Source organism: uncultured Senegalimassilia sp. (assembly GCF_934636665.1).
In the GTDB taxonomy this organism is placed as follows: Bacteria; Actinomycetota; Coriobacteriia; order Coriobacteriales; family Eggerthellaceae; genus Senegalimassilia.
Genome location: NZ_CAKUAT010000015.1, coordinates 1 through 57,671, shown reverse-complemented (window position 1 = coordinate 57,671; position 57,671 = coordinate 1). Strand labels below are relative to the sequence as shown.

45 protein-coding genes, 4 tRNA genes and 1 pseudogene (1 of these 50 running past the window's edge) are annotated in these 57,671 nt (G+C 61.3%); 38 read left to right on the top strand and 12 right to left on the bottom strand.

Features of this window, described 5'->3' with window-relative positions:
* The 4 genes and pseudogenes from Q0G75_RS07155 to Q0G75_RS07145 all read left to right on the top strand — a co-directional run.
* Nucleotides 1-667 carry the final stretch of an oligosaccharide flippase family protein gene (locus tag Q0G75_RS07155; protein ID WP_294416020.1) on the top strand. It extends 887 nt beyond the left edge of the window, so 667 of the gene's 1,554 nt are visible here — the last part of the coding sequence; its start codon lies off the left edge, out of view; its stop codon occupies nt 665-667.
* Nucleotides 567-821: pseudogene (locus tag Q0G75_RS09390) on the top strand (4Fe-4S binding protein); the annotation flags it as partial. The gene Q0G75_RS07155 and the pseudogene Q0G75_RS09390, both read left to right, overlap by 101 nt.
* 33 nt (nt 822-854) lie before the next feature.
* Nucleotides 855-1,790, top strand: a complete 936-nt coding sequence (locus Q0G75_RS07150) for a Coenzyme F420 hydrogenase/dehydrogenase, beta subunit C-terminal domain (protein WP_294416018.1) — start codon at nt 855-857, stop codon at nt 1,788-1,790.
* 58 nt (nt 1,791-1,848) lie between these two features.
* Nucleotides 1,849-2,481, top strand: coding sequence for a DUF1919 domain-containing protein (locus Q0G75_RS07145; protein ID WP_294416017.1), 633 nt, complete (start codon nt 1,849-1,851; stop codon nt 2,479-2,481).
* Nucleotides 2,482-3,132: 651 nt separating this feature from the next.
* Here the strand turns inward: Q0G75_RS07145 and Q0G75_RS07140 are convergent.
* A tRNA-Met gene (locus Q0G75_RS07140) sits at nt 3,133-3,209 on the bottom strand.
* Between the two features lie 636 nt (nt 3,210-3,845).
* On the opposite strand from Q0G75_RS07140, the gene yedE reads away from it, so the two are divergent.
* From yedE to Q0G75_RS07105, 7 genes are all read left to right on the top strand, one after another.
* Nucleotides 3,846-4,946 carry a YedE family putative selenium transporter gene (gene yedE / locus Q0G75_RS07135; protein WP_294416015.1) on the top strand — a complete coding sequence of 367 codons (1,101 nt, stop codon included), beginning with the start codon at nt 3,846-3,848 and terminating at the stop codon, nt 4,944-4,946.
* A gap of 51 nt (nt 4,947-4,997) precedes the next feature.
* On the top strand, nt 4,998-5,204 hold the full coding sequence (locus tag Q0G75_RS07130; protein WP_042432096.1) for a sulfurtransferase TusA family protein: 207 nt from the start codon (nt 4,998-5,000) through the stop codon (nt 5,202-5,204).
* A 3-nt stretch (nt 5,205-5,207) separates the two neighbouring features.
* Nucleotides 5,208-5,447, top strand: coding sequence for a DUF3343 domain-containing protein (locus Q0G75_RS07125; protein WP_294416013.1), 240 nt, complete (start codon nt 5,208-5,210; stop codon nt 5,445-5,447).
* 148 nt (nt 5,448-5,595) lie between these two features.
* On the top strand, nt 5,596-6,507 hold the full coding sequence (locus tag Q0G75_RS07120) for an acetamidase/formamidase family protein (protein WP_118349336.1): 912 nt from the start codon (nt 5,596-5,598) through the stop codon (nt 6,505-6,507).
* A 484-nt stretch (nt 6,508-6,991) separates the two neighbouring features.
* Nucleotides 6,992-8,392: an APC family permease gene (locus tag Q0G75_RS07115; protein WP_294416011.1), complete on the top strand. Its 1,401-nt coding sequence runs from the start codon at nt 6,992-6,994 to the stop codon at nt 8,390-8,392.
* 332 nt (nt 8,393-8,724) lie between these two features.
* Nucleotides 8,725-9,213, top strand: coding sequence for a universal stress protein (locus Q0G75_RS07110; protein WP_294416009.1), 489 nt, complete (start codon nt 8,725-8,727; stop codon nt 9,211-9,213).
* A 257-nt stretch (nt 9,214-9,470) separates the two neighbouring features.
* Nucleotides 9,471-9,546: transfer RNA gene (locus Q0G75_RS07105), tRNA-Thr, on the top strand.
* A 242-nt stretch (nt 9,547-9,788) separates the two neighbouring features.
* Here the strand turns inward: Q0G75_RS07105 and Q0G75_RS07100 are convergent.
* A complete protein-coding gene (locus tag Q0G75_RS07100) occupies nt 9,789-12,008 on the bottom strand; it encodes a MurT ligase domain-containing protein (protein ID WP_294416007.1) in 2,220 nt (739 codons plus the stop codon).
* Nucleotides 12,009-12,235: 227 nt separating this feature from the next.
* Here Q0G75_RS07100 and Q0G75_RS07095 point away from each other — a divergent pair, with 227 nt between their 5' ends.
* The gene (locus Q0G75_RS07095) at nt 12,236-13,510 is read left to right on the top strand and encodes an ArsB/NhaD family transporter (protein WP_294416004.1); all 1,275 of its coding nucleotides are present in this window, start codon (nt 12,236-12,238) and stop codon (nt 13,508-13,510) included.
* Between the two features lie 323 nt (nt 13,511-13,833).
* Nucleotides 13,834-15,360 (top strand): LCP family protein, encoded by a 1,527-nt coding sequence (locus Q0G75_RS07090; protein WP_294416003.1) that lies wholly within the window; start codon nt 13,834-13,836, stop codon nt 15,358-15,360.
* Between the two features lie 109 nt (nt 15,361-15,469).
* Here Q0G75_RS07090 and Q0G75_RS07085 read toward each other — a convergent pair whose 3' ends face one another.
* On the bottom strand, nt 15,470-16,234 hold the full coding sequence (locus Q0G75_RS07085) for a TraX family protein (protein WP_294416001.1): 765 nt from the start codon (nt 16,232-16,234) through the stop codon (nt 15,470-15,472).
* Nucleotides 16,235-16,358: 124 nt separating this feature from the next.
* On the opposite strand from Q0G75_RS07085, the gene Q0G75_RS07080 reads away from it, so the two are divergent.
* The 11 genes from Q0G75_RS07080 to Q0G75_RS07030 all read left to right on the top strand — a co-directional run bounded on the left by Q0G75_RS07080 (nt 16,359) and on the right by Q0G75_RS07030 (nt 31,160).
* Nucleotides 16,359-17,303, top strand: coding sequence for an L-lactate dehydrogenase (locus Q0G75_RS07080; RefSeq protein WP_365910935.1), 945 nt, complete (start codon nt 16,359-16,361; stop codon nt 17,301-17,303).
* A gap of 171 nt (nt 17,304-17,474) precedes the next feature.
* On the top strand, nt 17,475-19,187 hold the full coding sequence (locus Q0G75_RS07075) for a glucose-6-phosphate isomerase (RefSeq protein WP_042432073.1): 1,713 nt from the start codon (nt 17,475-17,477) through the stop codon (nt 19,185-19,187).
* Nucleotides 19,188-19,297: 110 nt separating this feature from the next.
* Complete coding sequence (gene hypF, locus Q0G75_RS07070; RefSeq protein ID WP_294415995.1) at nt 19,298-21,751, top strand: carbamoyltransferase HypF; 2,454 nt, start codon at nt 19,298-19,300, stop codon at nt 21,749-21,751.
* 73 nt (nt 21,752-21,824) lie between these two features.
* Nucleotides 21,825-22,073 carry a HypC/HybG/HupF family hydrogenase formation chaperone gene (locus Q0G75_RS07065; protein WP_042432068.1) on the top strand — a complete coding sequence of 83 codons (249 nt, stop codon included), beginning with the start codon at nt 21,825-21,827 and terminating at the stop codon, nt 22,071-22,073.
* Nucleotides 22,074-22,163: 90 nt separating this feature from the next.
* The gene (hypD, locus tag Q0G75_RS07060; RefSeq protein ID WP_294415993.1) at nt 22,164-23,297 is read left to right on the top strand and encodes a hydrogenase formation protein HypD; all 1,134 of its coding nucleotides are present in this window, start codon (nt 22,164-22,166) and stop codon (nt 23,295-23,297) included.
* 723 nt (nt 23,298-24,020) lie between these two features.
* On the top strand, nt 24,021-25,169 hold the full coding sequence (locus Q0G75_RS07055) for a serine/threonine protein kinase (protein ID WP_042432063.1): 1,149 nt from the start codon (nt 24,021-24,023) through the stop codon (nt 25,167-25,169).
* A gap of 253 nt (nt 25,170-25,422) precedes the next feature.
* Nucleotides 25,423-26,556, top strand: a complete 1,134-nt coding sequence (locus Q0G75_RS07050; protein ID WP_294415991.1) for a DMT family transporter — start codon at nt 25,423-25,425, stop codon at nt 26,554-26,556.
* Between the two features lie 46 nt (nt 26,557-26,602).
* The gene (locus Q0G75_RS07045) at nt 26,603-27,190 is read left to right on the top strand and encodes a hypothetical protein (RefSeq protein WP_294415990.1); all 588 of its coding nucleotides are present in this window, start codon (nt 26,603-26,605) and stop codon (nt 27,188-27,190) included.
* A gap of 229 nt (nt 27,191-27,419) precedes the next feature.
* Nucleotides 27,420-28,748 carry an MFS transporter gene (locus tag Q0G75_RS07040; protein ID WP_294415988.1) on the top strand — a complete coding sequence of 443 codons (1,329 nt, stop codon included), beginning with the start codon at nt 27,420-27,422 and terminating at the stop codon, nt 28,746-28,748.
* 355 nt (nt 28,749-29,103) lie between these two features.
* Nucleotides 29,104-30,453, top strand: a complete 1,350-nt coding sequence (locus tag Q0G75_RS07035) for an MFS transporter (protein ID WP_294415986.1) — start codon at nt 29,104-29,106, stop codon at nt 30,451-30,453.
* A gap of 119 nt (nt 30,454-30,572) precedes the next feature.
* Nucleotides 30,573-31,160, top strand: a complete 588-nt coding sequence (locus tag Q0G75_RS07030; RefSeq protein WP_294415984.1) for a TetR family transcriptional regulator — start codon at nt 30,573-30,575, stop codon at nt 31,158-31,160.
* A gap of 129 nt (nt 31,161-31,289) precedes the next feature.
* On the opposite strand, the gene Q0G75_RS07025 is transcribed toward Q0G75_RS07030, so the two are convergent.
* Nucleotides 31,290-32,729, bottom strand: a complete 1,440-nt coding sequence (locus tag Q0G75_RS07025) for a basic amino acid/polyamine antiporter (protein WP_294415982.1) — start codon at nt 32,727-32,729, stop codon at nt 31,290-31,292.
* A 218-nt stretch (nt 32,730-32,947) separates the two neighbouring features.
* A complete protein-coding gene (gene arcA / locus Q0G75_RS07020; protein ID WP_294415981.1) occupies nt 32,948-34,165 on the bottom strand; it encodes an arginine deiminase in 1,218 nt (405 codons plus the stop codon).
* Nucleotides 34,166-34,616: 451 nt separating this feature from the next.
* On the opposite strand from arcA, the gene Q0G75_RS07015 reads away from it, so the two are divergent.
* The 4 genes from Q0G75_RS07015 to Q0G75_RS07000 all read left to right on the top strand — a co-directional run bounded on the left by Q0G75_RS07015 (nt 34,617) and on the right by Q0G75_RS07000 (nt 39,299).
* Nucleotides 34,617-35,585: a LuxR C-terminal-related transcriptional regulator gene (locus tag Q0G75_RS07015; protein WP_294415979.1), complete on the top strand. Its 969-nt coding sequence runs from the start codon at nt 34,617-34,619 to the stop codon at nt 35,583-35,585.
* 174 nt (nt 35,586-35,759) lie between these two features.
* Nucleotides 35,760-37,013, top strand: coding sequence for an Nramp family divalent metal transporter (locus Q0G75_RS07010; RefSeq protein ID WP_294362888.1), 1,254 nt, complete (start codon nt 35,760-35,762; stop codon nt 37,011-37,013).
* A 591-nt stretch (nt 37,014-37,604) separates the two neighbouring features.
* Nucleotides 37,605-37,856, top strand: a complete 252-nt coding sequence (locus Q0G75_RS07005) for an NAD(P)H-dependent oxidoreductase (protein ID WP_294415977.1) — start codon at nt 37,605-37,607, stop codon at nt 37,854-37,856.
* A gap of 9 nt (nt 37,857-37,865) precedes the next feature.
* On the top strand, nt 37,866-39,299 hold the full coding sequence (locus Q0G75_RS07000; RefSeq protein WP_365910932.1) for an NAD(P)H-dependent oxidoreductase: 1,434 nt from the start codon (nt 37,866-37,868) through the stop codon (nt 39,297-39,299).
* 222 nt (nt 39,300-39,521) lie between these two features.
* Here Q0G75_RS07000 and Q0G75_RS06995 read toward each other — a convergent pair.
* The 4 genes from Q0G75_RS06995 to Q0G75_RS06980 all read right to left on the bottom strand — a co-directional run bounded on the left by Q0G75_RS06995 (nt 39,522) and on the right by Q0G75_RS06980 (nt 40,921).
* Nucleotides 39,522-39,597: transfer RNA gene (locus tag Q0G75_RS06995), tRNA-Arg, on the bottom strand.
* A 77-nt stretch (nt 39,598-39,674) separates the two neighbouring features.
* The gene (locus Q0G75_RS06990; protein WP_294415975.1) at nt 39,675-40,340 is read right to left on the bottom strand and encodes an HAD family hydrolase; all 666 of its coding nucleotides are present in this window, start codon (nt 40,338-40,340) and stop codon (nt 39,675-39,677) included.
* Between the two features lie 52 nt (nt 40,341-40,392).
* Nucleotides 40,393-40,467: transfer RNA gene (locus Q0G75_RS06985), tRNA-Gly, on the bottom strand.
* Between the two features lie 127 nt (nt 40,468-40,594).
* Entirely contained in the window at nt 40,595-40,921 is a 327-nt protein-coding gene (locus tag Q0G75_RS06980) for a helix-turn-helix transcriptional regulator (protein ID WP_294415973.1), read from the bottom strand.
* Nucleotides 40,922-41,272: 351 nt separating this feature from the next.
* Here Q0G75_RS06980 and Q0G75_RS06975 point away from each other — a divergent pair, with 351 nt between their 5' ends.
* On the top strand, nt 41,273-42,778 hold the full coding sequence (locus Q0G75_RS06975; RefSeq protein WP_294415967.1) for an LCP family protein: 1,506 nt from the start codon (nt 41,273-41,275) through the stop codon (nt 42,776-42,778).
* A 122-nt stretch (nt 42,779-42,900) separates the two neighbouring features.
* On the opposite strand, the gene galE is transcribed toward Q0G75_RS06975, so the two are convergent.
* Both galE and Q0G75_RS06965 read right to left on the bottom strand, forming a co-directional pair.
* Entirely contained in the window at nt 42,901-44,004 is a 1,104-nt protein-coding gene (gene galE, locus Q0G75_RS06970; protein WP_365910930.1) for a UDP-glucose 4-epimerase GalE, read from the bottom strand.
* A gap of 451 nt (nt 44,005-44,455) precedes the next feature.
* Nucleotides 44,456-44,908 (bottom strand): hypothetical protein, encoded by a 453-nt coding sequence (locus Q0G75_RS06965; RefSeq protein ID WP_294417912.1) that lies wholly within the window; start codon nt 44,906-44,908, stop codon nt 44,456-44,458.
* A gap of 120 nt (nt 44,909-45,028) precedes the next feature.
* Between Q0G75_RS06965 and Q0G75_RS06960 the strand changes: the two genes are divergently transcribed.
* The 9 genes from Q0G75_RS06960 (at nt 45,029) to clpB (ending at nt 54,542) form a co-directional block, all read left to right on the top strand.
* Nucleotides 45,029-45,283 carry a hypothetical protein gene (locus Q0G75_RS06960; protein ID WP_276668447.1) on the top strand — a complete coding sequence of 85 codons (255 nt, stop codon included), beginning with the start codon at nt 45,029-45,031 and terminating at the stop codon, nt 45,281-45,283.
* A gap of 6 nt (nt 45,284-45,289) precedes the next feature.
* Nucleotides 45,290-45,721, top strand: a complete 432-nt coding sequence (gene nikR, locus Q0G75_RS06955) for a nickel-responsive transcriptional regulator NikR (protein WP_294415961.1) — start codon at nt 45,290-45,292, stop codon at nt 45,719-45,721.
* Between the two features lie 62 nt (nt 45,722-45,783).
* The gene (hypE, locus tag Q0G75_RS06950; protein ID WP_294415958.1) at nt 45,784-46,806 is read left to right on the top strand and encodes a hydrogenase expression/formation protein HypE; all 1,023 of its coding nucleotides are present in this window, start codon (nt 45,784-45,786) and stop codon (nt 46,804-46,806) included.
* 266 nt (nt 46,807-47,072) lie between these two features.
* Nucleotides 47,073-47,261, top strand: coding sequence for a 4Fe-4S binding protein (locus Q0G75_RS06945; protein ID WP_042432023.1), 189 nt, complete (start codon nt 47,073-47,075; stop codon nt 47,259-47,261).
* 525 nt (nt 47,262-47,786) lie between these two features.
* Nucleotides 47,787-49,688 (top strand): molecular chaperone DnaK, encoded by a 1,902-nt coding sequence (gene dnaK, locus Q0G75_RS06940; RefSeq protein WP_294415956.1) that lies wholly within the window; start codon nt 47,787-47,789, stop codon nt 49,686-49,688.
* Between the two features lie 5 nt (nt 49,689-49,693).
* The gene (locus tag Q0G75_RS06935) at nt 49,694-50,386 is read left to right on the top strand and encodes a nucleotide exchange factor GrpE (RefSeq protein WP_294415954.1); all 693 of its coding nucleotides are present in this window, start codon (nt 49,694-49,696) and stop codon (nt 50,384-50,386) included.
* A gap of 67 nt (nt 50,387-50,453) precedes the next feature.
* On the top strand, nt 50,454-51,407 hold the full coding sequence (locus tag Q0G75_RS06930; RefSeq protein WP_294415952.1) for a DnaJ C-terminal domain-containing protein: 954 nt from the start codon (nt 50,454-50,456) through the stop codon (nt 51,405-51,407).
* A 2-nt stretch (nt 51,408-51,409) separates the two neighbouring features.
* Nucleotides 51,410-51,808, top strand: a complete 399-nt coding sequence (locus Q0G75_RS06925) for a MerR family transcriptional regulator (RefSeq protein WP_042432011.1) — start codon at nt 51,410-51,412, stop codon at nt 51,806-51,808.
* Nucleotides 51,809-51,842: 34 nt separating this feature from the next.
* The gene (clpB, locus tag Q0G75_RS06920; RefSeq protein ID WP_294415951.1) at nt 51,843-54,542 is read left to right on the top strand and encodes an ATP-dependent chaperone ClpB; all 2,700 of its coding nucleotides are present in this window, start codon (nt 51,843-51,845) and stop codon (nt 54,540-54,542) included.
* A 164-nt stretch (nt 54,543-54,706) separates the two neighbouring features.
* Here clpB and Q0G75_RS06915 read toward each other — a convergent pair whose 3' ends face one another.
* Nucleotides 54,707-56,143, bottom strand: a complete 1,437-nt coding sequence (locus Q0G75_RS06915; RefSeq protein WP_294415950.1) for a LuxR C-terminal-related transcriptional regulator — start codon at nt 56,141-56,143, stop codon at nt 54,707-54,709.
* Between the last annotated feature and the right edge of the window lie 1,528 nt (nt 56,144-57,671).

Sequence of the window (57,671 nt, the reverse complement as noted above, 5' to 3'; positions counted from 1 at the left end):
CGACAAGGCGGAGCTGGTGAGCAGGTTCGATTTTGCTATGCGTTTCACCTCGGCGTTCATGATTGTGCCGCTTGCCGGGTTCATCGGTTTCGGGCCGTCGTTTTACTCTCTATGGCTGCCTGGTAGGTCTGTGGCCGAGTTGGGCGAAATCCAGCTTCTCTCTGTTCTGACCGTCGTCTCGCTCATTGCGAGTGCCCTTGTCGAGCCCCTTTATTACGCGAACACGCTGACCACAAAAATTAAGGGCTCGGTCCTTATCGCCTTCGGGTTCAGCTTGGCGACGCTTGCCATAGAGTTCCCCTTAATCCTCTTCACCTCGTTCGATAAGCTCATCGTCATCGCCGGGGTGAGCTCAATCCTGATGTTCGTGCGCCACGCGCTTGTCCAACCGCTTTATTGCGCTGTCGTCATCGGCGTGCGCAGGCGGACGTTTTACAAGCCGCTCGCGCGAGAGGTTCTCGTCCTTGCTGTCCTTTGGCTCGGCTACGCGCTTGTCGACCAGGCGGGCCTGTGCACCAGCTGGGCTATGCTCGTAGCCGTTGCTTTTTCCGCTGCCGTCATCGGCTATGCCTTCGAGCTGCTCACCTTGTTCGACAAGGGCGAGCGTTCGGCAATCCTCGGCCTCTTGCGAGGAAAACTCGGCTTTAGGAGGGGCGATGCCCGTTAATTTCGTTTGCGGTGACTTGACGTGCACTGGGTGCGGAGCATGCGTCGACGCATGCCCTTTCCATGCGCTCGACATGAAGGAGGGCGGCCTTTGCGGCGAGCCCTCTCCGACCGTCGACCCCTCAAAATGCAGGGATTGCAGGCGATGCCACGCCGTTTGCCCCGCATGCGCTCCCGTAGAACTCAGGATGCCCCTAAAGACCTACGCGGCTTGGAGCAGCGAACCGAGCGACGTGGCCCTCTCTTCTTCGGGCGGTATTGCCACGGCGCTTGCGAGAAAGGTCGTCTACGAGGGTGGCGTCGTTTACGGGACGGCATCTATAGGCGGGGCGGCGCGCTGCGTCTCGGTCGAACGCGAAGTCGACCTGGAGAGTCTGCGCGGCTCCAAGTACGTCTACAGCGACCCCGGCGGCGCATACGGGGACGTCAGAAAGCTGCTCGCTGACGGTAGGAAAGTGCTCTTCATCTCGACGCCATGCCAGATCGCGGCCTTGCGCTCTATCGTCGGCGATACGCACGAGGGGTTGATCTGCGTCGACCTCATATGCCACGGCACCCCGCCGATTGCGTTTCTTCGCGAGCATTTGGACTTTCAGGTCGGGGGGCGCTGGGATTCGTTCTCGTTCCGTGGGGCGAACGATTTCCACATGTGCGCGTATCGCGACGGTGAGCTCGTCTTCGACGAGCCCTGCTTCGAAGACGGATATTTTTCCGTCTTCGTAGCAGGCGTCATCCATCGTGACGCCTGCTACGAATGTCCTTACGCGCGCAACCAGCGGGCGGGAGACATCACGCTCGGAGACTTCTGGGGCCTGGACAAGGCGACGCTGGGGTCCGTGCCGCCCGGCAAGGTCTCAGTCGTGCTGTGCAATACGCAGGCGGGCATCGATGCCCTCGCCGGTTTGCCCGAGACCGTCTACCGCGAGGAGCGCCTCTTCAGCGAGGCCGACAATGCGGAGCAGACCAACCTCCACGAGCCATCTGCAAGGACCAAGGACAGGTCACGGTTTATTAAGGCCTATGGGAAGGTCGGGTTCGACTCTGCCGTTCGCAAGACTTGGGCCTGGAAACGATTCTGGATTCGCACCACGAAGCACAAGCTGCTGAGGCTGATAGGGAAATAACCAGATGGCGGGGCTTAGCAACAGACGCCCTGCGCAACGATGAAAGGGAGGCGGGGCGTTGAGCCACGGATTCAAACAGTTCATGAGAAAGGGCTTGGACAAGAGGAACAGGGCAAGGCTTACCAACCCCAATCCGACGGTCTTTGCGAGCAACTGCAACGGCGGGGTGATGACGCACGACCTCGGGCTGCAGTTTAGGAGCCCAACCGTCAACCTTTACATCAGGCCCAAGGAGTACGTGAGGTTCTTAGGCAACCTGCAACACTACCTGTATGAGGCTCGTTTTGTCGCGGGAGAGGGTGCTGACTACCCTGTCGGCATCCTCGATGACATTAGGGTCGATTTCGTTCATTACCAGAGTTTCGACGAGGCCGTGGCAAAATGGAATTCCGGGTTGGACAGGATCGATTTCGATAACGCGTTCTATGTCATGACCGAGCGTGACGGGTGCACGCATGACGACCTGGTTGCTTTTGACGAGCTTCCTTATCGGAACAAGGTCGTGTTCGTGTCGAAGCCGATGCCGGACATAGCTTCAGCATTCTACGATCCTTCTTTTCCGGTGACAGGAGGCGAAGTAGACGTGCTCTCGAACTACGTCTCCAGGCTGAGCGGGCGCAGATATCTTGATGCTTTCGACTACGTGAGCTTTTTTAACGGTGACGGGATAAAGGCGAGCTCGCAAAGGTAATTGTCATGAACGCTTATGAAGTCGCTCTTGTGGGCAATTTGCTTCGAAAGAAGGTGGAGGATTCTAATTGGGCTCTAAGGTGATGCGCGCTAACTACCCCGACTTGGACGTAGCGAAACTCCTGATGGCTTTCTTAGTTGTGAAGATTCACACGAGGCCCCTGGTGGGGTTTCCTTGCCGAGAGAATCATCGAGGGGATTGACGTGGTCGCGGTGCAGTTCTTTTTCATGGACTCTGCTCTCCTGTGCTTTCGCGGGTTAGATAAGGCATCGTTCGTTGAGAAAGCGCTTCCTGGCGCGGCGCGCGTCCGCAAGACGACCGGCGAGCAGCTGAAGCTATACCTGATTTGGACCGTGCTGTTTCTCCCTGTTTCCGTTTTCGGTAGCGTGATTCACGGCGACAGTTTGGCTTACGTTTTTTGCTGTAATTGCGCGGGGTACGCTGTCCCTTGGTGAAAACTACTATTCGTGGCCGTTGTGGCATTTGCTGGTGAGCATCGTGGGCTTCGTGCTCGTTATTTTTTTGGCGGCCGTTCGAGGGAAAGGGCAAAAGCGCGGGAGCACCTGGGTTCTTCCGCGCAGTAAGCAGTAAGCAGTACAGGAAACGAAAACCAAGACATAAAAAAGCCACCCGGTGGGCGGCTTGAACATTTGGTCGCGGGGGCAGGATTTGAACCTACGGCCTCCGGGTTATGAGCCCGGCGAGCTACCAGACTGCTCCACCCCGCAATATGTGACCCGCTTTTCGCGGAACTGAATGTTTCGGAAAAGCTGCGAGAAAGAACTATACGCGCCATTCGGTAGTAATGCAAGCAAATGATTTCCTGTCACAGAACCTTCACAAATAGACGGCACTTCGGAGTAATGTCGCGCAATGCTAAAAGGGTCCCTATAGGCAAGGCTGCGGCGAAGATATGGGAACCTTAACAGGCGAATCTGCGGCATCTCTGCAGGCGATTCGGCGGAACCCCATAGGCGACGCAATGACAATGCTACGAGGATCCTATGGGCAAACCCACGGCAAGCCTTATGGGCGACGCTTGCGCAAGTGCCCCGTCTACCGTTCGGGGAAGATTAGCGCCCTCCGCCTTTGACACGAAACCGTTGTCTCCTTACAATGCACCACTGGTTCGCGCAAATTCTGCTAGCGCGATCATTCTGCTATGGGCTATCTGCCCGCATCCGACGCATTCTGCTGGGCGTCGATTTCGCCGCGCCTTGACGCGGCTTGCATTGTTTTCCGTTTCGAATGGCGTTTTGGCGTTCTGCCTTGTCGTCCCCCGTGGGCCCGCGGCCCGCGCGTGCGCATGCGCGACGGAGAATCGAATGCGAACGATTCATCTTTATATATAGAAAGGGACTTCCTTGGATTTCCTCAATAGCAAAAAGGGCTTGGCCCTGGTCGGCGTGCTGGTTGGCCTTGGAATGGCGCTTCTGGCCTTCTCCGGCAACCCCGCCAACATGGCCATGTGCGCCGCGTGCTTCATCCGCGACATGGCAGGCTCCATGAAGCTGCAGACCACCGAGACGGTGCAGTACTTCCGTCCCGAGGTCGTCGGTCTGGTCGTCGGCTCGTTCCTGATCGCCCTGGCCACGCGCGAGTACCGCTCCACGGCGGGCTCTTCCCCCATGACCCGATTCGTCCTGGGCTTCATCATGATGATCGGCGCCCTCATCTTCCTGGGCTGCCCGCTGCGCATGGTGCTGCGCATGGCCGCCGGCGACCTGAACGCCTGGGTCGGTCTCATCGGCTTCGTTCTGGGCGTTGCCACGGGCACGTTCTTCCTGAAGAAGGGCTACTCGCTGGGCCGCGAGCATGACACGAACAAGACGGCCGGCGCCGTCCTGCCCGTGCTACTGATCATCGGCCTGTGCATCAGCGTCTTCGCTGGCGTGTTCGCCGTCAGCCAGGCTGGCCCGGGCTCCAAGCATGCCCCCGTGCTCATCGCCTTGGTGACCGCCCTGGTGATCGGCGCCCTGGCGCAGAAGGTCCGCATCTGCTTCGCCGGCTCCGTCCGCAACATCTTCCTCATGCGCGACTTCGACCTGATGCTCCCCATCGCCGGCCTGTTCGTGGTCATGGCGGTGTTCAACCTGGCCACGGGCGGCTTCAAGCTCAGCTTCGACGGCCAGCCCATCGCCCACTCCCAGCACCTGTGGAACATCCTGGGCCTGTACGCCGTGGGCTTCGGCGCCACGCTGGCCGGCGGTTGCCCGCTGCGTCAGATGACGCTGGCCGGCCAGGGCTCCTGCGACGCCGCCGTCACCTTCGTCGGCATGCTCATCGGCGCCGCCTTCGCCCACAACTTCGGCCTGGCGGGCGCTGCCGCCTCCGCCGCAACCGCCGAGAAGGCCGCCGTCCTGGGCGGTCCGAGCGTTGCGGGCCAGATCGTGCTCGTGTGCTGCATCGTGGTGCTGTTCGTCATCGCCATCGTGAACGTGCACAAGCAGAAGAACGCCGCGTAGCGTATAAGCTGCAAGCGTGTTTCCCCAGTTCATTTACCGAAAGGACTTCCAATGATCGAAGTTGACGCCCGAGGGCTTTCCTGTCCCGAACCGGTCATCCTGACCATGAACGCCATGAAGAAGGGCGGCTCCGAGCCCATCAAGGTGACGGTGAGCAACACCGTGGCGCGCGACAACATCTGCTCGCTGGCGAAGAAGCGCAAGCGCACGGCCACGGCGCAGCGCGTCGGCGACGATTTCGTGATCGAGATCGCCTAACCCATGGCGCGGCGGAAGGTGAAGACGGCGGTGGCGTCGTTCCATACCACCACTGACGCGCTCGCCTTCAAGCAGGCGGCCGCAGGCGAGGGCCTTCGCGGCCGCCTTGCGCCCATCCCGCGGCAGCTTTCCGCGGGGTGCGGCATGGCGTGGCTCGAACCCGAGGTTGAGGCGGAGCTGCTGGACTCGCTGGCGCAGCGCAGCGGCATCGAGCTCGAGCAGGCCGTCGTGCTCGAGCTGTGAGCCTTGCGTGTCTATATAACGCGTCGAAGGGGCGTGCTTCCGTGTTCGGGAGTACGCCTTTTGCGTTTGTGGCGTACCTGCGGCCGTTGGCGTACAATCGCTCGAAACGGCGGCAAGCCGCGTTCGCTACCATGAAGAAGGGGGCATCATGCAGATCATCACCGATCAGGTTTACGAATTCTCGAAGGACAACAAGCCTTGTGCCACGGCCAAGCCCGGCGAGGTGCTGCAGTTCAACACGCAGGACTGCTTCAGCAACCGCATTCCCGACGAGAACACCACCATGGCCGACCTGGATTACACCTACGGTTTCGCCAATCCGGCGGCAGGCCCCGTTTACATCGAGGGCGCCGAGCCCGGCGACGTGCTGGTGGTCGACATCTACGAGGTGAAGGTTGCCGACGAGGGCACCATCGCCACCGACGACCACTGCGGCCCGCTGTTCGAGACCACCGGCTACCGTACCAAGAAGATCCCCATCAAGGACGGTATGGCCACGTTCAACCAGGTCAGTTTCCCGATCAATCCCATGATCGGCGTCATCGGCACCGCGCCGTCCGGCCCCGACGTCATCGACGGCTTCGTGGGCAGCCACGGCGGCAACATGGACAACAAGAAGATCACCAAGGGCACGCGCCTGTACTTCCCCGTGCGCGTCCCCGGCGCGCTTCTGCAGATGGGCGATGTGCACGCCACCATGGGCGACGCCGAGCTGTGCGGCACCGGCATCGAGATCCCCGCTGAAATCACCGTTCGCGTGCAGCTGGTGAAGGACTTCGAGCTGAACTGGCCCGTGCTTGAGACCTTCGGCCCCGACGGCAAGTGGTACGTGAACTGCAGCGGTACCCACTACGAGCAGGCGCTCATGAACGGCTCGAAGGAGCTGCAGCGTCTGCTGATGCGCGTCACCGGTTGGGACGCTGTGGAAACCTACATGTATATGTCCGTGCAAAGCGACGTCGAGGTGAGCCAGGGCTGCGAGCCGTGCGAGGTCGACGTGTCGCTGCGCATCGGGACGCCGAAGCTGTCCGAGTTCCCCGTTCTGATTCCGCAGCCGTAAGATCGTTCGGCCATAGGTTCCGCAGCCGTAGGCGCTGGCTGGTCAGTTCGCGGGCCGCGGGCTTGCGAGCCGTGGCGGCCGTTCGCGGCGCTGGGGCGCAATTCGGTCAAACGGCGGGGCCTGGCCGGTTTGCGCCGCGCAACGCACGGAACCCCATGCGTTCGCGCAACCGTTTAACTCCGAAAAGCTACCGTTCGCCTTAGTTAGCAGGCGTTAAAATACACGGTTATCTCGCTGTTGTTGATTTTGCCGTCTCATGCAAAATGCCCGGTTTTCCCAGGAAACCGGGCATTTTTCGCGCCCTATGCACGCGCAAAGGCGCCCCTCAGCCCCAAAATGACGTACGGCGGCGCTAGGAATCGCCATATCCGCCCTACTCGAGCGCTTTAACGTGCTAAAGTACGGACTATTGCGTAGAGCCGGGAATCGCGCTCCTGGCTCTGCGCAATGCTTGTTTTCCCCGCAAGAAAGAGAGGAAAGGGAAATGGCAGAGCAAAAAGCCCCGGCGAAGGGTAACGCCGGGGACAACATCGAGCAGTTCGGCTACAAGCAAGAGCTGCGCCGCGGGATGGGCCTTTGGGACGTGGTGATGTACGGCGTCCTGTTCATGGTCATCATCGCCCCGCAATCCATCTTCGGCTCCATCCAGCAGAACAGCCACGGCATGACGCCGCTGGTCTACATCATCGGCTTCGTGGCCATCATGTTCACCGCCATGAGCTACATGCGCATGTCCGGTCGCTTCCCGATCGCCGGTTCCGTGTACTCCTACGTGCAGCGCGGCATCAACCCGCACGTCGGCTTCATCGCCGGCTGGCTGATCCTGCTGGACTACATCCTGGTTCCGTCCCTGCTCATCGTCATGGTCATGAACTGGGGCACCGCGTTGATCCCCAACAGCCCGGCATGGCTGTGGGCCGTGGTCTTCATCGCCTTCAACACGTTCGTGAATATCCGCGGCATCCAGATGAGCCGCGGCGTTGACTGGGTCATCTTCGTCATCGAGGTCCTGGCCGTCATCGCGTTCATCGCGCTCGGCTGCAACTTCATCATGGGCGGCGGCGGCGCCGGTGCCTTCGTCCTCGACCCGATCTACCAGGAAGGCCAGGTCGACGCCCACTTCATCGCTGCCGGCATCTCGCTGGCCGCGCTTTCCTTCCTGGGCTTCGATGGCATGTCCACGCTGGCTGAGGAAACCCACGAGCCCGAGAAGAACATCGGCCGCGGCATCCTGATCGCCCTGTGCGCCATCATCGTCGTGTTCGTCGCCCAGACCTACATCGCCGCCATCGTGCAGCCAGACTGGGCCAACACCGACCCCGACATGGGCTTTTTCGATTCCGTCATGCTGGTGGGCGGCCCGGTCTTCTACAAGATCATGCTGGTCATCAACATCATCGCCATCGGCATCGCCAACATCATGAACGCCCAGATGGCCTCCTCGCGCCTGCTGTACTCCATGGGCCGCGACGGCGTTATCCCGAAGGCGTTCGGCAAGGTCCACCCGAAGTACCAGACCCCCTGGTTCTCCGCCGTGTTCCTGGGCGTGGTCACCCTGTGCCTGTCCATCCCCATGGGCGACAAGATGACCCAGCTTGCCGGCCTGGTGAACTTTGGCGCCCTGGCCTCGTTCATCCTGCTGAACTTCGCCGTGTTCCTGTTTTTCTTCATCCGCGAGAAGAAGCGCAACTCCTTCGGCGACATCATGAAGTACCTGATTTGCCCCTGGATCGGCATCGCCATCCTGGTGTACGTCTTCACCGGCTTCGAGACGATGACCTACATCGTCGGTATCGTGTGGCTGATCATCGGCCTGATCGTCGGCGCCGTGAAGTCGAAGGGCTTCAAGGAAGTGCCCGAGGCGTTCAAGCACCTCGAGGTGTAGCCGGCATTTCGCTTGCGCATGGGCGGCTCGCCCGTCGTGTTGGCGAAACGTTACAACATGGCAACGCCGTTTGCGCGAGCGGCGTTTGCGGAAGCCCTGCGGCAATTGTCGCAGGGCTTCTTGCTATACTGGGGATAAAGCCTGATGGGGAAGGGGACGCGGCCCTTGCGCGTTGAGCAGCTTCGGCAGCTCGCGGAACACGCGCGACACGCGGGGATGCGGATGCGAGGTTGCCGGGGGTGTGCGGCCGTCGGCGTCGCGTTCGGTGCTCGTCGCAACGCGCTGCGCCGCCTTGCCTTGCCAGGTTCAACCGGTGAAAGAAGGGGGTTGCAATGCTCTACGATGCCGTTATGGTTCCGTTCGATGGGTCCGATTCCGCCTGCGCGGCGCTTGACGAGGCCGTGCGCTTCGCGAAGGAGGACGCCGGGCTTGCACTGCACGTCGTCCAGATCGTCGACCTGGAGCGAACCGCCGTGGCAAAGCTCGAGGCTCGTGGTGTGGATTTGACCGAAAGCGTCGTCCCCATGGGCATGCAAGAAGCCATGGAGGAGGCGGCGGAGGAGGCATCCGAGCGCCTGCATGCGCAGGTCGACGGGGTGATCCGCCCGCTCATGAACGAGAAGCGCGTCTGCCTGCTGCCCGAGGTGCACCCGGGCGACCAAATCGTGAAGTACGCGCAGGAGAACGGCTGCGGGCTCATCATCATGGGCAGCCGCGGTCTGGGCGCTCTGCGCGGCATGCTGGGCAGCGTGAGCAGCTACGTGCTGCGTGAGGCCCAGGTCCCCGTGCTGGTGGTGAAAGCCCCAGAGGACGAGGAGTAGCTGGCGAAGCTGTGCGCCGAGACGGCTCTCGGGCGTGATGGTCTCGGCTCTAGGGAGCGCCCTCTGCGGCTCTCGGGTGTGACGGCAGCAGCGGCAGGGTGCGCGCTCATGCGGCTCTCGAGGGCCGCAACGCTAAAATGCGAGCCTGTGGAGAAACGGCGAATGCCCGCTCGTTCGCCCGAAAAGTTGCATTTGCCCCTTGCGAAACGACAGGCTCTTCGGTATAGTTCATATTCGCGCTTCGCAAGAAGCCGTGTGCCAACGTGGCTCAGCTGGTAGAGCAGCGCTCTCGTAAAGCGCAGGTCACCGGTTCGAATCCGGTCGTTGGCTCCACGAATGTACGCGGGCTGGGCAGAAATGTCCGGCCCGCTTTCTTTTTCTCGAAATCACTCCCAAATAAAAAGCGCGGCGCCGGTCCCATGCGATTTCCTCGCAAAGGCCGGCACCGCGCTTTTGCGTTCGCTTGCAGGTCGGGGCACTTCGGCGCTCGCTCGCGTTCGCCTCCAGCCTGACGGCCTTCGCGTTCGCCAGCAGGCTTAGATGTTTTCGCGCCCGCCCGCATCGGCAATCCGCCGTTACTTGGCTCCCAGCTTGTCGCACATGAAGGCGTTCGCGGCCTCCTCCGGCGCGTCGTCAAGCGGGGCTAGCTCGATCAGGGGCTGCCCGGTCCGTTTGGCGTTGCGCTCAAGCGCGCGGGCAAGTAGCCAGTCTGCGATCTGCGGGTTCTTCGCCAGAAGCGGGCCGTGCAGGTACGTGCCCAGCACGTTCTTGTAGCGCACGCCGTCCTGCTTGGTCTCCTCGTTGTTGCCCAGGCCCGTGTTGGATACCACGGTGCCGAAAGGCTCAACGCCCTCGTCGAGGTACGTGCGGCCTGCGTGGTTCTCGTAGCCCACCACGGGCTCATCGGCCAAGGGGCTGCGCAGCGTGATGTTGTTCACCAGTCGGTCGCCCGAGGTGCCGGGGCGTCCCGTGGTCATGCCCACCAGGCCCAGACCGGGCACCTTCTCGCCGTCCACCAGCCACTCGCGGCCCAGCATCTGGTAGCTGCCGCAAATGGCCAGCAGCGGGCCCATGTCCTGCACGTACGCGTCAAGCTGGTCGCGCATGGCCACGATGTCGGCGCTGGCAAGCTTCTGCTCGCGGTCGGGGCTGCCGCCCATCATGATCAGGTCGACGCCGGAAAGGTCGATGGCGTCGCCGTGGTTCACGCGGCGGACCTCCGCGGGGATGCCGCGCCAGGCCAGGCGCTGCTGCAGCACGCGCACGTTGCCGCCGTCGCCGTACAGGTTCAGCAGGTCGGGGAACAGGTGCGCGATGACAACGGGGTTCTGGCCGCTTGCCGCCCCTTCGCTGGCCGACGTGCCCTGCGTCCCGAAATCGCGCGGTGCGGGCGCTTCTCCCGCGGCCGGCTCCACTTCGCCGCCTGCTGCCACGGCGGCGTCCAGCGCGGCCTTGCAACCCGGCAGCGACGTGTAGTTCGCGATGATGTACGCGCTTACCTCGCGCGGTTGCTGAGCGATGCGATGCAGCAGGTCATCGGCGCTTTCGACGGTTTGGGCATCGATGCCGGCGTACTTCAGGCGCACGGCCATGTCGCGCCCGCGGATGCCTCCGGCGTACGCCGTCAGCGGGCCCGCCTGCGCCAGCTCCTCGAAGTCGATGTCCCACAGCCACGACACGTCGCGCCCGTCGGCCTCCTTGTCGTTGATGAAGAAGGCCACCACCTTCGGCGCCTGGTCTTGCGCCACGATCTTGAGGTTCTGGTTGAAGCCGGTGGGGTTCTTCGCCAGGTTCAGCAGGACGCGGCGGCCGGCAAGGTTGTAGGTCTGCAGGCGTCCGTTTTGCGGGTCGAACGCATCGACGGCCTTCTGCAGCGCCTCGTTTGTGCACCCCAGCAAGCTTGCGGCAACGCTCACCGCGGCCAGGTTGTACACCATATAGGCGCCGCTGAAGCGCGCCGTCACCGAGAACGCCCCTTCGCGCCCGGCATCGCCGGCGCCGGGCTTGGCAAGCGAGAACGCCAACCCGTCAACTCCCAGCTGCACGTTTTCGGCGGCGAAGTCGAGCGCAGGGCGCGCGAAGCCGCAGTTCGGGCAGCGCCATTCGCCCAGCTGGCCGTATTGGCGCCAGTCGTACTCGAACATGGTGGAGCAGCGCTGGCACATCGTGGCGTCGGAAACGGTGTTCTGCGCCAAGCCCATGCTCTCGGCCACGCCGAAGGCGATCGACCGCGTGCCCTCGCGGCCCGGCAGCTGCCCGGCACGGTCGGCGATGGACGCGCACAGCGGATCGTCGGCGTTGTATACCAGCACGGTTTCAGGCGAGCTGCCCAGCGCCTTGACGATGCTGTCCTGGATGCGGTCGATCTCGCCGCAGCGATCAAGCTGGTCGCGGAACAGGTTCAGCAGCACCACGTAGTTCGCGCGCAGCTGCGGCAGGATCCTTGCTAGCCACAACTCGTCGCACTCGAACACGCCCCAGTCGGCCTTGCCGGCATGCAGCAGCGCCGTGGACACGCCCGAATCCAGGTTCGCGCCCGTGCGGTTGCAGACGACTCGCTGGCCCGACGTCTCAAGCACGTCGGCAAGCAGGTTGGAAACGGTGGTCTTGCCGTTGGTTCCCACCACGCACACGCTTCCGCGCTCAAGCTTGCCGCGTAGGTGCCCGATAAGCTGCGGGTCCACGTACAGGGCCATTTTGCCCGGGAAGTTCGCGGCGGGGCGGTGGAACACGTTTTTCAGGCCCCAAGTGGAGACGCTGCTGACCGCGCGGGCGGCGGTGAATCTCAATCCCATGGTTTCCTCGCTTACCTTCGTAAATGCTTGCGCCCAGTATATCCCGCGCTTGGGCGGTCGCCGCGCACCGCCGCCTTTCAACGTTAAAACACGAGAAACTTTCCCTCCGGATCGGCATGGGGAAATGGGGTTTTGCTATAGTGGATTTTTGCGCGATCGTATAAGGGTTTCGCGCGTTTTGGAGAAAGAAGGACCCGTGGAAAACAACGAAACCAAGGCGGTGGGATATGGATACTAGCCAGATCATATCCGTCGCCATCTTCGTGGTGGCTATGATCGCCATCATGACCGAGAAGGTGCATCGCGCCCTCGTCGCCATCACCGGCGCCATGCTGCTGCTCATCCTGCACATCATGCCGTTCGAAACGGCTATCGGGCACATCGACTTCAACACGCTCGGCGTGCTGTTCGGCATGATGCTGTTCGTGGCCGTGGTGAAGCAATCGGGCGTGTTCGAGTTCCTGGCTATCAAGTGCGCGCGCGTGGCGAAGGGCAACCCTTGGACCATCATGGTGCTGTTCGTGCTGCTCACGGCTGTGCTGTCCGCCTTCCTGGACAACGTCACCACCGTGCTGCTCATCGGTCCTATGACCATCACCGTGTGCCGCCTGCTCGACATCGATCCGGTGCCGTTCTTCATGACGCAGATCCTGGCGTCCAACATCGGCGGCACGGCAACGCTCATCGGCGACCCGCCCAACATCATGATCGGCTCGGCTGCGGGCTACACCTTCGCCGACTTCATCGCCTACGACGCCCCGGCGGTCATCATCATCCTGGCGGCCGTTATCGGTCTGTTCTACGTCATGTACGGCCGTAAGATTTCCGCGAACGAGGAGCATCGCAAGGCCATCATGGAGCTCGATGAGAACGACTACATCAAGGACCGCCGCCTGCTGCACATCAGCGTGGTCATGGTCGCCCTCGTGGTCGTCGGCTTCATGACCCACGGCGCGCTCGGTCTGGAGTCTTGCGTCATCGCCCTTGCCGCCGCCGGCCTGATCCTGCTCATCTCCGGCGAGAGCATCGAAGAGGCTCTGCACGGCGTCGAGTGGACCACGCTGTGCTTCTTCGCCGGCCTGTTCATCATCGTCGGTGCCATGTCCGAGACGGGCGTCATCGGCATGCTGGCCCAGGGGCTCATCGACGTCACGGGCGGCAACCTTATGATCACCATGCTCGCGGTGCTGTTCGGCTCGGCCGTCATCTCCAGCTTCCTGGACAACATCCCGTTCGTGGCAACCATGATCCCCATCATCCTGACGCTCGAGGCCGACGGCCTCGACGGCACGGCCCTGTGGTGGGCGCTGTCCCTGGGCGCTTGCCTGGGCGGCAACGGTACGCTCATCGGCGCATCCGCCAACGTAGTGCTGTCCGACATCAGCAAGAAGTTCGGGCATGAGATCACGTTCATGCAGTTCTTCAAGCGTGGTTTCCCCATCATGCTGTTCACGGTGGCCATCGCGGCCATCTACATGGTCATCCGCTTCCCGGGTGGCTAACTGCTTCCGCCGGCCTGCCGGCCGGCGGAACTGCTCGACGCTGCGGAGCCCTGTGGCACCCGGCCTTCGCCTTCAGCTTCGGCGGCATGGCCCAAAGGCCTATGCCGCCTTGCTTCAGGCGAATTCCGGGCACCACAGGGCCCCTCGCTGACTTTGGCGGAGCCCCGGATTTCCCGCCCCGAAGGCCTGGAACGCGAAATGCGTTCCAGGCCTTTCTTTTCCCCTCGGGCAGGCCGCCGTTCCCCGCTTGTGCTCATATGGGCATTTCCCGCAAAGCGTGTGAGGTCGCTTGCATGGGGGACGGGGGCCGTCACAATGGCCGTATGGATAACAAACGCACAGGCTACGGGCGCGACCGTTACGGCGCGGGCCGGGCAAACACGAACCAACCATCCAACGGCAGGCGCGCAACCGCTGCAGATGTGCGCGCCCAAAACCGCTATGCGCGAAACAGCTATGGCGGTGAACGGCCCTCCGTCGATCAGGGCGAGCCGTCGGCGCGCCGCCTTTCGCGCGACGAGTACGCCAAAACCCACAAGCACAAAAAGCACGGCAAGCTGTTCTATGCCGGCATCGCGGCGCTGGCCGTGGCGGTCATCGCCGTCGGTGCGGCGTTCGCGTATGTACAGGTGCTTTCCGGCAACCTGCACGCGGGTTTGGGCAACGTAGGGAAGTACCTGGTCAAAACCGACATGACCAAAGAGCCGTTCTATATGCTGCTCATGGGAACCGACGGCTCCGAGGAGCGCGACGAATCGGGCGATTTCGGCGACAGCTACCGCACCGACAGCATCATGCTCGCGCGCATCGACCCCGTGAACAAGAAGGTCACGCTGGTATCGCTGCACCGTGACACCATGGTCGACATGGGCGAATACGGCGTGAACAAGCTCAACGCCGCGCACGTGTTCGGCGGTCCCGCGCTCTCGGTGCAGACGGTGTCGAAGCTGGCGGGCGTCGATATCTCGCATTACGCTGAGATCAACTTCGACGGCTTCCGGGACATCGTGGATGCTCTCGGCGGCATCGAGGTGGACGTTCCCATGACCATCGACGACGAGGATGCCGGCGGTCACCTGGACGCCGGTCCGCAAACGCTCAACGGCGACCAGGCCCTTATCCTGTGCCGCGCGCGCCACGCCTACGACGAGATCGGCCCGGGTGACGAATACCGTGCCGCCAACCAGCGCCTGGTCATGTCCGCCATCGCCAAGAAGCTGCTGTCGGCCGATGCGGCGTCCATGGCATCCACCGTGCAGGCGCTGTCGAAGTACGTCACCACCGACCTGGGCGTCACCGACATCATCGGGCTTGCGCAGGCCATGCAGGGCCTCGACCCGTCCACCGACATCTATTCCGCCATGGAGCCCACCACCTCCGAGTACATCGACGGCGTTTGGTACGAGGTGAACAACACCGCGGAGTGGAAGGCCATGATGAAGCGCGTCGATGCGGGCTTGCCGCCCACCGAGGGCGACGTCGTCGACAAGACTTCGGGCACCATCCTGGCCACCACCGGCGACGGCGGTGCTGCAAGCGGCGGCACGGCGGGTGAGGGCACGGGTGCGGTCAAGCGCGGCGGCAGCGTGGCCATCCGCAATGGCAACGGCCTTGCGGGAGCCGGCCTCGACGCCACCGAGCGCATCCAGGGCCTTGGCTACAGCGTGAACACCAGTAACGCCGACAACTTCGATTACCAGGACACCGTGGTGGTGTACAACGACTCCTCCGACAAAGAGGCGGCCGAGGCCATCGTGAAGGCTCTCGGTGTGGGCAAGGCGGTGCAGAACTCGAACACCTACCTGTTCGAGGAGGACTTCCTCATCGTCCTGGGAGCCGACTGGAAATAAGCGTCGCGTCCGTTCTTGGATGCTGGCGAAACAACGAGGGCCGCTGCGATCGCGCAGCGGCCCTCGTTGTCTTCCCGACCCTCGCCGGTTTTCGTGCGATTCCCGCGCACTACCCGGTCACGGCGATGCTCCAGTCGCCCAGCAGCAGTCCCTTCGCCAATCCCAGCACGGCGATGTGCGCGGGGTAGTACGCGTAGAAGAACCACTTCATGGACCTGCCGCGTCCGCCGTTGTACGCCCATAGCAGCGGGATCGTGGCGCTACAGCCCGCTAGCGGATACAGCGCGAACGCCAGGTTCTGCAGCGTGGGAAGCTCCATCAGCTGCATAAGCGCCGGCAGCCCCCCGGTGGCAATGGGCAGCAGCGCCGAGTACGCCACGCGCTGCCTGCGGTCCTTCACCACATGCAGCGTGAGCACCATGCAGGGAGCCAAGACGCCCCAGTCGCAAAACGCCGTCAGGGCGGTCACCAGCGCGAACGTCAGCCAGAACAGTCCGCGCCGCCGCATGTGGTCGTACGCGTACAGCAGGCACAGGCACACGAACAGCGTGAACAGCACGTTCATCTCATGCGCCAGGAACAGCCCGTAGGGAACCTGGGACACCAGGGCGAATGTCAGCAGCCGCCGGCCATAACGCCGCACGCTCGACGTATGGCGATACCCTTCCACCAGCAGAAACGCCATGATGGGGAATGTCAGGCCGCCAAGCGCGAACAGCGCGCACAGAATCCCGGGCGGCAGATAGTCCCAGTAGATGTAGCAGGCGTGGTTGCACGTCATGCCTGCGATGGCCAGCACTTTCAGGGGAAACGCGGTGAAACCGCGTTGGGGACGCGGCTTTGCCGCGGCGGATGTTCCAGCTTGTTGTATCATGCGCACAGTATACCCTACGTGCCGGCTCGGCGTTTTGCCTCCGGCATGCATCCCCCGCGGGGCGCGCCCCGCGAAACCTACGCTTGCGGCCCTCCCGCAAAGGATAGGAGCAACCATGGCAGCAATCATCAATCCTCGCAAGGTGGCCATCGTCGGCTGCGGGTTCGTGGGCTCGGCCAGCGCCTTCGCCCTCATGCAGTCGGGCCTGTTCTCCGAGATGGTGCTCATCGACGTCGATCACGACCGCGCCGAGGGCGAGGCCCTCGACATCGCGCACGGCATGGCGTTCGGCAGCCCCATGAACATCTACGCGGGCGACTACTCCGACATCGACGACGCGGCCATCACCGTCATCACGGCCGGGGCGAACCAGGCGCCCGGCGAGACGCGCCTCGACCTGGTGAACAAGAACGTCGCCATCTTCAAGTCCATCATCCCGCAGATCGCCGAGCGCGATTACCAGGGCATCCTGCTGGTGGTTTCGAACCCCGTGGACATCCTGACCTACGTGGCCCTCAAGCTCTCCGGCATACCCGCTAACCGCGTGCTCGGCAGCGGCACTACGCTCGACACCGCGCGCTTCAAGTACGCCCTGGGCGAGCACCTGGGCGTCGACCCGCGCAACGTGCACGCCCGCATCATCGGCGAGCACGGCGACAGCGAGATCGCCGCATGGAGCTTGGCGAACATCTCCGGCATCCCGCTCAACGACTTCTGCGAGCTGCGCGGCCATACCGACCACCAGCGCAACATGGACCGCATCGCCGAGGAAGTGAAGAACGCCGCCTACGAGATCATCAAGAAGAAGCGCGCTACCTACTACGGCATCGCCATGACTGTCAAGCGCATCTGCGAGGCCATCACCCGAGATGAGAAGCCTATTCTCCCCGTGTCCAACTACATCGACGGCGAGTACGGCCTGCACGACATCGTGCTGTCCATGCCCGCGGTCGTCGGCGCCAGCGGCATCGAGTACCAGGTGCCCATCAAGATCAACGAGACGGAAACCGAGCAGCTCAAGGCCTCTGCCGCCACGCTGCGATCGGTCATCGACAAGCTGGACCTGTAGCGCCCGCGCCTGCCCGTCCCCCTCCAACCGCATAAAGCACGCGCTTTCCGCCCTAAACGCTGACCATCTCGCTTCCCTGTTCACAACTCCACCACACGGAAGCACCTAAACGGGGTACCATCTGCCACGGTTTGCTAGAATGCTGAATACTTACGCAGAAAGAAGGTGCTCATGCTGTCTGGAGATATGGAAAAGCTCTACCCCTCCGCCAAAACCTTGGTGAAGGAATGCGTTGCCAGCCGCCTTCATGCGAAGGATGCAACGCTTTACGGCTTTTCCGACGAAGCGCAGGAATGCGCACAGAATTACATGGGGTGGACGGACCTCGCAACGAATCCGCCGTACCCGCTGCACGAGATTCAGGCATTTGCTGATTCCATCATCGCCCAGGGTTTGAAGTCCGTGGTGCTCATCGGCCAAGGCGGCTCCACCCAGGCGCCCATGACCATAACCAAGTACCACAAGCCGGACTCTTCCCTGGTGCGTTTCCGCACGCTTGATTCCGACTCCCCGGTCCGCGTGCGCGGCATCCTGTCGGAGATCGACCCTCGCACCACGCTGTTCATCGTGTCCTCCAAATCGGGCGGCACCATCGAGCCGCGCCTGGCGCTGCGCGCCGTTCGCGACGCTCTGGCCGACCAGATCTCGGACGAGGAAATGGTGCAGCATCTGGTTGCCATCACCGATCCCGGCTCCAAGCTCGAGCAGCAGGCTCGCGAGGAAGGCTGGGCTGCGGTGTTCTCCGGCGAGCCCACCGTGGGCGGCCGCTTCAGCGCCATGTCCGTGTTCGGCCTGCTGCCCGCCGCGCTCGTGGGCATCAACCTGCAGGAGTTCATGCAGCACGCCATCGAGGCAGAGCGCGCCTGCAGCGAGGACGCCATCGACAACCCGGCCATCGGCCTGGCCGCTTTCCTGTACGACAACTACGTGCAGGGCCGCAACAAGTTCAGCTTCCTCACGCAGAAGCGCGGCCGCGTGCTCGGCCTGTGGATCGAGCAGTTGGTCGCCGAGAGCGTCGGCAAGAACGGCCAGGGCATCCTGCCCAACATCGAGATAGACACGCTGCTACTCAAGAAGGACCCGGGCGACCGCAGCGTCATCATGTACCAAACGAAGAACGACCTGTGGGACGAGCGCCACAACTTCGAGATGAGCCTGTCCTATATCGACCCCACCATCCCGCGCGCGGCGTTCAAGATCGAGTCCGTGTATGAGTTGCCCGAGCATTTCATCATGTGGGAGTACGCCATCGCCATGTGCGGCTACCTCATGAAGGTCTGCCCGTTCGACCAGCCCGACGTGGCATCGGCCAAGGCCGCGGTGCTCGACATCCTGCGCGACGGCCAGCCCGAGCCCGACTACGTGCAGGATTTCATCGATGAGGTGCACATGGGTCAGGTCGAAGTGCGCCAGGCCCCGTGCTTCAAGGACTGCTCCGACGTGCGCGCATCGCTGCGCGCACTGCTCGCCAGCATCCAACCCGGCGACTTCTTCGCGCTCAACGCCTTCCTCCCGTTCACGGGCGAAGGTCGCCGCGAGGCGCTCGAGACCATCCGCCACGGCGTGGCCGAGAAGCGCCGCGTGGTGTCGTGCCTGGAGGTCGGCCCGCGCTATCTGCACTCCACGGGCCAGCTGCAGAAGGGCGGCCCGAACTGCGGCGTGTTCCTCATCCTGTCGGCAGACGAGCTGAAGGACATCCCGCTGAAGGAAGAAGCCGAAAGCCTGGGCTCCTTGGCGAAGGCGCAGGCCTCGGGCGACCTGGTCACGCTCGCAAGCCGCGGTCGCCGCTGCGTGCATCTGCATCTGCCTGATAACTCGGGCGTCACCTTGCGCGCGCTTGCGGAAGTGGTGTGCGACATCTTGGAAGAGCTGCAGCAGGCATAAAGCCCCTCGGCTCAATGGCTGAAACCCAACGCGCGTCGGCAATCTCGCCGACGCGCGTTTTTTGGAATCGGCCGGCGGAGAAACGTAAACCTTAAATGAAAGGGCGTCGTATGATCGAAGCGCTCGACATACAGGTAAAAGGCATCGTGCAAGGGGTGGGCTTTCGCCCCTTCGTGTATCGTTTGGCGAAAAAGTACCAGCTCAACGGCTGGGTGCTCAATGCTGTTGAAGGCGTGTTCATCCACGCCGAGGGCGAGGCGAACCTGCTGGACAAGTTCGTCACCGAGCTGCATATGAACCCCCCGTCTGCCGCGAAGGTCAAGGAGATCGACCTCAAGGAGGTGCCGCTGGAGGGGTTCAACTCGTTCGACATCCGCTTCTCCGACGATCATGACGCTCAGCAGACCACGTTGGTGTCCCCTGACCTTGCCACCTGCGACGACTGCCTGGACGAGCTGTTCAACCCTGCAGACCGACGTTACCGCTACCCGTTCATCAACTGCACGAACTGCGGCCCGCGCTTCACCATCATCGGGTCGCTGCCCTACGATCGCCCCGCAACGTCCATGAAGGATTTCCCCATGTGCCCGCGTTGCGCCGACGAATACGCCGATCCGCTCGACCGCCGCTTCCATGCGCAGCCCGACGCCTGCTGGGATTGCGGCCCGCACATCAGCTGGGTGAACCTTGCGCAAGGCCAGCAGGAGCCGCAGTGGGGGAATACCCGCGAAGCTTCCGACGCCATCTTCGCGGAAGCGGTCAAGCTGCTGCTCGACGGCGGCATCGTGGCGGTGAAGGGCCTCGGCGGCTTCCACTTGGTGTGCGACGCCACGAACCCCGATGCGCTGGCGAAGCTGCGTCAACGCAAGCGCCGCCAGGGCAAGGCGTTCGCCGTCATGGTGGCGGGCGCCGCCGATGCGCGCCGCGTGTGCCATGTCGACAAGGCTGAGCAGGGCGCCCTGGAATCCACCAAGCGCCCCATCGTGCTGTTGCGCAAGCGCGCCGAGGCGCAGTTCGCCGCCGGTTTGGCCGACAACCTTCCCGAGCTGGGCGTCATGCTGCCCTGCACGCCCGTCCAGCACCTGCTGCTCCATGATTTCGCCGAGGCCTTGCGTGCCCAGCAGGGCGATTCGGCGCTTCCCATGCTGGTCATGACCTCGGGGAACCTGCATAACGAGCCCATCGTCACCGACGACGATCAGGCGCTGTCCAAGTTCGCCGGCATCGCCGACGCCGTCCTGGGCAACAACCGCCGCATCCTGTCGCGCTACGACGACTCGGTCCTGCGCGTGGTGCGCGTAGGCGACGAGCAGGCCATCCAGTTCATCCGCCGCGCCCGCGGCTTCGCCCCGCTGCCCATCGCGCTCGACTGCCCCCAGGCTCAGCCCAAGCAGGAAACCCTGCTTGCCACGGGCTCGGAGCAGAAGGCCACGTTCACCCTGGTGCGCGCCGCCGCGGCCGACGACCAGCACCCCGACGCGTTCGTCTCGCAGCATATCGGCGACGTCGAGAACGCGGAAACCTACGATGCCTGGCTCGAGGCCGAGGAACGCTATCGCCAGCTGTTCCAGGAAACCCCGCGTCGCCTCGCCTGCGACGCGCACCCCGAGTACCTCGCAAGCAAATGGGCCCGCGAGCAGGCGCAACGCAACAACCTGCCCTTGACCGAGGTGCAGCACCACCATGCGCACATCGCCTCGGTGCTGGGGGAGAACGGGCTGTTCGGGCCTGTGTGCGGCATCGCGTTCGACGGCACGGGCTACGGCGCCGACGGCCGCGTGTGGGGCGGCGAGGTCCTGCTCGCCAACCAGCAGGCCTACGAGCGCTTCGCCAATTTCGCCTACGTTCCCATGCCCGGCGGCGCCGCGGCGGTGCGCAACCCGCTGCGCATGGCGTACGGCGTGCTGTACGAGTTCGATCTGCTGGAGCATCCCGGCGCCGCTGATGCGCTGCTGGCGCTGGGCGACCAGGCCGAGGTGTGCGACCAGATGATCGAGCGCGGCCTGAACACGCCCTACACCTCCTCGGTCGGGCGCCTGTTCGACGCCGCCAGCGCGCTGCTCGGCGTGTGCCGCCAGCCGTCCTACGACGGCCAGCCGGCCATCGAGCTCGAGGCGGCCATGGGCGCGGTCCCCGAGGGGTTGCCGGCCACCGACGCCTACCATATAGATGTCGTGAAGAATACGGCTACCGAAACCAGCACCGCGCTCGACACGTCGGTCCTGCTGTTCGACGCGGCGCCGGCGTTCAAGGCGCTCCTCGACGACATCGCTTCCGGCGTTCCCGTGGCTACCATCGCGCGCCGTTTCCACGATGCGTTCGTGAACGCCATCGTTATGGCTGCTCAGCTGGTGCAAAGCCTGTACGGCATCACCACGGTCGCCTTGTCGGGCGGCGTGTTCCTCAACCGCTATCTGCTCGAGCATGCCGTGCCGGCGCTGCAGGGCAACGGCTTCACCGTGGCGCTCAACCGCGACCTGCCGCCCAGCGACGGCTGCATTTCCTACGGACAGGCTGTGGTAGCATGGGCAGCAAGAAAAGCGGACGAGACGGCGGGGAAGTAGCGGCTCGAAAGGCGCGCAAGCGCCTGGCGGCGCATCCTCAAAACGTCTCATCATGAAAGGAAGAAGGCAGCGAATGTGCCTAGCTATTCCCGCGAAGATCGCGCAGCTTGACGGCGACGGCATGGCCACGGTGGACATCCTCGGCGTCACCCGCAGCGTGTCCATCGACCTCACGCCGCAGGCGGGCGTCGGCGATTTCGTGCTCGTGCACGCGGGCTTCGCCATCGAGGTTGTCGACCCTGATTACGCTCAGGAAACCATCGACCTCATCAAGGAGTTCCCCGACCTGGCGGGCGACGAGCTGCCCGCCGCCACGGCCTAGGCAACGCCCAACCGGCCGACCGCTTGCAGCCTCGCGGCGTGCAGGCGGTCGGCTTTTCGCATTTCACCCCTCGTACCAAGGAATACGATCATGCAATCCCAGAACATACATCGCAGCCGCACGGTCGATGCCGGCACTATGCAAAACGAGCTGGCGGCGTTCAAGGACCCGAAGCTTGCCCGCGGCCTCATCGAATCCATCGGCAAGCTCGCCCCGGAAGGCGGCGCCACGCTCATGGAGGTGTGCGGCACGCACACGGTGGCTATCGCGCGCAACGGCATCCGCAACCTCATGCCCGAAAGCGTGCGCCTCTCGTCGGGCCCGGGCTGCCCCGTGTGCGTCACCTCGAACCGCGATATCGACGCCGTCATCGCCCTCGCGCGCATCCCGAACGTGACCATAGCCACGTTCGGCGACATGACGCGCGTGCCCGGCAGCACGTCGAGCCTGCTCAAGGAGCAGGCCGCAGGACGCAGCGTGCAGATCTGCTACTCGCCGCTCGACGCGTTGGCCTTGGCGAAGGCCAACCCCGATCGCCAGATCGTGTTCGTGGGCGTGGGCTTCGAGACCACCACGCCGCTGGTGGCCATGGCCATCAAGCGCGCCGCGGCCATGGGCCTGAAGAACTTCAGCGTCTTCGCCGCGCACAAGAACATGCCCGGCGCCCTGGAAACGCTGGTGAAGGACCCGGACCTCAAACTCGACGCGCTCATCCTACCGGGCCACGTGGGCACCATCACGGGCACCAAGCCCTTCGAATTCCTGGCGAAGGAATACGGCATCCCCGGCGTGGTCACGGGCTTCGAGCCCGTCGACGTGCTCCAGGGCATCGCCATGATCATGCGCCAGCTGCACGAGGGTAGGGCGGAGATCGAGATCGCCTACGCGCGCGGCGTCATGCCACAGGGCAACCCCGTGGCCCTGGCCGCCATCGACGAGGTGTTCGAAACCTGCACCGCCACCTGGCGCGGCCTGGGCGATATCCCCGGCAGCGGATACCGAATCCGCGAGGAGTTCGCGCAGTTCGACGCGCTGAAGCGCTTCCAGCCCGAAATCGAGCCCACCATCAACCCCAAGGGCTGCCGCTGCGGCGACGTCCTGCGCGCCCGCATGGAGCCCAGCGAGTGCCCCCTGTTCCGCAAGGTATGCACCCCGGAGAACCCGGTCGGGCCCTGCATGGTCAGCAGCGAGGGCAGCTGTGCCGCCTACTATAGGTACTATTAAAGCGAAACCAAGCATATCGCCACATCTGAGGGCGGCGCAGCAAGCAGGCTGCGCCGCCTTTTTGCCTCAATGGGCACGGTGAACCGCCCTTATCATGAAACGGGAAGCATGAAAACGGTCAAATAACGGCAATATTTGCCGCTTAAGCGAGTGCTCAAGCGGCAAAGCCCCGTATCAAGAACGAAAAGCCGTTAAGTGCTTCAAGGGAACCGTTCGCGGCTCCTAGAAGAGGATTGCTACGCAGATGCAATAACCGAAAACCGATAGACCAAGGTTATCAGAGGGCGCTATTCCCATTGGTTGTGCAAATATGAGCCCTCTGACGAAACATAGACTTGACCATATAAATGCATGCAAATTCGATTCGTACCGATAATCATTCGTGCGAATCGGTTCAATCAAGGAAAATATCCAATAATCGGACGAAAAATGCATAAACGAGTATTTCCACTTTGTTACATATTTTTGTGCACCTGAACAATGAACTTGTGCAAAGTGCCTGAAAATACGTGTAAATGACCTATTGCAGGCGCACAACTCTGGTGTTATAACTATCTCGTCGGCAAAACCGGAACACGAAATGAAACGAACTTACAGGGTTGCCAAGTGATCTTTCCCTCTTAGTGAATTTCAAATCAAAAGGCCGGTTGAGCCAAAGGGTACACAATAGGTAGTGTGCATCGTCGAAGGTGTAGGAAGCACCTTCAAAGAAAGGAGACAGTCATGGCGAAGATTGTCAACTCTTGGAACGACTGGGATCCGTTGAAGCGCGTCATCGTTGGCCGCTGCGATAACTCCATGATCCCGCCCGAGGAGCCCGCAACCTCTGAGAAGGTGCCGGTTGACTCCGAGATGCGCGGCATGTGGGGCCTGCGCCCGCTGCGCACCGTCGAGCGTGGCAACGAGTGCCTCGAGAACCTGGTCAAGGCCGTTGAGGAGCGCGGCGTCGTCGTCGACCGCCCGACCCCTCTGCAGTGGAACCAGGCCATCGGTACGCCGGACTTCCGCAACGATTCCATGATGACTTGCATGCCTCCGCGCGACATCCTGCTGACCGTCGGCAACGAGATCATGGCTTCCGCCAACTCCTTCCGCTGCCGCTACTTCGAGTACCTGGCCTACTGGCCGCTCATGAAGCAGTACTTCGATGAGGATCCCGAGTTCCTGTGGACCCAGGCTCCCCGTCCTCGTCTGACCGACGCTTCCTACAAGCACAACTACTACGACGAGAAGATCACCCTGGAAGAGCGCCTCGTCCGTACCGCCAACAAGGACTTCGTGACCACCGAAGTCGAGCCGATGTGGGACGCCGCTGACCTCATGCGCATGGGCAAGGATATCTTCATCCAGCACGGCCTGACCACCAACCGCACCGCCATGGAGTGGTTCCAGCGCTACTATCCCGAGTACCGCATCCATGCCATGAACTTCCCGGGCGACCCCTACCCGATCCACATCGACGCAACCTTCGTGCCGCTGCGTCCGGGCCTGATCATCAACAACCCGCATCGTCACCCCGCCGAGGGCCAGAAGGAGATCTTCGAGGCCAACGATTGGCAGATCGTCGACGCTGCTCAGCCCGCTCATGACGAGCCGCCCGCGCTGTGCTACAGCTCCGTGTGGCTGTCCATGAACTGCCTGGTTCTGGATCCCTCCACGGTCATCGTCGAGGCTTCCGAGGTTCACGAGCAGGAGCAGATGGACCAGCTCGGCATGAACGTCATCCCCGTTGACCTGCGCGACGCCTATCCGTTCGGTGGCGGCCTGCACTGCTCCACGGCTGACGTTTACCGCGAGGGCGAGTGCCTCGACTACTTCCCGAACCGCGTCAAGGACTGCACGCTCATCCACCCGGAGATGTGGGAGGACTAGGCTATCGGCCTAAACCAGAACCTACTCACGTAGGGCTCTGAACAAGTTATAGAAAGGGGCCTGGCACGACTAGTTCAGCCAGGCCCCTTTTTTAGTTCGCCTTCCAATCCAGTCAACAAGGGTTTTCGATTCGACCGGACAGGATCGAGCTTAGATAGGGGTATCGAAACAAGCACGACCTAGTTTGGTCAGAACCGAAATTGGGTGAATTGGAGGCACCTGTACATGCTACTGGTTTTTTAAGGAGGAACCAATGGCAGACGAAATCAACACTGCGGGCCAGGGGGATGGCTCCCAGGATTATCAAATGAATCGCAAAATGGGCACTATCTTCATGCTCATTTCCGCAACGGGCATGGGTTTGGTGCCGCTGTTCAGCCGTTGGGCTACGCGTACCAACATGTTCGATGCAACTCAGGGCCTGAACGGCTCTGACTCCATCGGCGCAATCATGGCGCTCGGCCGCATGGCCATGGGCGTGGTGTTCTTCGTGATCCTGATGGTCGCCACTCATAAGGTCACCACCTTCAAGAAGCTCAAGCTCACTCCCGCAATCGCACTGGGCGGTCTGATGATCGGCATGTCCCTGGCATGCTACGTCACCTCTACGCTGATGACCACCGTTGCAAACGCCGTTATGTTCATTTACACCGGCCCGGTTATCTGCGTGCTGCTTGCTCGCATCTTCCGTAAAGAGCCCATGAGCCCTCTGCAGTGGGTGTGCCTCTGCGTCGTGTTCATTGGTATGCTGTTCGGCGAGAGCCTTCTCGGCTTCGGCGTGGGCGGCAATGTTTTCGGCCTTGACTTCAACATGGCTACTTCCACCCCGGAATTCCCGCAGAAGATCGTCGGCGACATGTTCGGCCTGCTGTCCGGCGTGTTCTATGGCGCATCCATGTTCTTCAACGGCTATCGTAAGGATGCTGACACGACCGCTCGTGGTGTGTACAACTTCATCTTTGCCGTTATCGGCGCGGGCGTCATCGCTATCCTGATGAACGTCGTTGGCATGGCCACCGGCCAGACCAACTGGATCACCGAGATTCACTTCACTGGCTTCAACTGGATTGGTGCTGTTCTGCTGTGGATCGTTTGCGGTCCTATCGCACTGGGCTGCTTGCTGGTCGCTGGCCGCAACCTGCCGGCAATGGACTACAGCACCATCGCCTACTGGGAGGTTCCCGTTGCCCTGTTCGTCGGCCTGGTCGTGTTCGGTGAGCCCGTTACGCTCAACACTGCTATCGGCATCATCTTGATCGTTGGCGGCGGCGCATTCCCGACCGTCAAGGCTATGATTCAGGGTTCCAAGATGGAGAAGCAGCAGCAAGTTGCTGAGAATCTGTCTGAACGTCTTGCCGAAGAGGCTGCCAAGGAGGAGGAGCGCTAGCATCCGCCAGCGCTAGACGTAGGTGCCTTTGAAAGGAGGCTGCGTCATGAAGGTTACGAATCGCTTAACGCACATCGCAACGAAGGTAAACTTCGAAACCGCAAAGACCGAGGACCAGCTGAAAGCTGCGTTCGAGGCAAAGGGCGTCGCCGGGTTCCCCGCAATGCTCGACATCAAAGAGCGCACGGAGGAGCATGTCCAGTTCATCTCTCTTGATGACCTGCTGGCGTTTGCCAAGGCTTCCGGTGTTGCCGCCGTCACGTATGACGTTACGTATTTCCCGCATGCTGATCAGGGCGAAGTTGAGCGCCAGCTCAAGCAGCTCGGTCACGACCTGGAAATCAGTGCTGAAGTCATTAAGGACGTGTGCGCAACCGAGATTCAGGAGTACCTGGATCTTGATGCTAAGCGTGATGTAGCGGTTCCCGTCCATAGCATCGTCGAGTGCTATGTCAACGGTACGGCTTTCGCGTGGTATGGCCTGAACGACTATCCTCGCCTGAAGGGTGTTGTGCTCCAGAAGCTCGCCCGTGGCGGCCAGAAGGCAAAGCATGACTTCATCATGCGCGCCAGCCGTGCTCAGGTTGACCTGATGGACGAGGACGACATTCCCACGGACGTTGTTCTGCGGTAATAGCTAATTATGGTGGACTGTGCTTATATAAGGGAAGGTGCAGTCCACCATTTTTTGTCGGTTGCGGAACGTAAGTCATGAGGGATAGCGTTTCGCCTGATGAGGGCCCCTATGAAACGGCGAAATCATAGGAGGGGAGCCCTCGAAGAGGAGATTGTGATGGGGATATTCAATACTCTTGGATTGGGTTCGTGTTCGAGCGATCTGAAGTGGTTCCAGGGTGATTTCCATGAAAGATAACGCTCGTTTCGACGCGGAAAAGAGCAAGACCGTACGTAAAGTGGCAACGGCGTCCTTCTTCTGCAACTTCATCGAATGGTTCGACTATGCCACGTATTCGTACTTCGCGGTTGTTATCGCGCAAGTGTTCTTTCCGAACGACGATCCTGCGTTAGCGTTGATTCAAACGTTCGCGGTGTTCGCTTTGTCGTTCCTGCTTCGTCCCATCGGTGCTATTTTCTGGGGCAACATGGGCGACAAGAAGGGCCGTAAATGGTCGCTGACCGTTTCGGTCTTCATGATGGCCGGCGCCACGTTCTGCATCGGCCTGCTTCCCGGGTATGCTGCCTTGGGTATTTGCGCTCCGGCTTTGCTGCTTCTGCTCCGCATGATCCAGGGCTTCTCCGCTTCTGGCGAGTATGCGGGTGCGGCTACGTTCTTGGCCGAGTATGCGCCCACGGACAAACGCGGCATGTATTGCTCTATCGTTCCTGCTTCCACGGCCATCGGCTTGCTGGTCGGCAGCGCTTTTGCGACTGTCATGTACACCATCATGCCAGAAGCCGCGGTGAACGAGTGGGGTTGGCGCATCCCGTTCGTCCTTGCCGGTCCTTTGGGTATCGGCGCGTACTTCGTGAACATCCAGCTCGAGGATTCTCCTACGTATCAGGCGATGCAGCGTGCGCTCAAAGACGCTGAGGCATCTGGTGCCGCCGGTGCTCCGGAGCGTCCGATCCACTGCCTGTTCACGAAGCATCTGCGTAAGCTCATCATCTCCATCGGCGCTGCAATGCTGAACGCCGTTGGCTTCTATGTGGTGCTTACCTACCTTCCGGTATACCTGGAAACGGCCGTCTTGATGCCGAAGAACGAGGCGTCGTTGATCACCACCATCGCGTTGGTAACCTACGTCGCTTTCATTTTCGCGAGCGGGCACTTATCCGACAAGTTCGGTCGCAAGAAGATGCTGATCACCGCATGCGTGTGCTTCATCGTCTTCACCATTCCGGCCTTCATCCTGATGAGCACTGCGAATTTCGTGACCGTCCTGGTGGTCGAGCTGATCATGTGCTTGATCCTCACCATCAACGACGGTACCCTTTCCAGCTACTTGAGCGAGACGTTCCCCACCCAGGTGCGTTACTCCGGCTTCGCCCTGAGCTTCAATATGGCTAACGCGCTGTTCGGTGGCACGGCATCGTTCATCTGCACGTCGCTGATCACGGCGACGGGCTCCACCCTTGCTCCCGCGTTCTATATGGTTGCGGTTTCCTGCGTAGCGCTGGTTGCCATGATCATGTCGCATGAGCACTCGAACAAGGATTTGTCCGAGATCTAGAGGTTCGATTGGGCGATTGCGGGCTCCTCCTACCGCGATCGCCTGGTCATAGCAGGTAAGTTGTTGAAGAATTATTTATTTGGGGATCGCGTTTTGCCGACGCGTTTACTTGGGACGATTCTTCATCGGGCAACGTTGCCGTACGGTAACAACTTGCTTGCAAATGGCTAACATTGATAAGCACACGGTATCATCTTCTTATCCGCCAGTGCATAGGTGGGCCGAATTCGGCTCTGTCTAGAGGGTAAGGAGGTTGAAATGCGAAACAACATCGCTTCAAGGGGAGGCGATGAACTGCCGTGTGCTGCAGTCGGTTTCAGTCTCAAAGCCGCTGCACTGTTCTTAGGGGAAAATCATGAATGCTGACCAACCGAGACCGATTCAGAACGAAACCGAACTTTCCGAGGCTGAAAAGCATAAAACGCTGAAGAAGGTCGTGTTCTCCTCGTTCCTGGGCAACTTCATCGAGTGGTTCGACTATGCCAGCTACTCCTACCTTGCCACCGTCATCGCTTTGGTGTTCTTCCCGGGCGAAGACAAAATGGTCTCAACTATGATGACGTTCGGCGTGTTCGCGCTGGCGTTCTTGGTCCGTCCTCTCGGTGCCATCTTCTGGGGAAACATGGGCGATAAGAAGGGTCGTAAGTGGGCTCTGTCCATCTCCATCCTTATGATGTCCGGCGCCACCTTCCTTATCGGCTGCCTGCCCGGTTACGCGGTGATCGGCGTTGGCGCCCCGCTGCTGCTCCTGCTTATGCGCATGGTGCAGAGCTTCTCTGCTTCCGGTGAATATGCCGGCGCTGCCACGTTCATTGCCGAGTATTCGCCGAAGAACCATCGCGGTTTCTACTGCTCCATGGTTCCCGCCTCCACGGCCGTTGGCCTGCTGGTGGGCTCCCTGTTCGCCACCTGGATGTTCAATACGTTCGGCGCCTCGTCCGACTTCGTGGTGAACTGGGGCTGGCGTATCCCGTTCTGGCTGGCTGGTCCTCTGGGCTACATCACGCACTACATCCGCGAGCATCTCGAAGACTCCCCGGTGTACGCGAAGATGCAGGCCGAGCTTGCCGAGAAGGGCATGAAGAGCGAAGACAAGCCGATCCGCACCCTGTTCAAGAAGCACTTCCGCGTGCTAGCCATCTCCTTCGGCGCATGCGTGCTGAACGCTGTGGGCTTTTACGCTGTTCTGACCTACCTTCCGAACTACCTTGAGGCTACGCTGAACTACGATCCGGGTCAGGCGTCCATCATCACCACCATCGTGCTGGTCGTCTACATCGGCTTCATCTTCCTGTCCGGCCGCATCTCCGACAAGTTCGGTCGCAAGAAGATGCTCATTGCGGCTGCCGCGGGTTTCGTGGTCTTCACCATCCCCGCGTTCTGGCTGCTGAACACGCTTGACTTCTTTACCATCCTGGTGGTCGAGCTGGTCATGTGCCTGCTGCTCACCATCAACGACGGTACGCTTTCCAGCTACCTGTGCGAGACGTTCCCGACCGATGTACGTTACTCCGGCTTCGCCCTGAGCTTCAACCTGGCTAACGCTATCTTCGGTGGTTCCGCTTCCTACATCTCCTTCGCTCTGATCAACTTCACGGGCGACCCGATCGCTCCTGCGTACTACATGGTCTTCATCGCCGTTTTGGCTCTGGGCGCCATGATCGCATCGCACGAGCACACCGGCAAGGACCTGTCCGAGGTGTAATGCGTCCGAACATAACGGCAATCCAAAGATTTGCCTGATGAATGCCGCTCGAGTGTCTGCACTCGAGCGGCATTTCATTTACAATAGGACCATTGGGTTTTTGCGTAAAGGAGACCGATGTGAGTGAGGCGAATCAAACCCCCAAATCGTTGAAGGCTCAGATCACGCGCACGTCGCTTGTGCTTGCCGCTGCGGCGCTTTTGCGCGAACAGGGCCCGAAGGCAGTCACGTATCGCAAGGTTGCGCAATGGGCGGGGGCAGCTTCATCATCGGTAGGATATTATTTCGAATCAACCAACCAACTTCTGTATGAAGCCGGTCGCTACAACATCCAGTTGTGGGCCGAGCGAGCCGAAAACGCCGCGGCCACTGCTGAGTCCATGGACCAGGCCGATTGTCGCAAGCATCTGATCAACCTGCTCATCAGCGCCAGCCTGCCCGATGATTCCGTCAATCCCGCCGCTCACTACATGCAGCTGCTCGCGGCGTCCGAATCCGAGGATGTTACCGAGGCGTACCGCAACGGTCGCGTGCAGCTTGATCAGGCGGTTGGGCGTATCCTCAAGCATGCGGGCGTGGAGATGCCTGCACACGTAGTCGGGGTTGTGGTTGACGGAGCGGCTGTTGCCGCAATCTCCGAGGGCCGTGAGGTTAGGGAAGTCGCAGCCGAGCTTCTGGAGAGCGTCGTAGCAGCGTACGAGGGCTAGGGGCTGTTTGCGCCGGTGTGAACGATGATTCTGCCAGTTTGCTGCCCGAGACACAATGCTGATATACGAAAAAGGCTCGGACCTTATGGTCCGAGCCTTTTTGCATCTTGCGAAGGAGGGGAATTTGGCTTAGATGCCGATCACACCCATGCCGACCAGCACCAGGGCTGCGACGCCAAGTGCGGACACAACGCCCATGCCAACCTTCTCGCCCTTGGTCAGAGCGTAGCCGCGGTCCTTGCGGGCCTTGGCGTATACGAAGAAGCCGGGGATGTAGCCCACGCAGGTGAGCAGCAGGAACGACCAGCCGTTGTACAGCACGCCGACCACCTGGAAGGCCAGGGCGACCAGGCCGATGACGATCTGCGCCACGTTCTTGTCCTCCTTGGCGGAGAACTTGATCTGGTACAGCGCGATGAAGGCCCAGGTGATGACGATCGAAACGGTGCACATGCTGAAGGCGAAGTTGTAGGCATCCTCGCTGAACATCAGCACGATCAGGAACACCTGGATGCAAGCGCCCACGAGCAGCAGGCTCATCTGCGGGGCACCCTTGCTGTTCAGCTTGCCCCAGGACTCGGGGAGCAGATGACGTTCGGCCATTTCGGAAGTGGTCTCAGCGGGCAGCATGGTGAAGGACAGCCAAGCACCTGCAACGCCCACGATGATGGCGATGCTGATGAACGCGCCGCCCCAGCCGGGAGCCATGGAATCGAACACGTAGAGCATTGCGGGGTAGTCGAGCTGAGCGATCTCGGTGTAGCTCATGTAACCGTAGGGGAGCACGGAGCAGCCGATGTAGATGAGCAGCAGGCAAATCAGGCCGATAACAGTGGCCTTGCCCACCTCATGCTTGTTGCGGGCACGGGAGCTCATGACCGCTGCGCCCTCGATGCCGATGAACACCCACATCATGATGATCATGCAGTTCATGACCTGCTCGAACAGACCGCCCATGCTAGCGGCGTCAGCACCCATTTCACCTGCGGCGACGGCGTTGTTGTACACGTTGCCCCAGAAGTCGGCGGTGAAGATGCCGGCGTTGAACATGAAGATGGCGAAGATCAGGAAGATGCCCAGGGAGGCAACCTTCGCCACCATGACGATAGCGTTCAGGAAGGAAGCGCTCTCAACGCCGCGGATGACCAGGAAGGTCAGCGCCCACATGAACAACGAGGCGACGATCACGCACGGCAGGGTGTTGCCAGGGAGGAAGGTGGGGAAGAAGTAGCCCAGCGTGGACATCATCATCGTGGCGAACGCGATGTTGCCCAGCCATGCGGACAGCCAGTAACCCCAGCCGGAAACGAAACCGGCGAGCGGGCCGAAGCCCTCCTCGGCGTACTGGAAGATGCCCTTGAGCTCGGGCTTCTTGGCGCCCAGGTTGTTCAGCGACAGGGCAAGGGCGGCGAAACCGATACCGACGACGGCCCAGGCCACCAGCACGGCGCCGGGGCTGGCGATGCCTGCAAGCTGTCCGGTGATGGCGAACACGCCGGAACCGATGCAGGAACTGACCACCATGCCGATCAGCCCGAACAGGCCGATACCTTTAGCTTTCTCGCTCATGATTTCCCTCCTTAGTAGAAATCAACTGTTTGGTTTCGCCCCTGGACTCCGCTTGTTTAGCCGGACATACCGAACCTGCTTACGGTGGCGAATCTCGTGTTTACAGGCTCAAACGGAACGCAGAGGCGAAACCGATGGAAAACTGCGGGCAGCGCGTCGTTTCGCAAGCTGCCCAAAGGGGAGGCCGATCGATCCGGCGGCCTCCCCGATGAAAACGATTAGTCCTCGCGCACGACCGGCATGCTCATGCAGCGCGGGCCGCCACGGCCGCGGGACAGCTCGGCCGAGGGGATCTCGATAACGTCGATGTTGTTCTTGCGCAGCACGGCGTTCGTGACGTCGTTGCGCTCGTAAACAACCACGCGACCGGGAGCGATGCACAGCGTGTTGGAACCGTCGTTCCACTGCTCGCGCTCGGCGGCGATACGGTCGCCACCACCGCAGGGGATCAGTGTCACCGGCATGCCGATGTACTTCTCCAGGATCTGCTCGAGCGGGGCGTTGATCTCATGCACCTTGATGCCGTCGCCCTCGGGCGTGATCTCGAACACGGACAGCGGACCCATGATGCCGGGATGGATGGTGAACTTGTCCACGTCGATCTGCGTGAACACGGTGTCCAGGTGCATCATGGCGCGGTTGTTCGGGATGTTGAACGCCAAGATGGTGTCGACCGGGGAGGTGGGGTCGTTGAAGATGTTGTGGGCGATGCCGTCGATGGCGTCGGGCTCGGTGCGCTGGGAGATGCCGATGGCCAACACGTGCTCGTTGATGTTGAGGATGTCGCCGCCCTCGATGTGGAATGTGTTGTAGCGGCTGTAGTACTGCGGGGTGCCCTGGAAGTCCGGGTGGTAGTTGAAGATGTACTCGCCGTAGATGGTCTCACGGTTACGGGTGACGGAGTACATGCGGTTGATGGAAACGCCGTTGCCGATCATCGCGAAGGGGTCGCGGGTGAAGTACAGGTTCGGCATCGGGGCGACGACCATCTTGGAGGCCTCGGACACCAGGTCGACCAGGGAGTTGGACTTGTCGGTGTGCAGCTCGGTGAGGTTGATGCCCTCCATGGTCTTCAGGACGAAGTCCTTGGCGTCGGGGTAGTTCTCCTGCATGTAATCGAAGATGATCTTGCGATAGCGCTCGGTCTTGATGCCGGCTTCGTCGATCCACTGCAGCAGGAACTTCTCGCGCAGCTCGGAGTCGGCGGCCAGAACCTCGGCCGTCAGGTCCTCCAGGTACACGACCTCCACGCCGTTGTCGCGCAGGGCCTGTGCGAAGGCGTCGTGCTCCTCCTGGGCAACCTTCAAGAACGGGATGTCGTCGAACAGCAGCTCCTCGAGCGTGTTCGGGGTGAGGTTCAGCAGCTCCTTGCCGGGACGGTGCAGCAGCACCTTCTTGAGCGGCTTGATCTCGCTTTTGACGTTCACGCCAGCCATTGCAAACCTTCTTTCGTCTCGTGGGATATAAGACTATCTTCGCCGTGCAAGCCTTCCATCGCTTCTTGGCCTAACGCTTTGGGCTTGCGGGTGGGGCGTTTGCGGTGCCCCGTTCCGTTGACTCCACTTTGCAACCTCCACGTAAAATCCGGAAGGTCTAACGCGGATTTAACGACCCCCGTTTAGAGGTGGAACCAAGGACTAACTCCGGGAAGTTGTTTCTAAACCCGCGATAAACCCCTGATGGGAAGCTTGTGGTATGGTATGGGGAAATCCCGATGAAAAGCGTCGACCCTCTTCGGTTTAGTTGACTTCAGCGCTCATCGTTTCTGTAAACAGGGTGGCGAATCGGGGTTGAGGGTAAAATGGGTACGGGTAAGTAGTTACAATACCGAGGATTGCCTTGGCCGGCTGCGGGAGGCTGGCGGCAAAGCGTTCTACGGAGGGGCCTGTGGAGCTTGCATTGTTCTATTACACGCTGCTGATGCTGCTTGTTTCCATTTTGGTGGCGGCCGTGTGCTTGTCCTCGTATCTGGTGTCGCGCAAGAAGACCATGCTGCTCCTGTCGGTCGCCTTCGCGTTCTATTTCTTCGATATCTCCTTAGTGTTCCAGGACGAGTTCATCGTTCGCTCAAGCGGGGATACGCTCACCTCCGGATATCTTCTGGTCCGTTCGCTTGCCTCGGTGTTGACCGGAGGCGGGTTCGTCACGGCGTTCTGGGTTTTGCTTTGCGACTATCTGAACGAAACGCGCCGCAGCATGTTCGCGGTGCCGCCGGCGGTTTTCGCGATTGCCAGTATTGCCACGCTGGTGGTTCTTCCCGAAGGCGATGTGCAGCGTTTCTGGTTCTGGTCCATTCGCCAGTTCTATATGTATTGGATTCTGCTGTATGCGGGATATAGTTTCTTGCGTCAGAAGGACGAGGCCGAGCGCGCCCGCATGTGGCGGCACCGGGGTTTGTATGCGGCCGCGTGGGTGCTCGGCCTGATCGTGTTGGCCGAGGACGCCGCCTCTTTCCTGGTCATGGACTTGCCGTCGGTTAACCTGGGCTCGATTATCTTCAGCGCCGAGCGCAGCTATGCGGAGAATCTGCTGATGTTGGTCATCGGCGTGGCCGCGGTGCGCAACGGGGTTCGCATGCTTTCGCTTCGTTTCGAGCGTCCTCCTGCGCAGGGCGGTAGCAAGCAGCAGGAGCAGCAGATCGTCGAGAACCTGAACGTGTTCGCCACGCGCCATAAGCTCTCCCAGCGCGAGCGCGAGGTGCTTTACCTTATCCTGTTGGGCAAGGACAACCAGAACATCGCATCCGAGATGTCGCTGGCGCTTTCCACGGTGAAGGTGCACGTGCACAACATCTTGAAGAAAACGGGCGATGCCAGCCGACAGGAATTGATCCAAAACTTCTGGAAGATGTCGTAAGGCACGCGCCGGTTTCACCGTCCGTCCCTGAAAACCTACCCTCTGCCGCCGCTGGACCGCGAGCTGTGTTACGGGCGTGTATCTAAACGGCCACACAATCGCTTTCGCGTGCTAAAGTATCCCCCATATACCACAAGGAGGGGCGGGGATGCCCCAGTAGGAAAGGAGGGAACGATGGCAAGCTCGATTACCGAGAAGCTGAAGAACATCGGCCCCGGTGCTTTGGTCGCAGCTGGTTTCGTCGGTCCCGGCACGGTCACCACGTGCACGGTCTCCGGTGCAAGCTATGGCTACACCATGTTGTGGGCGCTGCTGTTCGCCACCGTTGCAACTATTATCTTCCAGGAGATGGCGGCTCGCGTGGGCATCGTCACGCAGGAGGGCCTGGGTGAGAACATCCGCGATCGCATTTCGCATCCGGTGCTGAAGTGGATTGCAATCGTGATTGTTATCATCGCCATCTTCATCGGCAACACCGCATACGAGACGGGCAACATCACGGGCGGCATCCTGGGTATCCAGGCAGTAGTCAATGCTCCTATGATCCCCATCGTCATCGTGCTGGGCATCCTGGCCTTTGCCGCTATGTGGGTCGGCTCTTACAAGTTGGTCGAGAAGATCCTCACGGGCATCGTTATCTTCATGGGCCTGGTGTTCCTGATCACCGCGTTCGCCTCTCCCGTTGATTGGGGTGCGGTCGTGGCCGGCCTGTTCACGCCTTCCCTGCCCGAGGGCCAGGCTGGCGCTAAGGGCATCCTGACCGCCGTGGGCCTGATCGGCACCACCATCGTGCCGTACAACCTGTTCCTGCACGCTTCCGGCGCGTCCGAGCGTTTCAAGGACCCCGAGCAGATCGCCGACGCACGTTTCGACTGCGTTCTGTCCATCGGCCTGGGCGGCATCATCTCCATGGCCATCCTCGTCTGCGCTGCGGCTAACATGCACGCTGCCGGCATCACCGTCACCAACGGCAAGGACATGGCCGTCGCCTTGCAGCCGCTGCTGGGCAACTGGGCCACGGTGCTCATCGGCATCGGCCTGCTGGCTGCCGGTTTCTCCAGCGCCATCACCGCCCCGCTTTCCGCTGCTTACGCCGTCAACGGCGTGCTCGGCTGGGGCAAGACGCTGAAGGACCTCAAGTTCAAGGTCGTGTGGATTATCGTGCTGGTGGCTGGCTGCCTGATGGCCGTGCTGCTGGGCAAGAGCCCCACGGAGCTGATTCTGGTGGCTCAGGCGGCAAACGCCATCCTGCTGCCCATCATGGCGTTCTTCGTGATGTACGTTGCCAACGGCAAGAGCCTTGGCAAGTGGCGCAACCATGCGTTCTCCAACATCTGCGGCGTTATCTTCATCTGCATCACGCTGTTCATGTGCTGGCGTAACATGTCCAGCTTCCTGACCACGCTGCAAACGCTTATCGGCGCATAGCGGCTTCGGCAACGGAAAGCATGTGCAAAGGCCTGTCGGACGAAAGTCCGGCAGGCCTTTTTCGGCTTCAGGATGACCTCTGCGCGCTTGGCGCGAGAGGCGGTAAACCACCTGCTATGCGGGTAGTTTTGATTCGCTATCGGGATATGCTCGGGCGATGCTGTAATCGGACAGCGGGATTGCTTGCCCTGGTTGACCAGATTGCCTGGCATGTCGGTTGGGCTGCATGTGCGCGAGATGTTCGGGTATGTGCCCCGAGGTGGGGAGGTGCGCTATCGGCGGGGAAGCTCCTTTCGGTTGGATAGCCCGTTTGGTGCCTCCTCGTGCTGGTTTGTCGAAGCCTGCTCGGTTTTACCCAACAATTACCTTCGGGTCGCCCCGGGTGTCTCATATGCCGAATATACTAGTAGGGCAGAAGCGGAATGGCTTTCGCGCGCTTGCGTCAACTTCGCAGGTAAGCCGAGCTTGGTTGTGAAGATGGCGAAGTCCGTGCTAGCCCGCGGTGGAAGGCGGCCGCAGATTCGGCTGAAGAAGCCGGCAGAGGCGCATCGACTGGATAGGACAATGTGCCGTCGAAGTAAGGAGCGCCCGATGAACATCCTGGCAATCAACGGCAGCCCGAAGGGTAAGCGAAGCAATACCTGGCGCTTGACCAGCGCTTTTCTTGAGGGAATCGTCGCTCATGAGGAAAACGGTCGCAAGGAAGCGCCGACAATCGAAACCCTCAGCGTCAGCGCGCTCGATATCAAGCCTTGTCTGGGCTGCTTTTCCTGCTGGAGCAAGACGCCGGGCGTGTGCTGCATCCATGACGACATGCAGGCGGTCATCGAGAAGATCTTGTAGGCCGACGTCATCATCTGGAGCTTCCCCTTGTATTACTTCGGGCTGCCCGGCCAGCTGAAGAACCTAATCGACCGCCAACTTCCCATGTCGCTGCCCTTCATGAGCGCGGAAACGGAAAGCGGCGGCCACCCGTCTCGCTACGATATGAGCGGCAAGCGCACGGTGGTGGTTTCGACCTGCGGTTTCTACACGGCGAAGGGCAACTACGATTGCGTGACCAGCTTGTTCGATCGACTTTGCGGGAAGGGCGGTTACGCGGCGATCTTCTGCGGGCAGGGCGAGCTTTTCAGGGTGAAGGAGCTCGCGGATCGCACCGACGAGTATCTCTCCTGGGTTCGGAGGGCCGGGGAGGAGTTCGCTTCCGGCGAGATTTCGAGGGAAACCCGTGGCAAGCTCGATCGGAACCTGTTCCCGCGCGACGTGTTCGAGGCGATGGCCGATGCCAGCTGGGGAATGGGCGAATCGGGCGAGAAGGAAGACCCTAGCCTGGTGTTCACCCGGCAGATGGCGGCCTTGTATCGTAAGCGGGCATGGCCAGGGCGGGATATCGCGCTCGATATGAACTATACCGATATCGGCAAGACCTATCGCATCGTCCTTAAGGAAAGCGGGAGCCGTGTTGAGACGGAACCCGCTGAAGGCTTCTCTGCGGATTTCACCACGCGCATCAACACGCCTTTGAGCGTTTGGCGCTCGATCGCCGGTGGGGAGATCGCCGGCGATGAGGCGCTCATGAAGCATCTGTACTCGGTCGAGGGCGATTTCGACCTGATGATGCATTGGGGCGATTACTTCGGCGCAGCGAAAGATGCGGATGCTGGCGAACCGAATGCTGGCGAACCGGGCCCTGGCGAGCAGGGAGCCGCTGCAGGTGAAGGACCTACCGCGGGCGCGAACGCCAGCGAGCCGAAAACCAACATGCTGCTGCTTTTGATTCCTTGGATCGTCTTCTGGGTTGCGGCTGCGATCGATGGCTTCTGGGGAAGCCTGATCAGCATAGCGGTATGCGTCTTGCTACCCGTCCTGATGCAGCGGACGAAGGCGACCGTGTACGACCAGATTTCGGCACTGGCGGTCGGCGTTTGCTCCATCGCGTTGCTAGCGGGAGCGTCTTCTACCCTGATCATTTCAGCGTCGTATTTCCTGTTCGGGGCGTTGTGGACGGCTACGTGCTTCTCCAAAGTGCCGCTGACCGCGCACTACTCGAAGAACAGCTACAACGGGGAAGCGGCGTTGCGCAATCCGATCTTCATGAGGACGAACCGCATCCTGACCGCGGCATGGGGCGTGCTGTACTTGATTACGCCCATCTGGACGTACTTCATCATGCAAACGGATGCAGCCAGCTTCGTCGGCGCGATTAACTCCATTCTTCCGGCGCTGATGGGCGTGTTCACCGCCTGGTTCCAAAAGTGGTATCCCCGGCACATCGCGCGTGAGTAGCCGAGATTTGGGAGTCGGGTAGCCATGGCAGCGCCCTTGAGACTACCTTGCCCGTGCGTGTACCTGCGCTTTCGCCTGAGAGCGAAGGGCGCTTCTCGGTCTATTGATAACAGTTGCGGGTAGTTTCGAGCGGATTCTCCCCGGCGCATCCGCTTTGCCGGGAAATGAGGCCTCTCAGGAAATGAAAAGGCCATCGGCTTGAGCCGATGGCCTGGTGTTTCATGGTGCCCCAGATACGATTCGAACGTACGACACCCGCTTTAGGAGAGCGGTGCTCTATCCCCTGAGCTACTGAGGCGCGCACATCATTGTAGCATTAAACCTTTTGGCTCGATGCTCGCACATGCCAATATCACGGGTTAAGCTTTGCGGCTGCTACGCCCTCGCGAACTCAAGCAGCTGCGCAGGGTCGGAGATGATCGCGCCCGCCTGGGCCTCAACCAGGGTGCTCGCCGGGTTGTAGCCCCAGTCGACGCCGATCGCGTATGTTCCGGCATTGTGGGCAACGCGCATGTCGCCGGCCGAGTCGCCCACATAGGCGGTGCGCTCGGGAGCGCTGCCCAACTCGCGGATGGTTCGCAGCAAGCCGGTGGGGTCGGGCTTGCGGGGAATGCCTTCGCATTCTCCATGTAGCACCTCGAAAAGGTCGGGGAGGAATCGCGGGATGACATCCTTCACGCCGCCCTCGTATTTGTTCGAGAGCACCGCAAGCTTGCATCCTCGCGCTTTCAGCTCGGCCAGCGTCTCAGGCATATGCGCGTAATGGCGTGTGCGAGCATGCCCGGTTTGGGGGTACAGCGCCTTCCAATATTCAAGCGCCTCGGCGCACACGGCGTCAGGGGTTCCTTCGGGAAGGGCGCGATAGATCAGGCGTTGCGCGCCGTCGCCCACGAAGCTGTGGATAGCAGCGTCGGTGTGGGTGGGGTAGCCGAAATGAGCGAGCGTTTCATTGGTGACGTGGATGAGGTCGGGCATAGTGTCCAGGATCGTTCCGTCCAGGTCGAAGATGAACGTGTCGAATACCGGATGCGATTCGGTCATCGTTGCCTCCTGAAAATGAAAACGACGGCTCTCGGCCGTCGTTGATGATCGATGGAGCGGGTGACGGGACTCGAACCCGCGAATGCGAGCTTGGGAAGCTCGTGCCTTACCACTTGGCGACACCCGCATACTTGGCAGGCGCTCCTTGCCATACCGTGTGGGCATTATAGCCTAAAACGCGCGAATGGGGGCAGGGAATGGAAAACGCATGCGAAATTCCCCACACCTAGGCTTATGAGTACGATCTCGCCGACTCATGAATACGGATCGAACCGCCAATCAGGGGCTTTGCGCGGGATGGCGATGCTTGTCGGATCGAACCGCTCGAACAGCAGCTTCTCCGGCGTGGTCTCAAGCGCATCCGCAAGCTCTTCGACCATCGAAAGGCGGACATTCGCCGTGCCTTTCTCGATCTTGTTGAGCTGCGGCCTGCCGATGCCGACCATGGCGGCGAAGCAGGTCTTGTTGATCCGGCCCCGTTCACGAAGGCGCTTCACGTTGCGGCCGAGCGTGACGGCCATCTTCGGCTCGTCGCTCGGCGTATTCGCCAGCTCATCGATATGTGGGGCGGAAGTCTGCATGCATCGAGCGTAACGGCAGGGTTACGCAACGCTGTAACCTGGCGGTTACGTTCCAGGAGATTTTTTCAAGAAAAGGAAGCGTTGCGACCTATATATAGGAGTGGGAGAGCGCGAGCTCCCGTGAACACCCTGTTTCGGCCGCATGCCATTTTTATGGTTGTCAATCTGGGATGATACAATGCACGATGATTAATTGGGGCTTGGTGCACGGTTGTGGCCGTTCGTCAAGCCGCTGAAGGAAAGTTGAAATCGGGTAGCGTAGGCACCATGCCGGTGGGGAGCCGCATGGAATCTGTGCGGTGCGGAAGAAGGTAACGCATGCCCGAACGGACTGCTGTGAGGAGATCTTGCATGGCATTCAAAAAGAACCGCCGTCCCCAAGCGAACGATCCGCTAGCTTCCCAGGTGCCCGCCGGCTACCGTCCGGCGTTCACTCCCGGCTCCCAAGGCCCTGGCGCAAACAACGCGTTTCGCAATCAGGCGGGCGCGTCGCAGTATTCGCGTTCGAACCCACAGTATTCGGCACAGCGTTCGCGCAAGTCCGCCAAGGGTAAGAAGATCGCCCTTGGCGTGTGCTGCGCGCTGATCGTCGCCCTTATCGGGTGCGGAACCGCGTTCGCTGTTTGGTACAACAACGTGAACAGCCAGCTGAATACGGGCGGCAAAACGTCCGAGGAGCTGGAGAACATCAACGAGCAGTTGGTCAGCGCCAACTTCAACGAGCCGTTCTACATGATGTTGATCGGCTCGGATAAGCGCGAGGGCGATGACGAAGGCGGCGCACGTTCCGACACGAATATCGTCGTGCGCGTCGACCCGACCTCCAACCAGGCAACGCTCGTGTCCATTCCTCGCGACACCATGATCGATATCGACGGCTACGGCACCAACAAGTTCAACGCTGCGTACAATTACGGCGGCGCTGCGGCGACCATCCGCGAGGCAACCCAGCTCACCGGCGCCAGCATCTCGCATTATGCCGAAGTCAACTTCGAGGAGCTGGTCAGCCTGGTCGACGCCGTCGGAGGCGTCGACGTCATGGTCGACGAGCGCATCGACGATACCGACGCCGACAACACCACCGATCACCCCGAGAACCCGCGCGTCATCATCGAGGCCGGCGAGCAGCACCTTAACGGCGAGCAGGCCCTGGTGTTCGCGCGCAGCCGTGCCTATGTCGACGGCGACTTCACGCGCACGGCCAACCAGCGAAAGCTCATCCAGGCTCTGGTGGACAAGGTGCTGGCCCTGCCCGTCACCGAGCTGCCCGGCGTTATCCAGGCTGCGGCCAAGTGCGTCACCACCGACTTGAAGGTCAATGACATCATCTCGCTGGCGCAGCAGTTCAAAGACGATGGCGATCTGGTCATGTATTCCGCCATGCTGCCTTCCGTCACCGGCTACGTCGACGGCGTTTCCTATGTGTTCGCCGATGAGGACAAGGTCACCGAGATGATGAAGGTCGTCGACCAGGGCGGCGATCCCAGCGGCATCACCGGCTCCACCAGCAAGCTTGCGCAGAAATATGGCGCCGGCTCCTCTGCTGGCGGCTCTTCCGCGGGCGGTACCGCTACGGGTAGCGGGATGTACGCCGGCAATGATTACGATACGGGCGGCGCATCCGCCTATAGCGGCGGCTACTCCGCAAGCGGAACCGGGTCTTCGTCTTACTATGGCGGTGCAACGGGCGGCTATGCCGATACGTCGTCCAGCGCATCCGGTGCCGGAACGGGCTATTCCGGAGCGGCATCCACTGGCGGCTATGTCGACGCATCCGGCACGGGCGGCTACGCATCCGGTGCGGGAACCGGCGGTTACGCAACGGGAACCGGAACCGGCGTAAGCTCCGCATACTAGGGGGTTTCCTCGATTTTCGAAGGGGCGCAGTTCAAAGCTGCGTCCCTTTTGCTTCCCAACGAAAAGGGCTCGCAATCCGAATGGGATTGCGAGCCCTTGTGCGATTTGCAGCGGGTAACGGGTTACTGCTCGGTGGCGTATCCGTCGGGGTTCATGGACTGCCAACGCCAGCTGTCGGCGCACATGCGGTCAAGGTCGTACTCGGCGACCCAGCCAAGCTCGGTGCGTGCCTTGTCGCAAGCGGCGTAGTTGGTGGCAACGTCGCCGGCGCGGCGCGGCTTGATCTGGTAAGGGATCTCGTGGCCGCAGGCCTTCTCGAACGCGTGCACGACATCGAGCACGCTCGAGCCCTTGCCGGTGCCAAGGTTAAAGATGCCTACGCCGCGGCGGCTGCCGTCGGCGGCAGCTTCGCCTTCCAGCGACCCCAGGCCCAGCGCCTTGCCGGTGCCCACTTTGCCGCCCATCCATTCGAGCGCCGCCACATGGCCGCGGGCCAGGTCGACCACGTGGATGTAGTCGCGCACGCCCGTGCCGTCCGGGGTGTCGTAGTCGTCGCCGAACACGCCGACGCACTCCAGCTTGCCCACGGCAACCTGGGCGACGTAGGGCAGCAGGTTGTTCGGGATGCCCTTCGGGCCCTCGCCGATCAGGCCGCTCTCATGCGCGCCGATGGGGTTGAAGTAGCGCAGCAGCACGACGTTCCACTCGTTGTCGCCCACGTACAGGTCGGTGAGCACCTGCTCGAGCATGCTCTTGGTCCACCCGTAGGGGTTGGTGCAGTCGTGCTTGGGGCACTCCTCGGTGATGGGGATGAACTCGGGCTCGCCGTACACCGTTGCGCTGCTGGAGAACACGATGTTCTTCACGCCGTGGTTGCGCGCCACGTCGCACAGCACCAGCGTGCCGGCGATGTTGTTCCAGTAGTACTCCAGCGGCTTCTGCACGCTTTCGCCCACTGCTTTGAAGCCGGCGAAATGGATGATGGCATCAACGTCGTTTTCGGCGAAGATGGCGTCAAGCGCCTCTCGGTCCAAGATGTTCTGCTTGTAAAAACGCAGCTGGGCGTCGTCGGCGCCGATCCCGCAGATCTTGCGGATGCGGTCGACGGCGACCTGGCTGGAATTGCTCAGGTCGTCCACGATGACCACGCTGTAGCCTCGCTGAATCAGTTCGACGCAGGTGTGGCTGCCGATGAATCCGGCACCGCCCGTGACCAGGATGCTCAGGTCCTTCTGGTCTTTCGCCAGTCCTTTGTTTGCCATGAAAGCTCCTTATCCTTTGAGCAGGTCGTCCCTGTACGCGCGAACGCGTTCTTGTGTGCTTCATGGTAGCAGTCTGCCGGTCTCTTGCATGTAAAGAGTTCGAAAGCAACACGTGCACATGAGCGTATCGAAGAAAAGCGGCGCTCGTGGCTGATAAAACACCGTTCAGAACAAGTTCAAAGATTATTCTTGACCTAGAACAATCATGTTGCTATCCTATTCTCAGTTGGAGATAACGTATCTTCGATATCTCCTCCTCCCTCGTTTCACTCGTCTGATGAAAGGCCGCCTCCCCCGCGGCCTTTGCGTCATTTTTTGGGATATCGAAGCGGGGGTGCCTGCTGCGTTCCGAGGCTCCGATGAAGTAAATGCTAGGCGACCATTGATTTGCGGTTTGCGCAATCGCCTGGCGCGATCATCCCCGCTTTTCCCCGAATTTCGGCAGCTTTTTCAGCAAAGCCCAGGCGATTTGCTTGTCTTGGGGCGTTTTCAGTAGGGATTCGAAGTCTAGGAAGGATACGGCGGTGCGGCCAAGCAGGCGGGTTGCCTTCCCGGGGGGAACGGCAAGGTGATACGCTTGCCCGAGGAGCGCGGCGCTTTTGCCGTCCGCGGCTACGATGCAGATCGGGTCCAAGCCCTCGATCGGGACGAACAGAGCTTGCGGGTCAAGGTCGGCGGATACGATGTATGTGCACGCTTCGCGCCCGTACCCAAGGGCCGCCAATGAACTATCCAGCGCTGTTTCGGCAGCTTCCGAAAGCGGCTCGGAGCTGATGGCGCAGCACAGCCCGGCGTGGGCGCCGCTCATGTACTGACCGAACAACTCCCAGGTTTCATCCAATGCGACCTCGTATTTGTTACCGCTCATGGTTTTTTTCACACCCGCTCTTGCCCTTGAAACGCGTTCGCCGTATAACCGAATCATACCAAGAACGCAAGTAGCCGCGAACGGCGCGAGGCCATCGTCGCGGAAACAAAGGAGGATGTTATGTGCACTAACGGCATTAACACCGGTCAGTTCGAGATGATGATCGAGCAGATCGACGACCATTTGAAGCTCGAGCGCCGTTGGGCCCACACGCTGGGCCACAAGGCGGGCGACGCCGGCTACGAGACCGTCTCCAAGAAGCTGCACGAGGCGCAGGCGCTCATCGACGACGTGCGCGCGCTGCTCGACGAGGCGAAGGACGCGCTGGAAGACGACGCCGAGGCCGCTGGCGGCGTTACGGTGGAGCTGGTGTAGCCCGGTATGGCGAACGACCTGATGCGGTTCTCGGTCGCCATGCCCGAGGACCTGCTGGTGAGCTTCGATCGCCTGGTGTCGCGACGGGGGCTGGCGAAGAACCGCAGCGAAGTGGTGCGAGACCTGGTCCGCGATGCGCTGGTCGAGGACGAGTGCGCGATGCCCGGCGTCGAGGTTGCGGGGTCGTTGACCATCGTGTTCGACCACCACGCAAACGATCTGCAGGAAAAGCTGCATGCCATCCAGCACGAGTACTTCGGCAACATCGTGTCGTCCATGCATGTGCATCTTGATGAGCACATGTGCTTGGAGGTCATCGTGTTGCGTGGTCATACGGAGCTGGTCCAGAGCATCGCGAACCTCATCCTCGGGACCAAGGGCGTGCAAAACGGCAAGCTCGTGCTCACCGTCGCCGAGCATCACCACGAACACGATTAAGCGATCGTCGGCCGTGCGGATCGAACGCCGTGCGGCCGTTCACATATATAAGGAGCAATGCAATGGATACTACGGTCATGCTCGGCCATGGCAGCGGCGGCACCATGATGAAACGCATCATCGACGAGGTGTTCTTCGCCGCCTATGCAGGGGAAGAGCTTTTGCGCGGCGATGATGCGGCGGTGTTGCCCGCGCCGGCGCAAGGCGAGCGCCTGGCGTTTTCCACGGACAGCTTCGTGGTCACGCCGCATTTCTTCCCGGGCGGCGATATCGGCCGTTTGGCCGTGTGCGGCACGGTGAACGACGTCGCCACCAGCGGCGCCACCCCGCGCTATCTGAGCTGCGGTTTCGTGCTGGAAGAGGGCTTTCCCATCGAGGATCTCAAACGCATTTGCACCAGCATGGCCGAAGTGGCGAAGGAAGCCGGCGTGCACCTGGTCACGGGCGACACCAAGGTAGTCAACCGCGGCCACGGCGACGGCGTGTACATCAACACCGCGGGCATTGGTACGCTGCGCGAAGGCGTGAACCTGGGCGGCGCGCAATGCAAGCCGGGCGATAAGGTGCTGGTCAGCGGCACGTTGGGCGACCACGGCATCACCATCATGAGCTGCCGCGAGTCGCTGTCGTTCAAGGCGGATCTGCAAAGCGACGCTGCGCCCCTGAACCACCTCATCGCCGAGGTGCTGGCGGCGGCGCCGGGCACGCGCTGCTTCCGCGACCCCACGCGCGGCGGCCTTGCCTCCACGCTCAACGAGCTGGCGTCGCAATCCGGCACCGACATCACGGTGGAGGAGGACGCCGTTCCCGTGAAGCCCGCCGTGCAGGGCGCGTGCGACATGCTCGGCTACGATGTGCTGCAGGTGGCCAACGAGGGCAAGATGGTGTGCGTCGTCGCCCCCGAGGACGCCGACGCGGCGCTTGCGGCCATGCGCGCGAACAAGTACGGCGCCGATGCCGCAATCATCGGCGAAGTGTCCGAGGCGCAGCCCGAGCGCGGCTCGAAGGTCTTCCTGCGCACGGCCTTCGGCGGCACGCGCATCCTGGATATGCTGGTGGGCGAGCAGCTGCCGCGCATCTGCTAGACGCGTCGCGGCGAAAACCGGTCGGCTTGGCCCCGTTTCCCCTATGGGAAGCGGGGCTTTTTGCGTGTTCGGGTGGCGGATTTCGGCGCCAAGATGGTCGCGGTGTGGGTGAAACGTTGTTGAGAAAGCGTCGTCGTAACCGCTCCCCGGGTATTTTCCTGATTCGTATTGCAATCATCGGCAGTAGTGGTATTGTGCCTGCATTGCTTAATTGGGGTATGACCCGGTAGCATTTCGCCGGGGCTTATAGACGAGAAGGAGTTACCATGGCACATCCGGTTATTGTGGCTGACGAGTGCATCGGCTGCGGCATTTGCGTTGACGCCTGCCCGCAGGAGGTCCTGGAGGTCAACGGTGGCGTTGTCGAGGCCGTGAACGAGGAGAACTGCATCGCTTGCGGTGACTGCGTCGAGGAGTGCCCCATGGGCGCCATCCCCGAGGTCGTCGAAGAGTAACCTCTGTCGTTGAACGCATCGAACGAGGCCCTTGCCTATATATAGGCAAGGGCCTCGTTGCGTATGGGGGTTCGTCATCAGGGCAGAGCCGGGTTGTAAGGCGGACTTTCGATCATCTGCGCGCGACGGCCGAAGCGTGTGCTGCGAAGATGGGAGAGCATCGCCAGCGCCAGCGTTTGAGCGGGCGAGGGAGTCTTAAGTCCAACGCCTTTCGGGGACCTATTGCATGGTGACCGAGATCTGACAAGTCGCATCACATTCCCAGTTGAGCCGTGATTCGGTGCCAGTATGGGTGTCGTTTGCCGGAATAGAGCATTGTTTCCCCAGCTCAAAAGCTTGATAGAGAAATGTCAACCTATCTGACATTTTGGTGTTGACAAAACGTAACGTTATAATTCGTAAATAACTTGACACGCATAGACTTAGATTTTATAGTACGAATCGTTGGAAAAAGGCTAAGCCCTTAGAGCCTAGCCGCAGTACCTGATTTCGGTTACATAACTCCAAGTGAGAGGAAGCAATCATATGAGCAAGATTCTGGGCATCGACCTTGGCACCACCAACTCCGCCATGGCCGTCATGGAGGGCTCCGAGCCCGAGATCCTCGTGAACGCAGAGGGCGACCGCACCACTCCGTCCGTCGAGGGCTTCCGCAAGGACGGCGAGCGCGTGGTCGGCAAGGCCGCTAAGAACCAGGCCGTCACCAACCCTGAGAACACCGTCTCCTCCGTCAAGCGCTTCATCGGCCGCTCCTTCGCCGAAACCCAGGCAGAGCAGGCGAAGGTCAGCTACAAGGTGCAGGCAGGCAAGGACGGCCGCACCGTCGTCGACATCGACGGCAAGGACTACACGCCCGAGGAAATCTCCGCAATGGTCCTGCAGAAGCTGAAGAACGATGCTGAGAAGCAGGTCGGCTCACCCATCACGCAGGCCGTCATCACCGTCCCGGCATACTTCAACGACGCTCAGCGTCAGGCCACCAAGGACGCTGGCAAAATCGCCGGCCTCGAGGTCCTGCGCATCATCAACGAGCCGACGGCAGCTGCTCTGGCATACGGCCTCGACAAGACGAACAAGGACGAGAAGATCCTCGTGTTCGACCTGGGCGGCGGCACGTTCGACGTGTCCATCCTGGAGCTCGGCGACGGCGTCTTCGAGGTTGCCGCCACCGCCGGCGACAACCAGCTGGGCGGCGACGACTGGGATCACCGCGTCATCGATTGGCTGGCCGACAAGTTCGCCAAGGACAACGGCGGCATCGACCTGCGCAAGGACAAGATGGCCCTGCAGCGCCTGAAGGAAGCTGCCGAGAAGGCAAAGATGGAGCTGTCCAGCACCACGCAGGCCAACATCAACCTGCCGTTCATCACCGCTGACGCTACCGGCCCGAAGCACCTGGACTACACGCTTACCCGCGCTGAGTTCGAGTCCATCACCAAGGACCTCCTGGATCGCTGCCGCAAGCCCGTTGAGCAGGCGCTGCGCGACGCAGGCATGTCCCAGGGCGAGATCGACGAGGTCATCCTGGTCGGCGGCTCCACCCGTATGCCCGCCGTGCAGGAGCTGGTGAAGCGCATGACCGGCAAGCAGCCGAACATGTCCGTGAACCCCGATGAGGTCGTGGCCATGGGCGCTGCCGTCCAGGGCGGCGTGCTCGCCGGCGACGTCGAGGGCATCCTGCTGCTGGACGTCACGCCCCTGTCCTTGGGCGTGGAGACCATGGGCGGCATCATGACGAAGATGATCGATCGCAACACCACCATCCCCACCCGCAAGACCGAGGTGTACTCCACGGCGGCCGACAACCAGACCTCCGTCGAGATCCACGTGCTGCAGGGCGAGCGCCAGATGGCCAAGGATAACAAGACGCTGGGCAAGTTCCAGCTGACCGGCATCCCGGCCGCCCGTCGCGGCGTGCCGCAGATCGAGGTCACGTTCGACATCGACGCCAACGGCATCGTGAACGTTTCCGCTAAGGACCTGGGCACCGGTAAGCAGCAGCAGATTACCATCAGCGGCTCCACGGCTCTGAACGACGAGGAAGTCGACCGCATGGTCAAGGATGCCGAGGCTCATGCCGAGGAGGACAAGAAGCATAAGGAAGAGGTCGAGACCCGCAACAACTGCGATGCCCTGGTCAACGCCACCGAGCAGACCCTGAACGAGCTGGGCGACAAGGTGCCTGCGGACTCCAAGTCCGCCGCCGAGGAGGCCATCAACGAGGCGAAGACGGCTCTGGCCGGCTCCGATATCGAGGCCATCAAGGCTGCCACCGAGAAGCTGCAGCAGGCGGGTTACAAGCTGGCCGAGGTCGCATACAGCCAGCAGGGCGCCGATCAGGCGGCCGGTGCTGCAGCGGGCGCTCAGCCCGATGACGGCCCCATCGAGGCCGACTACGAGGTCGTTGACGACAAAGAAGGGAAGTAAGCGCCATGACGATGCAGAGCACGCCCGAGCCTGAGCGCGCAACGCAGGATCAGGGCACCCAGATTCCCATCCAGGACGAAGCGTCCGACGTGAAGCAGGAAGGCGCCGCCCAGCAGGGCGGTGCCGCCCCCGAGGCAGCCGATGTCGCATCCGATGCGGTCGCGGAGGCCGAGGAAGTGCTCGAGGCTCAGGCCGAAGAGGCTCCCACCAACGACGAGCTGGTGGAGAAGGCCCAGGCCGAGGCGAAGGACTGGCAGGACAAGTATCTGCGCTTGCATGCCGAATGGGACACGTATCGTCGTCGTACGGCAGAGCAGCGCGAGCAGGAGCGCCTGCGCGCCGGTGAGAAGCTGGTCGAGAAGCTGCTGCCCGTCATCGACGATTTCGAGCGCACCATCGACTATGCTGAGAAGAACGGCGAGGCCGGTTTGATCGACGGCGTGAAGGCTGTGCACAGCAAGTTCGTGAACGTGCTGGAAACCGGCGGCGTGCAGGTCATCGACCCTGCTGGCCAGGCTTTCGATGCGCTTGAGTGTCAGGCGGTCGCCACGGTCGACGATGCATCCGTGCCGGATGAGACGGTGCATGAGGTGTACCAGAAGGGCTACAAGATGGGGACGAAGGTTCTCCGAGCCGCAATGGTCACCGTCACCACGGGCGGTCCGAAAAGGCCGAAGCCCGAGAGCGAAGACGAATAGATAGCTTTTGCGAGGGCGGGCGGTATGGTCCGCCCTCGTGCTTACTTAAGAAAGGAAGGTGGAGCGCATGCCGGCTACTCCGGATTACTACAAAACGCTGGGCGTTCCGCGCACGGCGACCACCGACGAGATCAAGAAGGCGTTCCGAAAGCTAGCACGCAAGCATCATCCCGATGCGGGCGGCAGCGAGGCCAAGTTCAAGGAGATCAACGAAGCCTACGAGGTCTTGTCAGACGATAAGAAACGAAAACTGTACGATCAGTACGGCACGGCGAACGAGAATCAGATTCCCCGAGGATGGGGCGGCGGGTCCGTGAACGTCGATGACATCTTCGGCGGCGCCGGCGCAGGCGGCTTTGGCAGCTGGGCCGATATCCTCGAAAGCATCCGCCGCGGCGAGGGCGCGTTCGGCTCGAACTGGGATTTCAACGGCGCCGGCGCCAGCGGCTTTGCGGGTCGCCAGCCGCGTCCGCGCAAGGGTCAGGACATGAACGTCACGCTGAACGTCACGTTCGAAGAGGCGTTTTCCGGCACGGAGAAGCGCGTCACGGTTCGCGTGCCCGGTCGCTCCGATTCGGAAACGCTTACCGTCAAGGTCCCTGCAGGCGCCGTCGATGGCGGACGTCTGCGCTTCCGCGGCAAGGGCGCACCTGGTGAATCGGGTGGCGAGGCTGGCGACCTGCTGGTCACCACCCGCATCCAGGAACACCCGTACTTCAAGCGGGATGGGGCCGATGTGCTCATCGATGTGCCCGTTAACGTGGCAGAGGCCGCATTGGGTGCTAGCGTGGTCGTCCCTGCTCCCGACGGTACGAAGGTGCGTGTGAAGGTGCCTGCCGGAACCCAGGATCAAACGGTCATGTCGGTTCGCGGTAAAGGTGCGCCGAAGGTGAAGGGCTCCGGCAACGGCAACCTGAAGATCACCATCAAGGTGCAGGTTCCTAAGTCCATGAACCCGCAGCAGCAAAAGGCCATGGAGGCGTTCTTGGAGGCGTCGCCCGATGACGTAAGGAGCTGGTAAGCATGCCCGAATGGAACGATCGCAACCGGCCCCTGTATATGATCGGCGTGGCAGCCGAACTGGCAGGCGTGCACCCTCAAACCCTTCGAGCGTACGAGCAGAAGGGCCTGGTTACGCCCCAGCGTACTAGCGGCAATACCCGCATGTACTCGCAGGCGGATATCGAGCGTCTGTCCCTTATCAACGAGCTCACCGGCGAGGGTATCAACCTCGCCGGGGTCATCCGCATCCTCGATCTGCAGGGCCGCCTGGTCGATCGCGATCAGGAAATCGACGACCTGCACAAACGGGTTCGCCGCCTTGCCGATCGCGTGCACGAGCTGGAAACGCGCGAAAGCGTGAACTCCCTCGTGCAGTCGCCCACGGCGATCGTCGTCCGTCGCCCCAGCTCGCTTTTGTAAACAAATGCGTTGAACCGATTCAAAGGAGGTTCGCATGAGATTAGATAAACTTGCCGTTACCGCTCAGGAGGCCTTCCAGGCCTCGATGGGCGTTGCCGGCGATGCGCAATCCAGCACCATCGAGCCCATTCACTTGCTCAAGGCCATGCTGGACGCATCGGAGAACAACCTGTCCGCTATCATCAAGCGCATCGGCGCCGACCCGGCGCAGCTGTCGCAAAACGTCGACGCCGCCATCGCCGCCATGCCGAAGGCCAGCGGCTCCACCATGCCCATGGCCATGCCCAGCAACAACCTTATGAAGGTCATCGACAACGCCGTGAAGGCGGCGGAGCGCATGGGCGATAGCTACGCAACCACCGAGCACCTGCTCATCGCCTTGGCTCAGGACAAGGGCGACGCCGGCCGCGTGCTCAACGGCCTCGGCATCACGGGGAAAACCGTCGAGGAGGCGTACAGTTCCTTGCGCGGCTCCACCCGTGTCACCGATCAGCAAAGCAAGCCTGAGCTCGACGCCTTGAACCAGTACGGCCAGAACCTCACGCAGAAGGCGCGCGAGGGCAAGCTCGATCCGGTTATCGGCCGTTCCGAGGAGATTCGCCGCACCATCCAGGTGCTCAGCCGCCGCACGAAGAACAACCCCGTGCTCATCGGCGAGCCCGGCGTCGGCAAAACCGCCATCGTCGAAGGCCTGGCGCAGCGCATCGTCGCCGGCGACGTCCCGTCCGGCTTGAAAGATCACGACGTCATCGCGCTCGACCTGGGCGCCATGGTCGCAGGCGCTAAGTACCGCGGCGAGTTCGAGGATCGCTTGAAGGCGGTGTTGCGCGAGGTCAAGGAGTCGAACGGTCAGATCATCCTGTTCATCGACGAGCTGCACACCATCGTCGGCGCCGGTTCCACGGGCGATAGCTCCATGGATGCGGGCAACATGCTCAAGCCGGCCCTGGCGCGCGGCGAGCTGCATGCCATCGGCGCAACCACGCTCGACGAGTACCGTAAGTACATCGAAAAGGATGCCGCTCTGGAGCGTCGTTTCCAGACGGTCATGGTCAGCGAGCCCACGGTCGAGGACACCATCGCCATCCTTCGCGGCTTGAAGGAGAAGTACGAGATTCACCACGGCGTGCGTATCACCGACGCCGCCATCGTCGCCTGCGCCGAACTGTCGAACCGCTACATCTCCGATCGTTTCCTGCCCGACAAGGCCATCGACCTCATGGACGAGGCCGCCAGCCGTCTGCGCATCGAGATCGACAGCATGCCTGAAGAGGTCGATCTGGCAGAGCGTAAGCTCACCCAGATGCAGATCGAGGAGCAGGCGCTCATGAAGGAGACGGACGAGGTCAGCCGCGAACGCCTTGAGCACCTGCGCAAGGAAATCGCCGACGCGAAAGACTCCTTGTCGAAGCGCAAGGCCGAATGGCAGAACGAAAAGGACGTCATCGAGGATGTCCAAACGCTCAAGGCCGACCTCGAAGCTGCGCAAACCGAAGAGGAGCGTGCAACCCGCGAAGGCGACCTGGTGAAGGCCTCCGAAATCCGCTACGGCCGCATCCCCGAGCTGCAGCACAAGCTGGAGCAGGCCGAACAGGCCCTGAACGACAAGCAGGAAGACGGTGCCATCCTGAAAGAGGAGGTGTCGCAGGAGGAGATCGCCGAGGTGGTGTCCACCTGGACCGGCATTCCCGTGTCCAAGATGATGCAGGGTGAGATGGAGAAGCTCGTCGACCTTGAGGACAAGCTGCATGAGCGCGTCATCGGCCAAGACGAGGCGGTCTCGGCGGTCGCCGGCGCCATTCGTCGCAACCGCGCAGGCCTGTCCGACCCGAACAAGCCCATCGGCAGCTTCCTGTTCCTCGGCCCTACCGGCGTCGGTAAGACCGAGCTGGCGAAGGCGCTGGCGGAATACCTGTTCGACAGCGAGAAGGCCATGGTGCGCATCGACATGTCCGAGTACATGGAGAAGTTCAGCGTGCAGCGCCTGATCGGCGCCCCTCCGGGATACGTCGGCTACGACGAGGGCGGTCAGCTCACCGAGGCGGTTCGCCGTCGTCCGTACAGCGTCATCCTGCTCGATGAGGTGGAGAAGGCTCACCCCGACGTCTTCAATATCTTGCTGCAGGTGCTCGATGATGGCCGCTTGACGGACGGCCAGGGTCGCTTGGTGTCGTTCAAGAACGCCATCATCATCATGACCAGCAACATCGGCTCCCAGGCAATTCGCGAATACGAAAGCGCGAACGCCCAGAAGGAGACCATGGGCGACGTCATGGAAAACGTCATGAAGGGCGATGTGGAAACGGCGGCGAAGAGCTTGGCGGAGTTGTCCAACAAGATCAACGATGCGCTTCGCAATACCTTCCGCCCCGAGTTCCTCAACCGTATCGACGAGGTCATCACGTTCCATGCGCTGTCCATCGCAAACATGGAGCCCATCGTCGAGCTGCAGCTCAACGACGTGCGACAGCGTCTGGCTGATCGCCGCGTCACGCTCGACGTCACGCCCGCCGCCATGGATCACCTGTCCATCGATGGTTTCGATCCGGTGTATGGCGCGCGTCCCTGCAAGCGCTTGGTGCAGCGTGAGATCGTCGATCGCATCGCGCAGAAGATCGTCGAGGGCAAACTGCCCGATCGCAGCCATGTGCTCATTGACATCGACGAGGTAACCGACGAGTACGTGTGCCGCGTCGAGCCGCCGCTGGAGCTTGACGCCGTGCCGGTCGACTAGCAAAGCGGCCGTGCGTTGCGGTTGTCGCGGCTTTCGCGGCGCAGCTGCAAGCGCATAACGAAAAAGAGCGCCTGCCGAGTTTCGCATCGGCAGGCGCTCTTCGTTTGTATGCGAGGTCGTCGTTTCTCGTCATCGGCCCTTCGGCCGCATCGGCGACGCAGGGTTTAGCGTTCAACCAGGTCGAGCAGCTCTTGCTTGCTATGCACATCTAGCTTCGAGTAGATATGCTTCGTGTGACCCTTCACGGTGTTCTCGGTCAGGTACAGCGTCTCGGCGATGTATGCCTTCGTGCGTCCTTTGCACAGCAGTTGCATGATCTCAAGCTCGCGCGGCGTCAGCTTGTGCTGCTTGCCAACCTCCTCGCAGCGCTCCTCGAGGCTTCGGTAATCCGCCGGCGCGCTCACCGGCTCGCCGCGCAATTCCGCAAACAGCCACTTCGTGTCCTGGTCGCGCATTTCCAGGCAAAACGAGGACGCTAACAGCAGCACGAACATCAACGCGACCACGATCAAGGCGTCATGCTCGCCGCCTGAATACGTGGGGGACATCATCGAGCCGATGGCGAACGGCGCCGTGTAGCATGCCCAGCCGATGCCGAAAACCCACGGGGCGGGAAGCTTCGAATGCTGTGCCACGTCGGATAAAGTCAACCAAGCGAATAGCACGATAAGGTCCCAAGCGCTGCTTTCCACGCATCGCAGCACGGTCATCTCGGGGAACGCGGTCTGGCTGAGCATGTCCAGCGCCAGCACTAAAAGCGCGATACGCCACAATTGCGAGAAGTTAAAAGGCCTGTTCATCTTCACTACCACGAACAGCACGATGCCCGAGATTGCCATTTCCAGCAAACGCCCGAGCAGAAAGTCGATGGCGGGCACCTGGGATTGGTTTCCCGAGAACCGGCTCACCAGGAACGCGGTCACAAAGCTGAATGCGGCGATGGTTACGGCGACCTTCCATAGCCCTCGCATGTTGTGGGAGTCGAAGCGGATAACGATCTTCTCCGCGCCGGCGTTTTCCACGCCGGCGAGTGCGATGCGGCACATCCACACCGAGGCGACGGGTAGCAGCATGGCGAACACGCATTGGACCCCAACGGGGACGAAATGCGTGAGCGCTTTCAGCGTCGACCCCCCGATATTAGCCAGCAGCAGGTAAACCACCGCATGGCGCAAATCGAGCTTCGCGTAGAACGTACCCCACTGCAGGTATAGCCAGCCAAGAACGCATGCGCATAGGGCCATGGCGGCAAATTGGAGCGAAAGAGAGGGGATTGCGGTAAGCGTAAGCGCTAATAGCAACGCCCCGAACGTACCGAGCGCGCCGGCAACCGCTGCGGAAGTCCGGGAGGTGAAAAACGCCGGCACTTTGCGCGAAACGGCGGCGAATAGCAAAACGGCCACCGCAAGCAGAAGATAGGAAAACGTCCAGGGAAGCTGGGCGGAGGGACTTACTCCTCCGAATGCGTTGATTAAAAAGCCCCAAGCCAGCGGACACGCTATGCCCGTTGAAGCAAATGCGGTCATCTTGGCGCTAAAGCGCGGCTTGCCGCTCGACGGTTTGAGGTTCGACTCCGGTTTCGCTGATGCTGCAGTTTTCATTTCTCCCCTTCTCTCAGGGGAATGGTAGCATACGCGGTTAACAATGAGCTTGCGCTCCAAGAAAAGAAGCACAACAACCTGACCAGCGGAAATACCCGAGGCACCCCTTTCGGGTAGGGAAAGAAAACCGTGCAGCGGGTCGAAAAATAACCACCAAAGGGTGGCGCGCGGCTGCCTGACCCGGCGTACTATCCATGTTGTCGAGAGCGAAGCCGCACCTTGGTCTTAGCCGAAACCAAGTTTCAGCCGAGGCCGTTTCGCCAACTGTTTGCGGCTTGCGCTCATACGACGAAAGAGATGGAGCGTTGACAATCGATAGCATATCCGCGGAAGCTCGCAACGCCGAATGGCCAATCCCCTCCGGTCATGCGCATCCCCATAACGCGCAGGCGACCCCCCCTCACTAGCGCTGCTTCCGAATCTCCTCCATGGCCCGCGAGTCCCCTTCTCGCGGGCCTCTTCTTTTTCAGGGGTCCGCCGTTCAGATAAGGAAGGCGTGGCTCGATCGCCGATAAGCAAGCATGTTCGGGCAGCGATAAACGGGCATAGGAAGAGAACCAAGCGCAAGGGGAGGGCAGCGGTCGCATGAGCCGAACCTCTTCTGTGTATCTGTATATCAGTATCGCGGCACCGAACGCTGTTCGGCCGAAAAAGCGAATCCAGCGCGAGCGAAAGAGCTCAGCCTAGCAATGTCTCAAGGGCGCTCCTCGAAAGCAAGTCATATTCAAACGCCCCCCTTGCTCCATTTGAACCGCCTCTCGTTTCTTGCGTTCAGGAAACGGAAGGCGGCTTGGGAGTTGAGCAAGGGGGGGGTTGCCGCTATGCAGTGAACAAAGCAGGAATCGGGGTTTGTTGATCCAGCCCCCTTATTTTGTGCGCATAGGCGAAAAGGGCTCCGCAACCTTCTATGCTCCGATCCGTGAAGCCTTGCTGTGTCCAGTCGAATGTCCCTTTGCGTTCTCGACGCAGTCGAAGAGAACGCATATCGCGAATGCGGAAAGCGGGCCGGGCCCTCTGTCCTGCGTCGTATTCGCTAGCCTTCGCCGCCATGAGATGTCGCGATGGCCTGGCTAACGCTTTCCGTTCGAAAGCCCCGCAGTCTGCCGATGCGCCATAAGTGCGCACTGAGGGTTCGGGGATTGCTCTGCGACGCGTCTATATATAGACCATGCAAACGCAGAGAGGCAGAGCGTGAAGCGGCAAATCGTTTTGCCGGCATCCGCCTCATGCTGCCCAACGCCCTGGGTCCCGCCGCCGCGAGCGCTGCCATGTCGGGCAGCGCCCCGCGCCCGCCCGCGTGCCTCGCGCTCCGTCTCCCGCCGCCGCGGCTTGCGGATGCGCAGTGCAGCGTGCCCTGCCTAGGGCGCCGTGGGCCATCCATATATAGGGAAGGCCGAAATCCGCCCTCGGACCCCTCCGGACCCCATATGTGTGCAGAATGTGAAGATGAAGCCGAACGCGAAATAGTTCTGGACACGGCCCGGGGAGGCGCGTATTATTCAATCTTGCGCCAAGCACGAAAGCGCTT

Coding starts and splice junctions, on each gene's coding strand:
- Q0G75_RS07045 (WP_294415990.1), top strand. CDS start 26,603: ATGAAGGTTACGAATCGCTTAACGCACATCGCAACGAAGGTAAACTTC.
- Q0G75_RS07120 (WP_118349336.1), top strand. CDS start 5,596: ATGCAGATCATCACCGATCAGGTTTACGAATTCTCGAAGGACAACAAG.
- Q0G75_RS06980 (WP_294415973.1), bottom strand. CDS start 40,921: ATGCAGACTTCCGCCCCACATATCGATGAGCTGGCGAATACGCCGAGC.
- Q0G75_RS07065 (WP_042432068.1), top strand. CDS start 21,825: ATGTGCCTAGCTATTCCCGCGAAGATCGCGCAGCTTGACGGCGACGGC.
- Q0G75_RS07050 (WP_294415991.1), top strand. CDS start 25,423: ATGGCAGACGAAATCAACACTGCGGGCCAGGGGGATGGCTCCCAGGAT.
- dnaK (WP_294415956.1), top strand. CDS start 47,787: ATGAGCAAGATTCTGGGCATCGACCTTGGCACCACCAACTCCGCCATG.
- Q0G75_RS06915 (WP_294415950.1), bottom strand. CDS start 56,143: ATGAAAACTGCAGCATCAGCGAAACCGGAGTCGAACCTCAAACCGTCG.
- Q0G75_RS06925 (WP_042432011.1), top strand. CDS start 51,410: ATGCCCGAATGGAACGATCGCAACCGGCCCCTGTATATGATCGGCGTG.
- Q0G75_RS07010 (WP_294362888.1), top strand. CDS start 35,760: ATGGCAAGCTCGATTACCGAGAAGCTGAAGAACATCGGCCCCGGTGCT.
- Q0G75_RS06930 (WP_294415952.1), top strand. CDS start 50,454: ATGCCGGCTACTCCGGATTACTACAAAACGCTGGGCGTTCCGCGCACG.
- Q0G75_RS07115 (WP_294416011.1), top strand. CDS start 6,992: ATGGCAGAGCAAAAAGCCCCGGCGAAGGGTAACGCCGGGGACAACATC.
- Q0G75_RS07075 (WP_042432073.1), top strand. CDS start 17,475: ATGCTGTCTGGAGATATGGAAAAGCTCTACCCCTCCGCCAAAACCTTG.
- Q0G75_RS07125 (WP_294416013.1), top strand. CDS start 5,208: ATGGCGCGGCGGAAGGTGAAGACGGCGGTGGCGTCGTTCCATACCACC.
- Q0G75_RS06975 (WP_294415967.1), top strand. CDS start 41,273: ATGGCATTCAAAAAGAACCGCCGTCCCCAAGCGAACGATCCGCTAGCT.
- hypD (WP_294415993.1), top strand. CDS start 22,164: ATGCAATCCCAGAACATACATCGCAGCCGCACGGTCGATGCCGGCACT.
- Q0G75_RS07100 (WP_294416007.1), bottom strand. CDS start 12,008: ATGGGATTGAGATTCACCGCCGCCCGCGCGGTCAGCAGCGTCTCCACT.
- Q0G75_RS07025 (WP_294415982.1), bottom strand. CDS start 32,729: ATGAGCGAGAAAGCTAAAGGTATCGGCCTGTTCGGGCTGATCGGCATG.
- hypF (WP_294415995.1), top strand. CDS start 19,298: ATGATCGAAGCGCTCGACATACAGGTAAAAGGCATCGTGCAAGGGGTG.
- arcA (WP_294415981.1), bottom strand. CDS start 34,165: ATGGCTGGCGTGAACGTCAAAAGCGAGATCAAGCCGCTCAAGAAGGTG.
- Q0G75_RS07035 (WP_294415986.1), top strand. CDS start 29,104: ATGAATGCTGACCAACCGAGACCGATTCAGAACGAAACCGAACTTTCC.
- Q0G75_RS07005 (WP_294415977.1), top strand. CDS start 37,605: ATGAACATCCTGGCAATCAACGGCAGCCCGAAGGGTAAGCGAAGCAAT.
- Q0G75_RS07040 (WP_294415988.1), top strand. CDS start 27,420: ATGAAAGATAACGCTCGTTTCGACGCGGAAAAGAGCAAGACCGTACGT.
- Q0G75_RS06960 (WP_276668447.1), top strand. CDS start 45,029: ATGTGCACTAACGGCATTAACACCGGTCAGTTCGAGATGATGATCGAG.
- Q0G75_RS06990 (WP_294415975.1), bottom strand. CDS start 40,340: ATGACCGAATCGCATCCGGTATTCGACACGTTCATCTTCGACCTGGAC.
- Q0G75_RS07150 (WP_294416018.1), top strand. CDS start 855: ATGCCCCTAAAGACCTACGCGGCTTGGAGCAGCGAACCGAGCGACGTG.
- Q0G75_RS07090 (WP_294416003.1), top strand. CDS start 13,834: ATGGATAACAAACGCACAGGCTACGGGCGCGACCGTTACGGCGCGGGC.
- Q0G75_RS07110 (WP_294416009.1), top strand. CDS start 8,725: ATGCTCTACGATGCCGTTATGGTTCCGTTCGATGGGTCCGATTCCGCC.
- Q0G75_RS06945 (WP_042432023.1), top strand. CDS start 47,073: ATGGCACATCCGGTTATTGTGGCTGACGAGTGCATCGGCTGCGGCATT.
- Q0G75_RS07130 (WP_042432096.1), top strand. CDS start 4,998: ATGATCGAAGTTGACGCCCGAGGGCTTTCCTGTCCCGAACCGGTCATC.
- Q0G75_RS07055 (WP_042432063.1), top strand. CDS start 24,021: ATGGCGAAGATTGTCAACTCTTGGAACGACTGGGATCCGTTGAAGCGC.
- clpB (WP_294415951.1), top strand. CDS start 51,843: ATGAGATTAGATAAACTTGCCGTTACCGCTCAGGAGGCCTTCCAGGCC.
- nikR (WP_294415961.1), top strand. CDS start 45,290: ATGGCGAACGACCTGATGCGGTTCTCGGTCGCCATGCCCGAGGACCTG.
- Q0G75_RS06935 (WP_294415954.1), top strand. CDS start 49,694: ATGACGATGCAGAGCACGCCCGAGCCTGAGCGCGCAACGCAGGATCAG.
- Q0G75_RS06965 (WP_294417912.1), bottom strand. CDS start 44,908: ATGAGCGGTAACAAATACGAGGTCGCATTGGATGAAACCTGGGAGTTG.
- hypE (WP_294415958.1), top strand. CDS start 45,784: ATGGATACTACGGTCATGCTCGGCCATGGCAGCGGCGGCACCATGATG.
- Q0G75_RS07095 (WP_294416004.1), top strand. CDS start 12,236: ATGGATACTAGCCAGATCATATCCGTCGCCATCTTCGTGGTGGCTATG.
- Q0G75_RS07085 (WP_294416001.1), bottom strand. CDS start 16,234: ATGATACAACAAGCTGGAACATCCGCCGCGGCAAAGCCGCGTCCCCAA.